The sequence below is a fragment of the Pseudomonas sp. GW823-FHT06E10 genome, from assembly GCF_058794995.1.
In genome coordinates this window covers 55,679-112,290 of record NZ_JBXAHJ010000009.1, presented here as the reverse complement: position 1 = coordinate 112,290, position 56,612 = coordinate 55,679, and the positions used below count along the sequence as shown (strand labels likewise).

At 58.6% G+C, this 56,612-nt stretch carries 54 protein-coding genes (2 of these 54 running past the window's edge); 42 read left to right on the top strand and 12 right to left on the bottom strand.

The features are described 5' to 3' along the window. From AC1Q6Y_RS16430 to AC1Q6Y_RS16405, 6 genes are all read left to right on the top strand, one after another. Positions 1 to 8, top strand: partial view of a WD40/YVTN/BNR-like repeat-containing protein gene (locus AC1Q6Y_RS16430; protein WP_057715114.1) — the 3' portion only. It extends 1,123 nt beyond the left edge of the window; 8 of the gene's 1,131 nt are visible here — the last part of the coding sequence; its start codon lies beyond the left edge, outside the window; the stop codon is at positions 6 to 8. A gap of 35 nt (positions 9 to 43) precedes the next feature. After that, positions 44 to 2,575, top strand: a complete 2,532-nt coding sequence (locus tag AC1Q6Y_RS16425; RefSeq protein ID WP_057715113.1) for an efflux RND transporter permease subunit — start codon at positions 44 to 46, stop codon at positions 2,573 to 2,575. A gap of 47 nt (positions 2,576 to 2,622) precedes the next feature. Then, positions 2,623 to 3,594, top strand: a complete 972-nt coding sequence (locus tag AC1Q6Y_RS16420) for a VOC family protein (protein WP_057715112.1) — start codon at positions 2,623 to 2,625, stop codon at positions 3,592 to 3,594. Beyond that, a complete protein-coding gene (locus AC1Q6Y_RS16415; protein WP_057715111.1) occupies positions 3,591 to 4,409 on the top strand; it encodes an enoyl-CoA hydratase/isomerase family protein in 819 nt (272 codons plus the stop codon). The genes AC1Q6Y_RS16420 and AC1Q6Y_RS16415 overlap by 4 nt, the downstream gene beginning before the upstream one ends. A gap of 33 nt (positions 4,410 to 4,442) precedes the next feature. Further along, the gene (locus AC1Q6Y_RS16410) at positions 4,443 to 5,264 is read left to right on the top strand and encodes an SDR family NAD(P)-dependent oxidoreductase (protein ID WP_057715110.1); all 822 of its coding nucleotides are present in this window, start codon (positions 4,443 to 4,445) and stop codon (positions 5,262 to 5,264) included. A gap of 97 nt (positions 5,265 to 5,361) precedes the next feature. Next, positions 5,362 to 6,963 carry a phytoene desaturase family protein gene (locus AC1Q6Y_RS16405; RefSeq protein ID WP_057715109.1) on the top strand — a complete coding sequence of 534 codons (1,602 nt, stop codon included), beginning with the start codon at positions 5,362 to 5,364 and terminating at the stop codon, positions 6,961 to 6,963. A gap of 86 nt (positions 6,964 to 7,049) precedes the next feature. On the opposite strand, the gene AC1Q6Y_RS16400 is transcribed toward AC1Q6Y_RS16405, so the two are convergent. Next, positions 7,050 to 7,715 (bottom strand): TetR/AcrR family transcriptional regulator, encoded by a 666-nt coding sequence (locus AC1Q6Y_RS16400; RefSeq protein ID WP_057715108.1) that lies wholly within the window; start codon positions 7,713 to 7,715, stop codon positions 7,050 to 7,052. A gap of 173 nt (positions 7,716 to 7,888) precedes the next feature. Here AC1Q6Y_RS16400 and AC1Q6Y_RS16395 point away from each other — a divergent pair, with 173 nt between their 5' ends. The 5 genes from AC1Q6Y_RS16395 (at position 7,889) to AC1Q6Y_RS16375 (ending at position 12,910) form a co-directional block, all read left to right on the top strand. Then, positions 7,889 to 9,166, top strand: a complete 1,278-nt coding sequence (locus AC1Q6Y_RS16395) for a cytochrome P450 (RefSeq protein ID WP_198530242.1) — start codon at positions 7,889 to 7,891, stop codon at positions 9,164 to 9,166. A gap of 51 nt (positions 9,167 to 9,217) precedes the next feature. After that, entirely contained in the window at positions 9,218 to 10,249 is a 1,032-nt protein-coding gene (locus AC1Q6Y_RS16390) for a hypothetical protein (RefSeq protein ID WP_020798226.1), read from the top strand. 150 nt (positions 10,250 to 10,399) lie between these two features. Continuing rightward, the gene (locus AC1Q6Y_RS16385) at positions 10,400 to 11,188 is read left to right on the top strand and encodes an SDR family NAD(P)-dependent oxidoreductase (protein ID WP_057715107.1); all 789 of its coding nucleotides are present in this window, start codon (positions 10,400 to 10,402) and stop codon (positions 11,186 to 11,188) included. A 45-nt stretch (positions 11,189 to 11,233) separates the two neighbouring features. Beyond that, a complete protein-coding gene (locus tag AC1Q6Y_RS16380) occupies positions 11,234 to 12,535 on the top strand; it encodes an MFS transporter (RefSeq protein ID WP_057715106.1) in 1,302 nt (433 codons plus the stop codon). 24 nt (positions 12,536 to 12,559) lie between these two features. Next, a complete protein-coding gene (locus AC1Q6Y_RS16375) occupies positions 12,560 to 12,910 on the top strand; it encodes a nuclear transport factor 2 family protein (protein WP_057715105.1) in 351 nt (116 codons plus the stop codon). Positions 12,911 to 12,966: 56 nt separating this feature from the next. Here the strand turns inward: AC1Q6Y_RS16375 and AC1Q6Y_RS16370 are convergent, their stop codons facing one another. The 4 genes from AC1Q6Y_RS16370 to AC1Q6Y_RS16355 form a co-directional block, all read right to left on the bottom strand. Further along, entirely contained in the window at positions 12,967 to 13,800 is an 834-nt protein-coding gene (locus tag AC1Q6Y_RS16370; RefSeq protein WP_057715104.1) for an oxidoreductase, read from the bottom strand. A gap of 86 nt (positions 13,801 to 13,886) precedes the next feature. After that, positions 13,887 to 15,122: an NAD(P)/FAD-dependent oxidoreductase gene (locus AC1Q6Y_RS16365; RefSeq protein WP_057715103.1), complete on the bottom strand. Its 1,236-nt coding sequence runs from the start codon at positions 15,120 to 15,122 to the stop codon at positions 13,887 to 13,889. Between the two features lie 20 nt (positions 15,123 to 15,142). After that, a complete protein-coding gene (locus tag AC1Q6Y_RS16360; protein WP_057715102.1) occupies positions 15,143 to 15,463 on the bottom strand; it encodes a 2Fe-2S iron-sulfur cluster-binding protein in 321 nt (106 codons plus the stop codon). A 26-nt stretch (positions 15,464 to 15,489) separates the two neighbouring features. After that, positions 15,490 to 16,752, bottom strand: coding sequence for an MFS transporter (locus tag AC1Q6Y_RS16355; protein WP_057715101.1), 1,263 nt, complete (start codon positions 16,750 to 16,752; stop codon positions 15,490 to 15,492). 362 nt (positions 16,753 to 17,114) lie between these two features. Between AC1Q6Y_RS16355 and AC1Q6Y_RS16350 the strand changes: the two genes are divergently transcribed. The 6 genes from AC1Q6Y_RS16350 (at position 17,115) to AC1Q6Y_RS16325 (ending at position 22,563) form a co-directional block, all read left to right on the top strand. Beyond that, entirely contained in the window at positions 17,115 to 17,351 is a 237-nt protein-coding gene (locus tag AC1Q6Y_RS16350) for a ferredoxin (RefSeq protein ID WP_057715100.1), read from the top strand. 51 nt (positions 17,352 to 17,402) lie between these two features. Beyond that, entirely contained in the window at positions 17,403 to 18,161 is a 759-nt protein-coding gene (locus tag AC1Q6Y_RS16345; protein WP_057715099.1) for an SDR family NAD(P)-dependent oxidoreductase, read from the top strand. Positions 18,162 to 18,227: 66 nt separating this feature from the next. Beyond that, on the top strand, positions 18,228 to 19,178 hold the full coding sequence (locus tag AC1Q6Y_RS16340; RefSeq protein ID WP_057715098.1) for a VOC family protein: 951 nt from the start codon (positions 18,228 to 18,230) through the stop codon (positions 19,176 to 19,178). A 1-nt stretch (position 19,179) separates the two neighbouring features. After that, entirely contained in the window at positions 19,180 to 20,064 is an 885-nt protein-coding gene (locus AC1Q6Y_RS16335) for a fumarylacetoacetate hydrolase family protein (RefSeq protein WP_057715097.1), read from the top strand. 39 nt (positions 20,065 to 20,103) lie between these two features. After that, entirely contained in the window at positions 20,104 to 21,690 is a 1,587-nt protein-coding gene (locus AC1Q6Y_RS16330; RefSeq protein WP_057715096.1) for an MFS transporter, read from the top strand. Positions 21,691 to 21,777: 87 nt separating this feature from the next. After that, complete coding sequence (locus AC1Q6Y_RS16325) at positions 21,778 to 22,563, top strand: IclR family transcriptional regulator (RefSeq protein ID WP_057715095.1); 786 nt, start codon at positions 21,778 to 21,780, stop codon at positions 22,561 to 22,563. Positions 22,564 to 22,572: 9 nt separating this feature from the next. Here AC1Q6Y_RS16325 and AC1Q6Y_RS16320 read toward each other — a convergent pair whose 3' ends face one another. Continuing rightward, positions 22,573 to 23,763, bottom strand: a complete 1,191-nt coding sequence (locus tag AC1Q6Y_RS16320) for a thiolase family protein (RefSeq protein WP_057715094.1) — start codon at positions 23,761 to 23,763, stop codon at positions 22,573 to 22,575. Then, entirely contained in the window at positions 23,763 to 24,161 is a 399-nt protein-coding gene (locus AC1Q6Y_RS16315) for a Zn-ribbon domain-containing OB-fold protein (RefSeq protein WP_057716619.1), read from the bottom strand. The genes AC1Q6Y_RS16320 and AC1Q6Y_RS16315 overlap by 1 nt, the downstream gene beginning before the upstream one ends. 139 nt (positions 24,162 to 24,300) lie before the next feature. Between AC1Q6Y_RS16315 and AC1Q6Y_RS16310 the strand changes: the two genes are divergently transcribed. The 4 genes from AC1Q6Y_RS16310 to AC1Q6Y_RS16295 all read left to right on the top strand — a co-directional run bounded on the left by AC1Q6Y_RS16310 (position 24,301) and on the right by AC1Q6Y_RS16295 (position 28,192). Next, positions 24,301 to 25,002: an SDR family NAD(P)-dependent oxidoreductase gene (locus tag AC1Q6Y_RS16310; protein WP_057715093.1), complete on the top strand. Its 702-nt coding sequence runs from the start codon at positions 24,301 to 24,303 to the stop codon at positions 25,000 to 25,002. Then, a complete protein-coding gene (locus tag AC1Q6Y_RS16305) occupies positions 24,999 to 25,997 on the top strand; it encodes a fumarylacetoacetate hydrolase family protein (protein ID WP_057715092.1) in 999 nt (332 codons plus the stop codon). The genes AC1Q6Y_RS16310 and AC1Q6Y_RS16305 overlap by 4 nt, the downstream gene beginning before the upstream one ends. Positions 25,998 to 26,120: 123 nt before the next feature. Continuing rightward, positions 26,121 to 27,521 (top strand): Rieske 2Fe-2S domain-containing protein, encoded by a 1,401-nt coding sequence (locus tag AC1Q6Y_RS16300; RefSeq protein ID WP_057715091.1) that lies wholly within the window; start codon positions 26,121 to 26,123, stop codon positions 27,519 to 27,521. A 95-nt stretch (positions 27,522 to 27,616) separates the two neighbouring features. After that, on the top strand, positions 27,617 to 28,192 hold the full coding sequence (locus tag AC1Q6Y_RS16295; RefSeq protein ID WP_057715090.1) for an aromatic-ring-hydroxylating dioxygenase subunit beta: 576 nt from the start codon (positions 27,617 to 27,619) through the stop codon (positions 28,190 to 28,192). Between the two features lie 84 nt (positions 28,193 to 28,276). Here the strand turns inward: AC1Q6Y_RS16295 and AC1Q6Y_RS16290 are convergent, their stop codons facing one another. Then, entirely contained in the window at positions 28,277 to 29,017 is a 741-nt protein-coding gene (locus AC1Q6Y_RS16290; RefSeq protein ID WP_057715089.1) for a DUF2889 domain-containing protein, read from the bottom strand. A 100-nt stretch (positions 29,018 to 29,117) separates the two neighbouring features. On the opposite strand from AC1Q6Y_RS16290, the gene AC1Q6Y_RS16285 reads away from it, so the two are divergent. Next, positions 29,118 to 29,918 carry an SDR family NAD(P)-dependent oxidoreductase gene (locus AC1Q6Y_RS16285; RefSeq protein WP_057715088.1) on the top strand — a complete coding sequence of 267 codons (801 nt, stop codon included), beginning with the start codon at positions 29,118 to 29,120 and terminating at the stop codon, positions 29,916 to 29,918. A gap of 205 nt (positions 29,919 to 30,123) precedes the next feature. Here the strand turns inward: AC1Q6Y_RS16285 and AC1Q6Y_RS16280 are convergent, their stop codons facing one another. Then, positions 30,124 to 31,755, bottom strand: a complete 1,632-nt coding sequence (locus tag AC1Q6Y_RS16280) for an ATP-dependent acyl-CoA ligase (protein ID WP_057715087.1) — start codon at positions 31,753 to 31,755, stop codon at positions 30,124 to 30,126. 183 nt (positions 31,756 to 31,938) lie between these two features. Here AC1Q6Y_RS16280 and AC1Q6Y_RS16275 point away from each other — a divergent pair, with 183 nt between their 5' ends. From AC1Q6Y_RS16275 to AC1Q6Y_RS16195, 17 genes are all read left to right on the top strand, one after another. After that, positions 31,939 to 32,670: a TetR/AcrR family transcriptional regulator gene (locus AC1Q6Y_RS16275; RefSeq protein ID WP_057715086.1), complete on the top strand. Its 732-nt coding sequence runs from the start codon at positions 31,939 to 31,941 to the stop codon at positions 32,668 to 32,670. Positions 32,671 to 33,015: 345 nt separating this feature from the next. Further along, positions 33,016 to 34,080 (top strand): amidohydrolase family protein, encoded by a 1,065-nt coding sequence (locus AC1Q6Y_RS16270; RefSeq protein WP_057715085.1) that lies wholly within the window; start codon positions 33,016 to 33,018, stop codon positions 34,078 to 34,080. Next, positions 34,080 to 34,931 carry a fumarylacetoacetate hydrolase family protein gene (locus AC1Q6Y_RS16265; RefSeq protein WP_057715084.1) on the top strand — a complete coding sequence of 284 codons (852 nt, stop codon included), beginning with the start codon at positions 34,080 to 34,082 and terminating at the stop codon, positions 34,929 to 34,931. The genes AC1Q6Y_RS16270 and AC1Q6Y_RS16265 overlap by 1 nt, the downstream gene beginning before the upstream one ends. 13 nt (positions 34,932 to 34,944) lie before the next feature. Continuing rightward, entirely contained in the window at positions 34,945 to 35,847 is a 903-nt protein-coding gene (locus tag AC1Q6Y_RS16260; protein WP_057715083.1) for a 3-hydroxyacyl-CoA dehydrogenase, read from the top strand. Beyond that, the gene (locus AC1Q6Y_RS16255; RefSeq protein WP_057715082.1) at positions 35,844 to 37,019 is read left to right on the top strand and encodes a thiolase family protein; all 1,176 of its coding nucleotides are present in this window, start codon (positions 35,844 to 35,846) and stop codon (positions 37,017 to 37,019) included. Before AC1Q6Y_RS16260 ends, AC1Q6Y_RS16255 begins: the two co-directional genes overlap by 4 nt. A 1-nt stretch (position 37,020) precedes the next feature. Then, on the top strand, positions 37,021 to 37,524 hold the full coding sequence (locus tag AC1Q6Y_RS16250; RefSeq protein ID WP_198530241.1) for a carboxymuconolactone decarboxylase family protein: 504 nt from the start codon (positions 37,021 to 37,023) through the stop codon (positions 37,522 to 37,524). A 139-nt stretch (positions 37,525 to 37,663) separates the two neighbouring features. Beyond that, positions 37,664 to 38,941, top strand: coding sequence for a cytochrome P450 (locus tag AC1Q6Y_RS16245; RefSeq protein ID WP_057715081.1), 1,278 nt, complete (start codon positions 37,664 to 37,666; stop codon positions 38,939 to 38,941). A gap of 201 nt (positions 38,942 to 39,142) precedes the next feature. Further along, a complete protein-coding gene (locus tag AC1Q6Y_RS16240; protein WP_057715080.1) occupies positions 39,143 to 40,450 on the top strand; it encodes an amidohydrolase family protein in 1,308 nt (435 codons plus the stop codon). A gap of 113 nt (positions 40,451 to 40,563) precedes the next feature. Continuing rightward, the gene (locus AC1Q6Y_RS16235) at positions 40,564 to 41,712 is read left to right on the top strand and encodes an acyl-CoA dehydrogenase family protein (RefSeq protein ID WP_057715079.1); all 1,149 of its coding nucleotides are present in this window, start codon (positions 40,564 to 40,566) and stop codon (positions 41,710 to 41,712) included. Further along, a complete protein-coding gene (locus AC1Q6Y_RS16230) occupies positions 41,712 to 42,785 on the top strand; it encodes an acyl-CoA dehydrogenase family protein (protein ID WP_057715078.1) in 1,074 nt (357 codons plus the stop codon). Before AC1Q6Y_RS16235 ends, AC1Q6Y_RS16230 begins: the two co-directional genes overlap by 1 nt. Next, entirely contained in the window at positions 42,782 to 43,582 is an 801-nt protein-coding gene (locus AC1Q6Y_RS16225; protein WP_057715077.1) for a crotonase/enoyl-CoA hydratase family protein, read from the top strand. The genes AC1Q6Y_RS16230 and AC1Q6Y_RS16225 overlap by 4 nt, the downstream gene beginning before the upstream one ends. A 42-nt stretch (positions 43,583 to 43,624) precedes the next feature. Continuing rightward, positions 43,625 to 44,749: an acyl-CoA dehydrogenase family protein gene (locus tag AC1Q6Y_RS16220; RefSeq protein ID WP_057715076.1), complete on the top strand. Its 1,125-nt coding sequence runs from the start codon at positions 43,625 to 43,627 to the stop codon at positions 44,747 to 44,749. Positions 44,750 to 44,773: 24 nt separating this feature from the next. Continuing rightward, the gene (locus AC1Q6Y_RS16215; protein ID WP_057715075.1) at positions 44,774 to 45,325 is read left to right on the top strand and encodes a glutathione peroxidase; all 552 of its coding nucleotides are present in this window, start codon (positions 44,774 to 44,776) and stop codon (positions 45,323 to 45,325) included. 4 nt (positions 45,326 to 45,329) lie between these two features. Next, the gene (gene panC, locus AC1Q6Y_RS16210; protein WP_057715074.1) at positions 45,330 to 46,211 is read left to right on the top strand and encodes a pantoate--beta-alanine ligase; all 882 of its coding nucleotides are present in this window, start codon (positions 45,330 to 45,332) and stop codon (positions 46,209 to 46,211) included. Beyond that, positions 46,208 to 47,065, top strand: coding sequence for a cache domain-containing protein (locus AC1Q6Y_RS16205; protein WP_057715073.1), 858 nt, complete (start codon positions 46,208 to 46,210; stop codon positions 47,063 to 47,065). Before panC ends, AC1Q6Y_RS16205 begins: the two co-directional genes overlap by 4 nt. Positions 47,066 to 47,107: 42 nt before the next feature. Continuing rightward, complete coding sequence (locus tag AC1Q6Y_RS16200; protein WP_057715072.1) at positions 47,108 to 47,845, top strand: alpha/beta fold hydrolase; 738 nt, start codon at positions 47,108 to 47,110, stop codon at positions 47,843 to 47,845. Beyond that, positions 47,845 to 49,038, top strand: a complete 1,194-nt coding sequence (locus AC1Q6Y_RS16195) for an MFS transporter (protein WP_057715071.1) — start codon at positions 47,845 to 47,847, stop codon at positions 49,036 to 49,038. Before AC1Q6Y_RS16200 ends, AC1Q6Y_RS16195 begins: the two co-directional genes overlap by 1 nt. Positions 49,039 to 49,725: 687 nt before the next feature. Here the strand turns inward: AC1Q6Y_RS16195 and AC1Q6Y_RS16190 are convergent. Beyond that, a complete protein-coding gene (locus AC1Q6Y_RS16190) occupies positions 49,726 to 50,175 on the bottom strand; it encodes an Xre family toxin-antitoxin system antitoxin (RefSeq protein WP_057715070.1) in 450 nt (149 codons plus the stop codon). Positions 50,176 to 50,374: 199 nt separating this feature from the next. Beyond that, positions 50,375 to 50,629, bottom strand: a complete 255-nt coding sequence (locus tag AC1Q6Y_RS16185; RefSeq protein ID WP_057716617.1) for a helix-turn-helix domain-containing protein — start codon at positions 50,627 to 50,629, stop codon at positions 50,375 to 50,377. Positions 50,630 to 50,740: 111 nt separating this feature from the next. Between AC1Q6Y_RS16185 and AC1Q6Y_RS16180 the strand changes: the two genes are divergently transcribed. The 3 genes from AC1Q6Y_RS16180 to AC1Q6Y_RS16170 all read left to right on the top strand — a co-directional run bounded on the left by AC1Q6Y_RS16180 (position 50,741) and on the right by AC1Q6Y_RS16170 (position 54,465). Further along, on the top strand, positions 50,741 to 51,322 hold the full coding sequence (locus AC1Q6Y_RS16180) for a VspR family transcription factor (RefSeq protein ID WP_057715069.1): 582 nt from the start codon (positions 50,741 to 50,743) through the stop codon (positions 51,320 to 51,322). Further along, complete coding sequence (locus AC1Q6Y_RS16175) at positions 51,319 to 52,704, top strand: DEAD/DEAH box helicase (protein ID WP_057715068.1); 1,386 nt, start codon at positions 51,319 to 51,321, stop codon at positions 52,702 to 52,704. Before AC1Q6Y_RS16180 ends, AC1Q6Y_RS16175 begins: the two co-directional genes overlap by 4 nt. Positions 52,705 to 53,184: 480 nt before the next feature. Next, entirely contained in the window at positions 53,185 to 54,465 is a 1,281-nt protein-coding gene (locus AC1Q6Y_RS16170; RefSeq protein WP_057715067.1) for a serine/threonine transporter, read from the top strand. A 345-nt stretch (positions 54,466 to 54,810) separates the two neighbouring features. Here AC1Q6Y_RS16170 and acnB read toward each other — a convergent pair whose 3' ends face one another. Beyond that, positions 54,811 to 56,612, bottom strand: the 3' portion of a protein-coding gene (acnB, locus tag AC1Q6Y_RS16165) for a bifunctional aconitate hydratase 2/2-methylisocitrate dehydratase (protein ID WP_090454986.1). It continues 799 nt past the right edge of the window; 1,802 of the gene's 2,601 nt are visible here — the last part of the coding sequence; the start codon falls outside the window, past its right edge; its stop codon occupies positions 54,811 to 54,813.

Genomic DNA, 56,612 nt, shown 5'->3' with positions numbered 1-56,612 from the left:
CCAACTGACGCCCTCGGCACGATTCCCCTACGAGAAAGAAAAAATGGTCGAGCAAAAATTCAACAGCGGGATGCCAGTGATTGCCAACCTGGAGGACTTTGACAAGAGCTCCGGAGGCTGGTTTGAACGGGTGATTTTCCGGCATCGCATGTTGGTCGTCATTGCCTGCTTGCTCGCCACCGTGGTGTTGGGCTTCTTTGCTACACGGCTGCAAGTGAATGCCAGCTTCGAGAAAATGATCCCCAGCTCCAGCCCCTATATCAAGAATTACCTGGCCTATAAAGACCAGCTTCCGGGGTTGGGTAACAGCATTCGCGTGGTGGTCGAAAACAAGACCGGTGATATCTACGACGCCGACTACTTGCTGGCGCTGCAGAAGGTCAACGACACCCTGTACCTCATCCCGGGTATCGACCGTTCCTGGATGAAGTCGCTGTGGATGCCCATCGTCCGCTGGAAAGAAGTGACGGAGGAGGGCATCGATGGCGGTGCGGTGATGCCTTCCGATTACGACGGCAGCGACAAGTCGATCAAGGCCCTGCGCCGCAACATCATGCGCGCCGGCATTGTCGGCAACCTGGTGGCCAACGACAGCCAGTCGAGCATGATTGTCGCGCCGTTGCTCGATACCAATCCGCAGACCGGTAAACCACTGGACTACGGGGATTTCTCCAAGCAACTGGAAGCACAGATTCGCTCACTGGAAAGCGACAAGGTCGGCATCCATATCGTCGGCTTCAGCAAGCTGGTCGGCGACCTGATCGACGGCCTGTATTCGGTGATGCTGTTCTTTGGCGCCTCCGTGGTGATTGCCGGGCTGTTCGTCTATTTCTACACCCGTTGCCTGCGCAGCACTTTGTTGCTGGTAAGCGTGGCAGTGGCGGGCGTGGTGTGGCTGCTGGGCTTGATGCAAATCCTCGGCTACGAACTGGACCCGTATTCGATTCTGGTGCCGTTCCTGATTTTTGCCATCGGCATTTCCCATGGCACGCAGAAGATGAACGGCATCCTTCAGGACATTGGCCGTGGCACCCATAAATACATTGCCGCGCGCTATACCTTCCGCCGTTTGTTCCTCACGGGTCTTACCGCACTTCTGACCAATATCGTTGGTTTTGCCGTGCTGGTGATCATCGATATCCCGGTGATCCGCGACCTGGCCCTGACCACCAGCATCGGCGTCGCCGTGCTGATTTTCACCAAGTTGCTGCTGATTCCGGTGGCGCTGTCCTATCTGGGCGTCAGTGAAAAAGCTGCGCGTATCGCCATCGCCAAAGACCAGGCCGGCGCAGAAAACAAAGGTTTTCTGGGGCGTCTGTGGAGCGGCCTCGACCGGTTCACCGAACGGCCGATGGCCACCGCGGTGATCGCCGTGTCGCTGCTGGTGACCCTGGCGGGTAGCGTAGTGATGATGCATCTCAAGGTCGGTGACCTGGACCCCGGTGCGCCGGAGTTGCGAGCGGATTCGCGCTATAACCGCGATAACGCCTACATCACCAGTCATTACGGGCTTTCCAGTGACCAGTTCGTGGTCATCATGAAGACCAATGAAGACAGCTGCCGCCTGTACCAGTCGCTGCAAAGCATGGACAAGCTGGCCTGGCGCCTGCGTCAGACACCAGGTGTACAAACCACCCAGTCGCTGGCAGAAACCGTACGGATGATCAGCTCCGGCATGGCCGAAGGCAGCCCGAAATGGCTGAGTATCAGCCGTGACCAGGCGATCACCAACTCGGCGGTGGATGCGGCGATGATTTCCGCCCCGGGGATCACCAACCAGCAGTGCTCGGTGACCCCGATGATTGCCTATCTGGCTGACCACAAGGCCGACACCCTGAGCCGGGTCTTGCAGGTCTCCGAAGAATTCGCCAAGGAAAACAACAGTGTCGTCGGCGCTGAACAGCCGGTGGAGTTCCTCTTGGCTGCGGGTAATGCCGGCATCGAGGCCGCCACCAACATCGAGGTGGAGAAGGGCATCATCACCATGTACCTGGCGGTGTATGGTGCCACGGCATTGCTCTGCCTGCTGACCTTCCGCAGCTGGCGCGCAACCCTGGTGGCGCTGATTCCGTTGCTGATGACCACGATCATCTGCAAGGCGTTGATGGTCTGGTTGGGAATCGGCCTCAAGGTGGCCACCTTGCCGGTCATCGCCGTGGGTGTTGGTGTGGGTGTGGACTACGCGCTGTATCTGCTCAGTGTGCAACTGGCGGTGCAGGAGCGTGGTGGCAGCCTGGCGGTGGCTTATCGCCGCTCGCTGGACTTCACCGGCCGTGTGGTCGCACTGGTGGGCCTGACCATGGCGGCCGGGGTGATTACCTGGGCCTGGTCGCCGATCAAGTTCCAGGCCGACATGGGCATCCTGCTGACCTTCATGTTCCTCTGGAACATGCTCGGTGCACTGGTGTTGATCCCGGCCCTGTCGCATTACCTGCTAAATCCCAAGGGCAACTCCAAGGCCGGAGTGACCTTGGACCTCGAAGACGCCCGCGCGCAGCAGGAACCGCGTAAGCCCGCAGCCGGCGCACCGACCCACTCATTGACTGAGCTCGCCTTACCCCGGCGTGCCCTCTGACTAATAGCCGGGCACAGGCCCAGGCTGGCAATTGCAAGGAGAGAAGTATGTTCGAGTTACTGATGAGTGCCGACATGATGGTTCCGGACCCGGACGGCATGACGGAAATGTTGGTCGACAAGCTCGGGATCTACAAGCACGAACGCTGGCGCCAGGCGTTCGACAATCACCCGTACATCGCGCATTTTCTGCGGGTACACAAATCCCTGGCGGTGTCGCCAACGCGCATCGAACCGCAGTGGCACCTGGATCGGCCGAACCCCGGCGACCCGTTGTTCCATGACTTTCTGGAAAGCCTGAAAGATTTCCAGGGTCATCATCGGCCGATGATCACTCACTCCATCGTGCTGGCCCTGCACGGGGACAAGTTCGACGCACTGGTGGACAAACTGATGCGCCGGCGCTTGCCGTTCCGCATGGCACAGCGCACCCCGGAAATGCCGTTCGACCGTCTGTGGCTGGGTGCTACTCCCGAGCAGCCGTACTACCAGCCATCCGTGGACGGTGGCCTGTGCATTGAAATCATGCCGACCGAGCCATTGCAGATGCCGCCGGAAACCTACCAGTTGCCACCGGTGCAACCACGCGATCTCAAACCCGGCGACATGGTACGCGTGACGGCCCGTGGCTTCCTGGTCCGTGACCTTGATGAAACCTTGCGCAAGGTATCGACCAACCTCGACTGGGAACCGAGCGGTCCGGTGGAGAACATCCGCAGCGAAGGCTACCGCCGTGCGCGCATGGGGTTCACCGTGCCCAACAGTGCCACCCTCGATGTACTCGAGGCGACCTATTGGAACACCGACGCCGGTCACTACGTCAATAACTGGGGTCCGGGTCCGTATTACATCCGTATTGGTGTCAATGACCTGGCTGCCAAGGCGGAAGATCTGCGTGCGCGCGGCACCCGGTTCCAGTGGATCGAGTCCTCGGAGGCCGTGGGTGGTCGTCCATTGATCAAGATCGATCCACAAGAACTCAATGGTCAGGTCTTCGAGTTCGAGGAGTGCCCTGCATGAGTACAGCGCAAAACCAGCAGCCTCCCGTGCTGATCAACGATGCGGTGCGCCTGGAGCGCGATGCCATGGTGGGCTGGGTGGTACTGACCCGTCCCCGGCAGATCAACGCCATCAACGACGAGATCCGCCAAGGCGTGCCGCAGGCACTGGCGTTGTTGCAGCAGGACCCGGACATTCGCGTGATCGTGATTCGCGGGGAAGGCGACCGGGGCTTTTGTGCGGGCGCCGATATCAAGGAACGCCGCGGCCCCGAGTCCAGCTTGCAAGTTCGCCAGCGCATGGAAAACGTACGCTGGATCGAAACCCTCGACGGCATCACCAAGCCGGTGATCGCCGCCATTCATGGCTACTGCATGGGTGGCGGGCTGGAATTGGTGCTGGCGTGCGACATCCGTTTCGCCGCTCCCGATGCCGTGTTCGCCTTGCCGGAAACCGGTCTGGGGCTGATCCCCGGTGGCGGCGGCACACAACGACTCTCCCGAGTGGTGGCACCGGGTCAGGCACTGGACATGTTGCTCACCGGTGACCGTGTGGGCGCCGAGCAGGCGCAGCGCATTGGTCTGGTCAGTCGACTGGCCAGTGACAGTGCCAACCTTGTGCAAGAAGTGCGGGCTTTTGCCCAGCGCATCGCCAGTAAGCCACCCACCGCGTCCGCCTTTGTCAAACAGGCTGCGCGGGCGGCACTGGAAATGGATCTCAAGCGTGGCTTGGACCTGGAGCTTGATCTGTTCGCCTTGTTGGCCCCGACCAAGGACGCTCGCGAAGCGGCCCAGGCTTTCAGCGAACGGCGCGAACCGCGTTTTACCGGCGAATAAAACGCCACTCCCTAAAACAAAAAGGATAAGGGCATGAGTACAGGAAAACTGGCAGGACGAGTGGCCATTATTACCGGCTCCGGTGGCGGCCTGGGCGCCGAATGCGCACGGGTACTGGCATCGCATGGCGCGAGTATTGCCGTGGTCGATATCAATTTCGAAGGGGCGACAGCCGTTGCCCAATCCTTGGTCGCCGAGGGCCATCAGGCCTTGGCGATTGCCACCGATGTGTCCTCGGAAGACGACGTGCGGGCAATGGTTGCCCAGGTGAAAGAGCGTTTTGGCCGTATCGACATCTTGCACAACAACGCGGCGATCCTGAATGCCGAGCAACGCCAGCTGGACCGCGATTTCGTCAACCTCGACATGCAGGCCTGGGACCGCGCCATCGCCGTCAACCTGCGTGGCGCCGTGCTGTGCACCAAGCATGTGATTCCGGTGATGCTGGAGAACGGCAAGGGCTCGATCATCTTCGCCACCTCGGGTCTGGGCATGCAGGGCGATATGTCCCTGACCGGCTACGCCACTTCCAAGGCGGGGCTGATGATGCTGCCACGCATGGTGGCCTCGCAGTACGGCAAGCAAGGCATTCGCGGCAACGCCGTGCAGATCGGACTGGCGCCTTCGGAACACGCCATGCCTGAACCCTTGCTCGACATTCTGCGCGACAACCATTGCACCGCCGAGCTGGGCACGCCTCGGCAGATCGCCGATGTGGTGGCGTTCCTGGCCAGTGACGAATCCTCCTTCGTCACGGGTACTACCCTGGTCGCCGACGGTGGTTTCAGCAGCCACACGCCATCCCTGGTTGCGATGCGCGCGTTGTTCGCGCAGATGGGTCGCACCGGCATGTAACGTTTGCCTCGGTGCGCCGTCCGGTGCGCTGGGGCTGTACTTCGCCACCACAGCCGCCGCGCGCCGCCGTGGTTGAATTACGTCATGGAAGCAAGTGATGAATCAGAACCACAAAGCGGGAAATACCGACTTCGATGTGATCGTCGTCGGCGGTGGCACCAATGGCCTTTCGGCTGGCTGTTACCTGGGCATGGAAGGCAAGAAAGTGCTGGTGCTCGAAGCGTTGGACAAGGTCGGCGGCATGGCGTCATCGGGCTATCTGATACCCGAAGCGCCGCAGCACCTGGTCCACCCCTGTGCCCTGGACATGATGTCGATGCGTGTGCATTCCCATGTGCCGGCGGAACTCGGGCTGGAGCGCCACGGTTTCAAATCGGTGGAGCTCGCGCCGGGGTATGTGTATTTGCATCCGGATGGGCAGTCGCTGATTTTCTGGCGTGACCGTGAGAAAACCGCTGCCGAGATTCGTCGCTTCAGCAGCAAGGACGCCGAGGCGTTTCTTGAGTTCATGAAGGTCATCGACATGTTCCTCGACATTGCGCTGCCGATGATGCGCGTCGACCCGGCGAAGACCAACCTGGGTGTGAAGCTGAAGATGCTCGGCACCGCGATCAAACACAAAGCCTTAAAGCCCGAACTGATGGCGCTGATGACCGGGTCCGCGCTGCAGGCCGCGCGTGAGCGCTTCGAGCATCCAGTGACCATTTCCGCGATGTGTGCACTGACCGGTCTGGCGGGTGATATCAGCGCCGATGGCGGTGGCATTTATTACGCCTTGCTCGGTTTCCTCCATCGTTTTGGTGTGGGTCGTGTCCTGGGGGGCATGCAGCAGTTGAGCAACGCCATGCAGGCGCGTCTGGAAGAGCTGGGTGGTCAGGTGCTGGTGTCGGCCAGCGTCAGTGAAATCGTGGCCAAGGATGGCCGGATAAAAGGGGTGAAACTGGCTGATGGTCGCCAGTTCATGGCCCGTGCGGTGATTGCCGGCTGTCACCCCAAGCCTGCGCTGGATATGGTCACCCGTGGTGAAATTCCCCAACACTTGCTCACCCGCATCGCCATGGCACCAGCCAACGGCAAGGGATCGGGACCACTGAAGGTGGATCTTGCCTTGCGCGGGCAGATTTCCGTGCCACGTTTTGCTGCCATTCGCGGCGACGGTGTGGATCTGCGTAAAACCGTGATGTTGATCGGTACCGAAGAGGCGGTGCTGGAAAACTTCGCCGCTTGCGCCCGAGGCGAGGTACCGAAGTTGCCCTACATCACCGTGGCCGCACCGAGCGCCGCCGACCCTTCACAAGCGCCGGCCGGTCAGGACGTGTTGTACATCTACCCTCCGGTGATGCCGGTTAACCCTAACGAAGGCTGGGACGCTTTGCGTGAGCGAGTGGCCGACCAGGTACAGGAACAGCTGTACGACTATATAGAAGGGATCGAAGGGCAGGTGCTAGGCCGACACATCGAGGCCGCACCGGACTTTACCGCGCGCTTGAACACGGTCAATGGCTGCGTGGTGCATATCGACACCACCTCCATGCGCTCAAGCACCATGCGCCCTGCGTACGGTTTGGGCGGCGATACCTTGCCAGTGGCGGGGTTGTATCTGGGCAGTGCCGGCATACATCCCGGTGGTGGGGTCAACGGCATGGCAGGGCGGTTGGCGGCCAAACGGGTGAGCAAGTACCTGCAGAAAAACAGGTAGCGCCAGTACGAGCGTTGAGCTTGTGTGGCGAGTGAACTTGCTCCCTTGCCACGGGTTCAGTGCATCAAGAAAGACGCTGCCAGCGGTTAAACGCTGCCGGCGTTTTTTTCTGCACCCAACGAAATACTCGCCAGGACAAAATCTGCCGAGTACTGGCGCCAGGTGGCCATGCCTTCTGCCGAGTCGGTATCCAGGCCGGCCAGTGCGGACATGGAGTAGCGGTTGGTGAACCAGCCTGTGGTCACCAGCGATGCGCTGGCCAGCAACAGGCGCGGGTTGATGTCCGCACGAAAATCACCACTGGCGGCCCCACGGACCAGGATCGCGTCGAGCTTGGCGATCAGCTTCGGTGCCATTTCAAGAAAATGGTTACGCGGTGTTTCGTGGGTGTCGTGGTAGCGGATGCCTTCCAGCGCCAGGCTGCCGAGGAAGGGGTCAAACCGGTATTGGTCGAAGAAGTGATTGAGCACGGTGCGCATCGCCTGAGGCGGTGGCAGCTCTTCAACCTTGAGGTTGACCAGCTCCGACATGATGTTGTCCGAGGATTCATCCAGTACCGCGACAAACAGCCCTTCCTTGGAGTTGTAGTAGTGGTAGACCAGTTGCTTGGTGACCCCGGCATCCCGGGCTATTTCTTCCACGCGCGCACCGGCCAGGCCTTTCTTGGCGAACTCCACGCGCGCAGCAGCGAGCAGGCGATTCATCGTATTGCGTTTGCCCTGTTCGCCACCTTCTCCTGCCTTCACCGCCACCTCGTACTCCTCCTGTTGAATGGGGTCACACCTTGAAGCATATACCCGGGCGCCATCGTTTGACCCAGAGTCAAACGAAGCGCAGTACCGGTGCAGACACAACCGCATACCATGGATTGGCAGCCGGGCAATCTTGGTGTGCAAGAGCAATAAAAACAAGACAGGAGAACCTGATGAGCAACGAAAGCGCAGCACTGGACCTGGCCACCGCGTATTCCGCCGTATCGGAAATGTATCGCGGTACTGACCTGGATATTCATGCGGTGTGCCGCGAGCAACGGTTGAAGTCACCCATCTATGAAGGCGATTTCATTACTCAATTCGGGGTGCCAACCAATGCCGGTACCCAGCAGGGCACTCGCCCGACCTTCGCCTTGTTCAAATACCAGGACGTGATGACTGTTCTGCGCGATGGTGCGACCTACACCAGCGGCTTTATTGCCGAAGGTCTGGGCGCGTTTTTCGATGGCTTGATCATTCTGGCCATGGACGGTGACGAACACCGCAAGGTGCGCGCCTTGCTGCAACCGGCATTCATGCCCGAGACCGTGAACAAGTGGCGCCCGCAGATCGACCAGGTGATCCGCGAGGAGTACATCCAGCCAATGTTGCCGGCAAAGAAAGCCGACCTGATGAAGTTCGGCCTCGAGCTGCCGATTCGCATCATGTACGCCTTGATGGGCTTCCCCTCGGATGAACCGTCCAAGTACAAACAATATGCGGCCTGGGCCTTGGCCATTGTCGGCGGCAACCAGATCGACCCGAGCAAGATGGTCGAAGCGCGGCGTCAGGCCGGCATCGCCGTCAAGGGTCTTTACGACGCACTGGCCGAGGTCGTGGTGCAACGTCGCGCCGAGGGCAGCCAGGGCGATGACGTGGTCGGTCGTTTGCTGCGCGCGGAATACGAAGGGCGCACGCTGGATGACCATGAAGTGATCACCTTCACTCGCTCGTTGTTGCCGGCGGCCGGGGAAACTACCACGCGCATGTTCGGCTCGGTAATGACCTTGTTGCTCACCACGCCCGGCTTGCTCGAACGCGTCAAGGCCGACCGCTCGCTGATTGGCAAGCTGATGGACGAAACCACCCGTTTTGAACCGGTCGCCACTTTCAAAGTGCGCGAAACCGCCAAGGAAGTGGAATTTCATGGTGTGAAGATCCCCAAAGGTTCATTCGTCCAGTGCATGGTGGTGTCCGCCAACCGCGACGAAGACGCTTTTGAAAACCCGGATGTCTTCGACATCGACCGCAAGCCAAAACCCTCTTTTGGTTTTGGCTTCGGTCCGCACATGTGCATCGGTCAGTTCGTTGCCAAGGTCGAAATCAGCTGCGCGGTCAACGCGATCCTCGATCTGTTCCCCAACTTGCGCCTCGACCCGACCCAGCCCGTCCCGCAGATCGGCGGCGCGCAGTTGCGCGGCGTGTCGACACTCCCGGTGATCTGGGACTGACCCACGATTCCAATCCGTTTCCAGGCCTTGATAAAAACAACAGAGGGCAGTATGAGAACGTTCAAAACCATTCCAGAACGCGGTGATTTCGGCTTCCAGCAACTGGTCGGGCCGCACAAGGTCACTGGCGCTTCGATGTCTGCCGAGCGCGGCTTCTTCGGCCTGCATTTGAGCAAGAGCTCGCCGTTCGGCTCGGTGCGCGATGAACAGGGCAACATCTATTCATTCGTGCGGTCGCTGATGGCGCCCAATGGCACGCCGAACCCGACCAAGTTCTACTACCTGAACAACCACGTCGACAACGTTCACCTGCGCATGGACCACGAAAAAATGGCCCGCCAGGCACTGACGCCACTGCCTGTGCATAGCCTGGAAGGTGATACCGCACGCTGGGCCAGCCAACCGGGTGAAGCCGGTAATGGCTGGGAAATCACGGCCAGCAGCGAACGCCTGACCTGGAAAGAAGAAGGCTTGTTTCATCTCGAAGGTCGTCTGCTCGGACCCGGTTTGCAGTGGTACTTGCCGGGTGTGGAGTGGGGCACCTTTTACGTTTCACAGTTGTGGGATATCGCCGGTGTCTGCGAGGGGCGCCCGGTAAAAGGCGCCATGGCGCTGGACCAGTTCTACATGGCTGAAGGCGGCGCCATCCACTTCAAGAAAGACTTGGTGGTGAACAACAACAAGCATGTGATCTGGTGGTCCTTTGTCACCGTTTATAAAGACGGCACGTGGGATACCGGTTCTTTCATGGTCGGTCACGACCACCTGGGTTACGCCATTTTCAACAATGAAAAAGGCGAGGTGCGGGTCACCACCGATATCGAAGGGCACACCGAGCACAAGGACGGTAGCTACTTTTTGAAGTCGGCCAAAATCGTGCTCGAAGGCAAGGAGGAGTGGGAATTCCTGCCTGACGAGAAGGGCGAAATGATCGACTTCGTTGGCGGTTTCCCGGTCACGGCGCAGCAGGAAGGGCGCTGGCGTCGGGTTGGCGATACCCGCGAGCCTTCGCACTGGCTGGGCTGGGGCGAGTCGGACCGGCGTAACGGCTCGGCCCGTAACGTTCCAGGCAAGGACCTCTAAATCAGTGAACCCCCTGTAGGAGCGAGCCTGCTCGCGAAAAACCTGAGAGCACCGCGGGGCTTCAGGCTTGGCGCGTTATCGTTCAGAAACATCGCGAGCAGGCTCGCTCCCACAAAAAGCCTCAACTAATAACAATAAAGAGGAATCACGATGAAATTCCGCGACAAAGTCGTACTGGTCACCGGTGCCGGTCGAGGCATGGGCCGCGCCATTGCCCTGGCCTATGCCCGTGAGGGCGCCAAAGTGGTGGTGTCGGCACGCACCGCTCGATACGGCGAAGAAACAATCGAGCAAATCAAGGCTCTGGGCGGTGAAGCCTGCCTGGTCGGTGGAGACATCGCCGATCGTGAGGCGATCAAGTCGATGGTGCAGGGCGGCGTAGAACATTTTGGCTCCCTGGATATCGTGGTGCATTGCGCCGCCGACACCAGTCACGGGCTGATCGCCGAAATGGCCGATGACACCTTCGATCACATTGTTCGCAGCAATATCCAGTCGTTGTTCTGGCTGGCCAAGGACAGCGCACCTTACCTGTCCAAAGCAGCCGACAAAGGCCGGCTGATTTACATCTCCTCCGGCGAAGCCAACCGCAAATACACACCACGACTGATTGCCTATAGTTCGAGCAAAGCATTCATGAATGCGTTCGCCCGTGGTTTGGCGGTGGAGTTCGGCGCCATGAATATCCTGGTCAACGTCGTCGAACCTGGGCTGATTGGCACTGACCACATGCTGGAAACCCTGGGCAATGAACTGCCGCACAAACTCGCCGCACACTTCCCGGTTGGGCGCCTGGGCGAGTCCGCTGATATTGCCAATGCCGTGATGTTTCTCACTTCCAACGAGGCCTCCTATATCACCGGCACGTCGTTGTTGGTGGATGGTGGCGCCACCATGATCGCGCTGCCCAAAGTCGAAGAAATCCTCAAGGGCCACTAATCATGTCGCGCGTCCGCGATGGCGGCCCGCGCCGGGAGTCAGGTCATGACAATTGAGACACGCAACAGCAGCAATACCGCCCACGGTGGCAATGATTTCTCCGAGTTCAAGCGCGGCTGGCGCGTGGTACTGCTGGGTCTGTTTGGCATCTGCACCAGCCTTTCCGCTGCGCTGCTGTATGCCTTCGGCACCCTGGTTATTCCGCTGGAGCAGGCCTTCGGCTGGAGCCGTGGCGACTTGCAGGCTTCGATCACCTTCCTGTTCGCCGGTGTGGCGATTTCTACGCAGTTGGTCGGCTGGCTCTACCGCCGTTTCGGTTTGCGTCGAGTGGCGATTGTTTCGATCGTGCTGCAGATCGTCGGTTATTTTGCGATCACCCAAATTCAGGGCTCGATTGGTTGGTTGTACCTGGCGTTTTTCAGCATGCCGATCGTCTGTGCCGGCACCATTGCGATCACCTGGACGCAATTGGTCAACCTCTGGTTCGAGCGCAACCGGGGTCTGGCGCTGGCAGTGATTCTATGTGGAACCGGGCTGGTGGCGATGATTCTGCCGCCGCTACTGTCGCGGTTGATTGCCGTCTATGGCTGGCAGGCGGGTTTTATTGCATTGGGGGCGATGCCGCTGCTGTTTACGCTGCCCTTGTCTTTGATGTGGTTGCGCATGCCGGCGCCGCACGCCAGCACTGAAGCGACGACACAGAAGGAACTCCCGGAACTGGCCGGCATGTCCTTCCAACAAGCGTTGCGCTCCGGGAAATACTGGGGCTTTAACATCGCGCTGATCCTTTCGGTATCGTTGACCGTAGGCATGGTGACCAACATGGTGCCGATGTTGCAAAGCAAAGGCTTGAGCGGCCAGCAAGCCAGCCAGATATTCAGTACCTTTGGTATTTCCATCATCGGCGGGCGTCTGTTGGTGGGCTACATGCTCGACCGCTTTTCACCTTCTCTGGTGGCTGCGGTGAGCCTGGCACTGCCTGCGCTGGGCTGCGCGATCTTTCTCTTTGGCGGGGCGCAGAGCACACCGTTAATGGTGCTTGCCACTCTTTGTATCGGCGCAAGTGCCGGGGCTGAATTCGATCTGGCGGCATTCCTGATGGCACGTTATTTCGGCCTGAAAGACTACGCGCGTATCTTCGGTTTGCACCTGTGCCTGATCACCATTGCTGCCGGGCTGGTGCCCATGTTGTTCGGCCATCTTTACGATACTTACGGCAGTTATTCGGCGGTGCTGGTGTGCTGTTTCTGCTGCGCCATTATCGGCCCGAGCATTTTGTTGTGGTTGAAGATGGAACCGGCATTTCTGGCGCTTCAGCACACTCTACAACAACGGCAACACGCCTGAACCCCACCCGAGGACGAACGTGATATGAGCATGGACAAACACGCAATCGAGCACTTCCTGCACGGCCAGATCGACTGCTGGAACAAAGGCGATAAAGAGGGCTTTTTTGCACATTACCGCAGCGTCTCGGCCAATGGCTTGAGTATCGAATACGTCGGCAAACCACAGCACGATGCCTGGCAGGTCCTGGAAGGCATGTGGGCGCAACAGCAACCGAAGATTCGCGTCGAGGTGCGGCAGTGCATCGTTAATGGCAACGAAGCCGCGTGCCATCACCTGAATGCCTTTCGCGAGCAGGAAGGCGGCATCGAAACAATCGAGTTGTATCGGTTCGAAGAAGGGCAGTTGTTTGTGCGTTATTTCATCAACCAGTAAGGGTTGATCGCCCGGGTGCGCACAGCCTTGTCATAAAGGTTGTGCGCACTGGCGGCTTATACACCGTCGGTGGAATAGGAAAGCTGTCGCCACAGCTCGATTTGCGCGAGCATATTGTTGAGCTTGTTGCTGACTTGCAGGTAAGCGTCGGAGCCGGCCAGGTAACGCAACGGCGGATGTTCACTGTTAACCAGGTGAACCAGCGCGTCTCCCAGTTTCGCCGGGTTGCCGGTTTGCTGGTGGTTGTAGGCGGCCGAAGCGCCTTTGACCTTGGCCGTGAGTGCGGCGTAATCCTCCAGCCCACGGGTACCAAAGACAGCGGAGCTGGGGTCGAGGAAGTCGGTACGGAAAACCCCGGGTTCCACTAGCGTTACCTTGATGCCGAACTGCGCCACTTCCAGGCTCAGGGATTCGGAAAAACCCTCCACGGCAAATTTCGACGCGCAGTACAGCGCCGCACCGCCCATCCCCACCACACCGCCCATTGAGGACACGTTGAATACGTGACCACTGCGTTGCGCACGCATGACGGGCAACACGGCACGGCAGACGTTGAAGACACCAAACACGTTGGTCGCGAACTGGCTGTCGGCTTCACTGGCAAGATTGTCTTCAAAGGGTGCCAGTTGCCCATAGCCGGCGTTGTTGACCAGCACATCGATTCGGCCAAATCGCGCGACGGCAGTCTCTACGGCAGTCAGTGCCTGGGCTTCGTTGGTCACATCCAGGGCCACCGCCAAAACGCGCTCACCGAACTCGGCGAAGGCATCTTCCAGTGGTTCGATACGTCGGCCACTGACCACCACGCGGTCACCGTCAGCCAAGGCGGCTTTGGCAATGGCGGCGCCCAAGCCTCGGGCGGCACCGGTAATAAACCAGACTTTGTTCATTGCATCGCTCCAGTCGTTATGCAAAAAAAAAGCCGCGTCAGCTCGGAGGCGGGCGCGGCTGCGGGTTTTACCTGTCCATGCGGCGCTCAGTCGCGGTTGGCCGCTTCCCAGGCTTTCAGGTCGAAACCGTCAGCGGCGGCTTCGGCTGCCGACAACTTGGGCGCGCGGGCGAGAATCTTGCGCGCGGCCATGTGATCGCCCATGCGATTGCAGGATTCAACGGCTACCAGGCGGTCATTGCGGAAACACAGCACGGAAAGTTGTTTGTCTTGGGGAGACCCGAGGACAACAGTGCTGTCGTAGCCGTTGGAGAGTCCGGCAATCTGTAGTTTCAGGTCACCCTGATCGGTCCAGAACCAGGGCAGGGCGCCGTAAGGCGCCGGTTTACCCATCAACCGTGCGGCCACTGCGCGGGCCTGGTCGATGGCGTTCTGCACCGACTCGAGACGCGTGTGCTGTTCATCGTTTTGCAGGCACGGGAAACTGGCGACATCGCCCAATGCGGAAATTCGCGGGTCAGAGGTGAGCAGGTTGGCGTCGACCTTGATGCCGTTCTCGATGGCCAGACCCGCTTCGGTTGCCAGTTGGGCATTGGGGATCACACCGATACCAAACACCACGAGGTCGGCAGGCAGGGCACGTCCGTCAGCGGTTTGCACGGCGCAGACCTTGCCGTTGTCGCCATCGATGCGACTCAAGCCCTGGCGGAAGTCGAAATGCACACCCCAGGCTTCATGGGCCTGGCGGAACAACTCCGACATTTCCCGCGACACGGCACGGGCCATTGGCCGCTCGGCCAGTTCCAGCACATGGACATTGGCCCCCTGTGCTGCGGCTACCGCGGCAAACTCCAGACCGATGAACCCGGCGCCGATCACCACCACATTGCGCGCTTCTTTAGCCAGTGGCGCCAAGGCATCGGCATCGGCTTTGGTTTTGATGCCGAATACCTGAGGCAGCTCGGCGCCTGGCACCGGCAGCGGCCGGTTGTGTGCACCCGTGGCCAATACCAGGTGGTCATAGCTGATCGCCTCACCGGAGGCCAACACTACGCGACCGTTCTGGCGGTCAATTGCCGTCGCCTGGTCATGCAGCAGTTCAATGCGTTGGGTGGCATAAAACTCAGCGGGACGGAACAGCAGATTGGTCCCCTGGATCTTGCCGAGCAAGTAGGCCTTGGACAATGGCGGCCGCTGATAGGGTAGGCCTGGCTCATCGCCAATCAGGGTAATGCGCCCGTCATAGCCTTCCTGACGCAAGGAGGCAGCGACCTGAAAACCGGCTTGGCCAGCACCGACGATAACGACTGAGGCGAGGGTCATGTTAGCTCCTTCAAGCGCATTCAGAATTGCGACGACGGCAGGTGCAGGACCATGCCGTCCATCTCTTGGCTGATGATCAACTGGCAGCTCAAGCGGCTGTTGTCACGGCGCTCGAACGCGTATTCGAGCATGTCGTTTTCCATGCCTTCAGCGGCTTGCACCTTGCTCAGCCAGGCCTCGTCGACATAGGTGTGGCAGGTGGCGCAGCTGCAGGCGCCGCCGCAGTCGGCAGGAATGCCCGGCACTGAGGCGAATGTAGCGGCTTGCATCACCGATTGACCTACGTCGCCTTTGACCTGATGGGCCGTGCCGTTGTGTTCGATAAACGTCAAAGTGGGCATGTTCTGCTCCGATTCTTGTTGGGGGCTCAGGATTGACTTGGAATTGTTTGTGCGTTGAAGCGTGGCACTCGCCCCAGGGTCAGCAACAACAAGGGGCCGATCAGGCAGCAAGCAGCGCTGTATACCAGCATCGAGGTATAAGAACCGGTGCGTGCCAGCATGTAGGCGAAGAGCAACGGCGCCAGTGCCGAGGCCACGGTATTCAAGCCCTGATGGACGCCAAACAGACGGCCGTATTCGCGTAAACCGAAGTAGCGGGCGATCAGGAAGGCGGCAATGTCGAACTCTGCCCCGGCGCCGAAACCGACCAGTACGGCCGCCAGCAGCAGGGGGGCAAATTCGTTGGTGGGGCTCAGGTAGATGAAACACCCGATAGCGGGCAGCACGAGGCTGAGCGCAGACACCGCTGGCGGCCATAGCCGATCGAGCAGGTAGCCGATCAACATGCGCCCGAAGATCAGCGAGATACCAAAACCACTGAAGATGGTGGCGGCTTGCGCAGCGGACAAACCTCTGGCTTGCAGCATGGGCACGGTGCTGGTGACCATGCCGACAATCGAAGAAATCACCAGGCCGAGTGCCAGGTTGCAGGTCCAGAATTTCAGCGAGCCCATGCCTTCACGAAAACCCATGCCGGGCAATTGCTCCAGCGCACTGCCGTCATTACGGTTACCCACCGCAGCGGGTAGCTTGAACCACAGCAGAATCAGCGGCAGTAGTACCAGCAGGTTGAGAAGCGCGAGAATCACGAAGGCCGCTCGCCAGTCCCATTGCTCAATGCCCCACGCCATCAGGCGGGGAATGGTGGCGGCAGTGACGCCAGTACCGGACAGCCCGATGGCCAGCGCCAGGCCACGATTTTTGTCGAACCACAGGCTGATCAATTGCGTCCAGGTGACCGCCAGGGCGCCCATGCCGACGATGGGCAGCAACGCAAAGGCAATGTACATCGACCAGATCGATTGGGTCAGTTGAGTGGTCGCCAGGTAGCCGAGCGACAACAACAGCAGGGAAATCACCGTGACGCGCTTCATGCCGTAGCGCAGGTTGAACCAACCCACCAGTTGCAAGGACACCACGGCGCCGCCAAACAGGAAGGTGATGCAGGCCTGCAGTTCGCTTTTACTCCAACCAAAGGCATCGCCCAGTGGTACGACCAGGGTGCCGAAGCCGTAGAGCAGGGCGGCGTTGATGCTGATGGCGACACCGGCGACAGCCAACATCAGGATCTTCCAGCTTTGCCGGAACTCATGAAGATCAATGGCCGCTTCGTTCTTGGACGGGTGCATTCAGTTGGCTTCCTTATAGGTTTTGTTGAGCCAAGCACTGCTTTGGATGGTGATGTGGACCACCGCCAGCAAATTCTTTGAACAGAATCTGGTTTTTTATTCAGAATAAAATCAGAAAATCCCCTTTGTCCAGCACAGCTATCTGACTCAAAGACAAACGAATTTCCTGCGTTGAACCCACCTTTCAATCAATCTGCATCCGGTCGTGTTCAACATCCTGCTGTTTTTTATCCATTTGGATTCCAGACCAGTGTTTTGCGACAGCGGATAGATGGCAGCATATCCGCGTTAAAAATTAATTGCACATAAAATAAAATAGTGTTCATAATTTGCTGAGACTGGACCTGATAAAGGAGACAAAAATGAGTTCAGAAAAAGCGCAATTCAAAGCCGTGGCAGACCGTAGCCGCTGCTGTGGTTATGGTTTGTGTGCCGCGATCTGCCCAAGCCTGTACAAACTTGATGCCGATGGCTTGGTATACATGGACGATGCTCGTGTTCCACCGGAACTGGAGGAGGAGGCCCGTGAAGGGGCTGCCGCCTGCCCGGCGGAGGCCATTTGGCTTGAGCCCATCACCCAGGAAGACGAAGCCGTTTAATGGCGTGAGCGTCAGTCGTCACGTGATAACCACAGAGTTGAGGATGTGCGGATGGGACGGTTACACAACAAAGTCGCATTGATTACCGGGACCGGCGGTGGCCAGGGCCGCGCTGCGGCGCTGCGTTTTGCCCGCGAAGGGGCGATTGTGGTCGGCTGCGACTTTAACGCCGAAGGCCATGAAGAGACTGCAGCCTTGATGCGGGCCGAGGGGTTTACCCTGTATGGTTCGGCGCCCGTGGACTTGGGCGATCACCAACAGGCCAAGACCTGGATCGATGCCGCCGTCGCTGAGCACGGACGCATCGACGTCCTCTACAACAACGCTTCCGCCGCACGTTTCGGGCTGGTCAGCGAGATGTCGATCGAAGATTGGCAGTTCACCATGCGCAACGAAATCGACCTGCTGTTCTACACCACCAAGTACGCCTGGCAGCACTTGGCCGAGCAGCGCGGAGTGATCATCAACGTGTCGTCTACCGCGGCCTGGGGCGGTTCGAAAGTCGCCGGTATTGCCGCGCATTCGGCCGCCAAGGGCGCCGTGGTCTCTTTCACTCGCCAGTTGGCCGTGGAAGGCGCACCGTTTGGTATCCGTGCGGTCAGCCTGAGCCCGGGCTTTGTCGCCACGCCGGGTACCCGGCCGTTTCTGGAAGACCCGAAAATGCGCGCCATGCTGCTGGACGGTGTATTGATGGACCGTCCCGGCGAACCCGAAGAAGTGGTGGCCATGGCGGTATTCGTCGCCTCGGATGAAGCTTCGTTCATTACAGGTTCGGACTTCGTCATCGACGGCGGGTTACTCGCGGTCTGACACACGCGGCGTCAGTGCAGGTGCCATTGGCACCCTTTCATCTCGAACAATAACAAGGTGAATAACGTGGACATCATCGGTATCGGTTACATGGGCTTCGAAACCCCCAATCTCGAGGCGTGGCGTGAGTACGGCCCGCAGGTGATGGGCTTTGGTATCGGCAAGAATCCCGAGAGTGACCCTGAGTCACTGTACTTCAAAATCGACGATCGCCGTCATCGTTTGGCGTTCCATCCGGGTAAAGTTGACCGAATTGCCTATATCGGCTGGGAAGCGGTGGGGCGCATGGCGTTCGAGGACGGCATCAAGAAGTTGGCCGCGGCCAATGTCGAATTCACCCGTGGCGATGCTCAGCTCTGTGAAAAGCGTGGTGTTCGCGAACTGGTGCGCTTCCGCGACCCGGTGGGGTATCAGCACGAACTCTTTTACGGGCAAAAATGGCTGCCGCGCTCGTTCCAGCCAGGGCGTCCACACAGTGGTTTCCTGGCCGACGAACGTGGGGCAGGCCACGTGGTGCTGATCACCCCGGACTACACGCCGGAACTGGAAGACTTCCTGCTCAACGTCATGGGCTTCAGCTGGTATGGCGCCGGCGCGGGCAAAGGGCGCACCGGATTTTTCCGCTCCAAACTCAATCATCACACCAGTCACGACATCGCTTATGGCCACGGCCCGGGACGCATGGGCGTGCAACATGTCGGGCTGTTTGTGCGCAACGTGCGTGATGTCGGTGAAACCTACGACATCGTGCGCCAGCGCGAACTGCCGATGATGATGACCCTCGGTCAGCATGCCCAGGATCCGCACCTGTCGTTCTACCATTTCAACCCGTCCGGCTTTGCCTTCGAGACCATTGCGGAAATCGAGCCATGGCAAGGCGACCCTTATGAGTTGAACCCGGAAAAACTCAGCCTGTGGGGCCACGAAATGGTCGGCCCGATTCTCGGGGCCAGCGTCAAGACACCGGAAGAAGTGCTCGACGCCGAGTATCTGCCCATCTACCTGGCCAGACACTGAGATGCGCCTGGCGCGGGTCGAGGTAGCCGGGCAGGCGTTCTGGGCGTTGCTGGATGCGCAGTCGGATCGGCTTAGGCGGATCAATGCGCCATTCGCCCAGTGGGCCGGGTTGGGGGCGAAGCTTGCACCAGACATCCTCGACCTTGCTGACGAATGGTTACCGTTGTCGGCTGCACGTCTGCTTGCGCCGCTGGAGCCGGGCAGTCGGGTTTTTGGTGTGGGCCTCAATTACCTGAGCCACCTCAAGCGCCTGGGCAGTGATGCGCCGGCGCACCCGCTGGCGTACATGAAGCCTGAGTCAGCGCTGGTCGGTGCTGATGACGAGATCGATTATTCGCCGCTGACCACCCAGCTCGATTACGAGGTGGAACTGGTCGCTGTCGTGGGCCGCCCGTTGCTGGATGAGCCTCATGCCAGCGACTGTCTGCTGGGGTACACGGTGGGCAATGACATCAGTGCGCGGGATGCCGGCAAGCAGATTGGGCGCCTGGACCTGTTGACCCAGAAAGCCATGGATCGCGCCACTCCGGTGGGGCCATGGATTGTCACGGTGGATGAACTGGGTGTAGCGGGGCAGCCGGCATTGGAGATGCGCCTGAGTGTCAACGATGAACTGCGCCAGCAAGACAACACCCGGCAGATGATTTTTAGCCTGGATGAGTTGCTCAATTATCTGGATGCACGTATCAGTCTGCGGCCGGGTGACCTGGTGTTTACCGGTTCCACCCACGGGGTGGGTCTGGAAAGCGGGCGCTTTTTGCAGTCGGGTGACCGGGTCGAGGCGCAAATCGAAGGCATCGGCCGACTGCGCAATACCATTGCAGCACCACGCCAGCTGAGCCCCGCGCGCGCGGTGGGGCGACTGGGCCAGCCGCTGGATAAGTAAACCCCTGATTTTGACCGGTATAGACGCTGAGGAGTGATGATGAGCGAGGGTTCGGCGTGGGCGCCGTTTCGCAATAGAGCGTTCCGCGGCCTATGGCTGGCGGGCGCTGTGGTCAATATGGCGATCTGGATGCAGACGGTCGCTGCTGCGTGGATCATGACCACATTGACCACGTCTGCGGCGATGGTCTCCCTGGTGCAAACCGCTGTGACCCTGCCGGTCTTCCTGTTTGCCTTTCCGGGTGGCGTGATTGCCGATCGGGTGGACCGTCGCGGTTGGCTCATTATTACGCAGTGCATGATGCTGTTCGCCGCGCTGGTGCTGTGCGGGTTGGCGTACAGCGCTCACCTGGAAACCTGGGGATTATTGGCGTTCACCTTTGTCCTGGGTACCGGCAGTGCATTGGGAATGTCGGCGTGGATGGTGACCATGGTCGGTGTACTTTCCCGCGACCAGGTGCCGGCGGCCGTGTCGTTGAACGGCATTTCCATCAACGCGACCCGCGCTTTGGGGCCGGCGCTGGCCGGTGCGTTGATTGCTTACTGGAACACCACTTCGGTGTTTCTGGCCATCGCGCTGTGCATGTTCTCGGTGCTGCTCTTCCTCTTTCGCCTGGTACCCAACCCGCCAGCCGTGGGCTTGCCACCGGAAACCCTGACCGGAGGCATGCGCAGTGGCCTGCGTTACATCCGCCATTCGGCGGTATTGTTCAGCGCCATGAAGCAGGTGTTGGTATTCACCAGCAGCGCTAGCGCTTTGTGGGCATTGATGCCATTGGTGGCCAAGCAGGAATTGGGCATGGACGCCGGTGGTTATGGCTTGCTCATGGCGTTTCTTGGAGCGGGTGCCGTGCTGGCGGCGCTCAACTTGCCGCGTCTGTACCGCGTATTGAATATGCGGCATTTGCTGGTGTGCGGCGTCATTGCCTTTGCCCTCGCGACCCTCACTGCCGCGCTGTCCCATAATCGCTATGGGGTCTGCGCGATGATGTTGCTTGCAGGGTTTGGGTGGATGGCGGTCAATGCGACCATTTCCACGGTTGTGCAAACGTACGCCGCCAACTGGGTGCGCGCCCGGGTTGCATCGGTCTATGTATTGATCCTCATGGGTTCGATGGCCGCCGGCGGTGCGATCTGGGGTGCGCTGGCCGAGTATCTGGGGCTGAGCCAGAGCCTGCTGCTCTCGACGCTTTTGTTGCTGGTCGGCATTCTGCTGACCCGTAACGGCCGTGTGGAGCTGGGTCAGGAGGCAGATTTTGCCGAGGTGCAATTGACCGACAAACTCCAGCTGGCCAGCCCGGTGACCCATGCCGATGGACCGGTCTCGGTGGAGATCGTGTACCAGGTGACGGCGCCGGACTGCGACGACTTCCTGGCTGCCGTATACGCAGTAGGCAAGGCGCGCCGGCGCAACGGTGCGCAGAACTGGCGCCTGTACCGCGACATGGCCAACCCGCAGCTCTACAGCGAGCGATTTATTGTCGAATCCTGGCTGGAGTATTTGCGCCAGCAGACACGGGTGACTCAGGCTGACCATGCCCAGGAGCGTCTCATCGAGCGTTTTCGTCGCGAGGACCTGCAAACCCGCCGGCTGATCCATCAGCCTCTGGTCAGACAATCCGACTGAAATGTTCGAATAATTCCCAGACAAAACTTTACGGCGCAATTCATTCTCAGGCTAGAATGGCGACACTATAAAGTGACTGGATTGGGCATGGACTTCACTGACGTCAACGACAACGACAAATCAACCGGCGCAACACTCGTCAAGCCCGTTTCCAACGCGATACGCATCCTGCGTTACCTCAGCCAGGTGGGCACACCGGAACGATCGGTGGACATCGCCCGACAACTGAAGATCAATCCCAGCACCTGCTTCAACATCCTGCGCACGCTGGTGCAAGAGGAGGTCGTCGACTTCAGTGCCATGTCCAAGCGCTACTCCGTGGGCCTGGGCCTGGCGCGTCTGGTTGAACAATTGGTTACCCAAGGCCACCGCGTGCAGATGGCCAAACCCCTGCTGCAGAACCTGGCCGCGCGCCAGCGGGTAACCATCACCCTTTGGCGCAAGATGAGCCCTGACCGCATCGTCATTGTCAGCTCCGCTGCCAGCCCGACTGATGTCCGCATCGATATGGCCGAAGGTCAGCGCCTGCCGATTCTGATGGGCGCCAGCGGGCGTTTGTTCGCCACTCAGATCGACCTCGACGATCCCGAAGTGCAGAGCAGTTTCGAAACCATTCGCTGGGCCCAGCCGCTGTCGCTGGAGGTTTTCCGGGAAGAAGTCCGGGTCGCCGCCGAGCGTGGTTGGGCAGTAGATGACGGGCATTTTTCGGGTGGGATTCTTGCCGTCGCGGCGCCAGTGTACTCACCGACCAACAGCATCGACTTCACCGTCTCCGCGGTGATGTTCCGCGGGCAACGCGATGAAGAGGGCCTTGCCGAGCTGGGCAAGGCACTGATCGAGTTCTGCAGCGAAGTGGCCGGCGTACTTTACTGAAGCGCGCCGTTACTCGCGTACCAGAAGCAGGCTGCCCCCCAGCGGGCCGCCACCTGCTGCCACCGTGCTGACACGGTGTTCACGGGTTTGTCGCCCTTCGGCACGGCCCCACAGTTGCAGGCAGGCTTCATGCACGTAACCCAGGCCATGGGTGCGCCCGCCGGATAGCTGCCCGCCATTGGTATTGATTGGCAGGCTGCCATCGAGCGCGATGCGCGTCCCACCCTCGACGAATGCACCACTTTCTCCGACGGGGCACAGGCCCAAGGCCTCGAGCCAGATCATGGTCAAAATCGAAAAACCGTCATACAGCTGCGCGGATTCGACGTCCTGCGGGGTGTAGTCAGTGCGTGCCCACATCATCTGGCCAACATCGAAAGCGGCCATTTTGGTCAGGGAAATTTGGTCCCATGACCAGGGCTGGTTCAATGCAGCTCCCATGGCTTCAATGCGGATCGGTTTGTTCGGCTGGTCCTGAGCGATATCGCGGCGCGACAAGACGATGGCGGTCGATGCATCGCAATGCACGTCGCAGTCGAACATGCGCAGCGGCGTGGAAATCATCCGCGACGCCATGTAATCGTCCATGCTCATCGGTGTGCGAAACACCGCCTTGGGGTTGCGCATGGCGTTCTGGCGACACGTTAGGGCGATTTGCGCCAGTTGCTCCGCACGGGTGCCGTATTCATGGAAGTGACGTTGGGCGTACAGCGCCATCAGATTAGTGGCCGAGAGCACATTGAATGGCGTGAACCACTGCCAGGCGTAGCTGCTGTCACGTCCTTGGGTTTTATTGGTCAAGGCGCTGGCTTGTTTGTTCACCATGCGGGCTGACGCTTCGGTGATGGTGCGAAACACCAGCACGTGTTTACACAGCCCCGCCGCAATCGCCATGGCACCGTTGATCACGCCAGTCAGCGGGCCAGGCCCTTCATAGCCGCCGCCGAACCAGTTGACGTTGAGCCCTAGAGCGCTTTTCAGAGCGCTCGGGCCAATCGGCGAAAACGGGTCGCCATTGTTGTTGTCGCCTGGCCAGCAGGCCACACCGTCGATGTCGCTACGCTGCAGGCCAGCGTCAGCAATGGCCTCGAGGCACGCATCAAGGGTCAGGCGCATCGCCGACTTGTTCGACGGTCGCCCGACTTCCGATTGACCAATGCCGGTGATGGCGACGTCTTTTTCATAACGATGATCGAACATCACTGATCCTTCTCGAACAGAGGCAACCAGACATCCTCGACATTGAGGAAGCTGACCCGTACCGGCATTTCGATATGCACATCCGTGACCGGAATGCCCACCACGTTGCTCACCAATTGCAAGCCAGGTTGTTCCACCAGCTCGATGATCGCGACCACATAGGGCACCTCCAGGTCGGGGGCCCAGGCCTGGTAATTGATGGTGTAACTGAGCACATTGCCTTTGCCGGACACCGGCTCTGGCGCCACCTCAAAGCTTGCACAATGCGGGCAAAGCGGGGCGGGTGGATGGAAATACCGGCTGCAGGCCGCGCAGCGATGAACGAGCAGTTCGCCCCGTTCGCCGCCTTGCCAGAAGGCGCGGTTGTCGGCGTTGAGTGCAGGAAGTTTTCTAGGCATCAGCGGTCCGCAGGTGAATGTTTGACTTGAAGTCATACGGTATCATTTGTACATATTTTCTAAAAGTGTCATATATACGTACCGACGAAGGCACGAATCGAACCTTCGCGCCGTAAAACAACAACAAGAGGATTTCGCGATGTCCCAGTCATTACTGGACAAGAGGGTAGTCGTCACCGGCGGGTTTGGAGCCCTCGGCAGCGCACTTGGCAAATTCCTGCTGGCGCGTGGCGCCCGGGTTGCATTGCTGGATCGCAGCGAGGCGCCTGCCGCCTTGCTGGACACGGAAAACCTGCTGTGCCTGGGCGGTGTTGACCTGACTTCGACCGAGTCGGCCAGTGCGGCGTTCGAGCAGATTGCCACGCAGTGGGGCGGCATTGATGGTTTGGTCAACGTCGCGGGCGGGTTTGCCTGGGAGACCGTCGAAGGGGGTAGCCTGCAGACTTGGGATCGCCTCTATCAGATGAATGTGCGTACCGCAGTGGTCAGTTCCCAATCGGCGCTGGCGCAGCTTCTGGCCTCCAAGGCAGGACGCATCGTCAACGTGGGAGCGCTGGCCTCGGTCAAAGCCGCAACAGGCATGGGCGCTTACGCTGCTTCCAAGGCCGGCGTCGCCCGGTTGACCGAGGCTTTGGCCGAAGAGCTGAAGGATCGTGGCGTGACGGTTAACGCCGTGCTGCCAAGCATCATCGATACTCCTGCCAACCGTGCCGACATGCCTGAAGCCGACAGCCGCCGCTGGGTGACCCCGGATGCATTGGCGGCGGTGGTTGCGTTTCTGTTGTCGGACGATGCTGCGGCAGTAACCGGTGCGCTGTTGCCAGTGAGTGGACGCGTATGAGACTGGTGACCTATAGCGACGCCGAGGGCTTTGATCGTGCGGGTGCGTTGCTCAACCAGGACCAGCAGGTACTCGACCTGCAAATCGCCTACCGCTTGCTGGAAAGCCGCGAAACCCCGGCACTGAGCAGCATTCTGTCTCTGGTGGAAGGCGGTGAGCCTGCGCTGGAGTTGGCCCGCTCCCTGGTGGCCAAGGCCCCCTCGGCGGCAGTGCTGGAGCGCGCCAGTGTGAAACTGCGCGCACCGATCCAGCCGCCACCGCAGATGCGCGATTGCTCCTGCTTCGAATTGCACCTGCGCCAGAGTTTCGCCGCGGCCCGTCGCGCCCGGGCGTTGCGTACCGAGGATCCGGAAGCGACCTTGAAGGCGATGAACACTCGCGCCGATGACCGGGTGATCGAAACCTTCAACAAGCAGCCCATCTACTACAAGGGCAACCGTTTTGCGGTGATCGGCATCGACGACGAATTCCAGTGGCCGAGCTTCAGTCGGGCAATGGATTTCGAACTGGAGTTCGGTTGCTACATCGGCAAGCGCGGCAAGGACATCAGTCGTGAAACCGCCCGTTCGCATATCGTCGGTTACACCATCTTCAACGACATGAGCGCGCGCGACGCACAGGCCCTGGAAATGCCCGGCATGCTCGGCCCGGCCAAGAGCAAGGATTTCGACACGGCCAACATCATGGGGCCGTGCCTGGTGACCGCAGACGAACTGGGTGATCCCTACGACCTGAATATGGTTGCCCGGGTCAACGGGGAGGAGTGGGGGCGCGGCAATACCCGCGACATGCGCTGGAGCTTCGAGGACGTGATTGCCCACGTGTCGCGCTCAGAAACCTTGTACCCCGGCGAGTTCCTGGGCTCCGGCACGGTCGGCAACGGCTGCGGCCTGGAGCAACTGCGTTATTTGAAACCTGGCGACGTGGTTGAGCTGGAGATCGACGGCATCGGTGTACTGCGCACTCAAGTGGGGAAGGCGCCGAGCAAGGATTGACGGTTACCTGAATGGCGAAAGAATTCACTTACGAAAAGAAGGTGAATTCTATGTACAAAAATAGAAAAAGTGTCTTATATTTCGTTGCAACCACTGTCGTGACACTCTGATTAGGAGGCAAGCATGCTAACAAGAACAAGCCCCGTATTGTCGGATGGAACCAAGGTCTCGGACCTCATCTATCCATCCAGCCGTGAAGTGCAAATGCGTGTGTTGTCTGACCACGAAATTTACGATCTGGAAATGGAAAAAATCTTCGGCAAGATCTGGGTATTGCTGGGTCATGAATCGGAAATTCCTAATTCCGGCGACTTCATGGTCCGTGACATGGGGTCTGATTCGGTCATTGTTGCCCGTGGCAAGCAGGGCGAGGTGTTCGTGACCCTCAATGTGTGCCCGCACCGCGGGATGCGCATCAGCACTGCCGACTGCGGCAACACGCAAATTCACAAGTGCATCTATCACGGCTGGGCTTTCCGCCCCAATGGCGACTTCATCGGCTCGCCGGTCGAGCGTGAATGCATGCACGGCAAAATGCTGCCCAAGGAAGAACTGGGCCTGAAAAAAGCCCGGGTCACGCTGTATGGCGGCCTGGTATTTGCCACCTGGAACATTGAAGGACCGTCGTTTGACGAGTTCCTGGGTGATGCCAAATGGTACTACGACATGCTGTTCTGTCGTTCCGACAAGGGCATGGAAGTGCTCGGCCCACCCCAGCGCTTTATCGTCAACGCCAACTGGAAAACCGCGGGTGAGCAATCGGCGGCCGATGGTTTCCACACCCTGACCTTGCACCGTTGGTTGGGCGAAGTGGGTAACTACGCCAAGAAAGGTGAGGGCGAAACAGCCGACCTCAGTCCGGAAATGATCGGCGTGGAAATCAGCTCGCCCCACGGCCATGCGCTGCGCTGCATCGACCTGGCGCGCAAGATCAAGCGCCTGACCGGCCTCGACCCGGCCGAGCTGACCGTGCAGCAAAAACTGGAGGCATTGCCGCCTGCCGGCATGACTGCCGACATGGTCGAACAGCTGGCACGCAATCTGACTGAAGATCAGTTGAAAGTGCTGACCAGCATGCCGCCGCAAGTCGGCGGGATGTTCCCGAACATTCTTTTCGGCTTCGTCTACATTCCGCAGCCCGATGGCAGCGTAGTCGGCTCGATGACCTTGCACGCCTACGTGCCTCGCGGGCCAGACAAGCTGGAGTTCGTCAACTGGGTGTTTGCCGAGAAAGACGCATCCCCTGAACTGCGCGACAAGATGCTCAAGCAAACCATCCAGTTGTTCGGCACCTCGGGCATGGTCGAGCAGGATGACTCCGATACCTGGCCGCACATGACCCTGGCCGCCAAAGGCGCGATGGGCCGCAAGAGCACGCTGAAATACCAGGCTTGCTTCGAAACAGGAGCACCCGAGGGTTGGCCGGGCCCTGGCATCGTCAACGAAGGCTTCACCAAGGACGATACCCAGTGGCACTGGTGGTTGTACTGGCACGAGCTGATGACTGCACCGAACGAGCAATAAGCGCCTGTTGGCCCTGGTTCGATTGCGGTCCTTGCGGGTCGCAATCGCCGGTAACAGCATTAACAAGTACAAGAATAAAAGTGAGGGAATGACTCATGGCTCAGGTTCAACAACGCGGCGTGGAGGATATCCAGCCGGGTTCCCCAGTCGGCACCAAGCGGGTGCCGGTGGGCTCGCCGATCTACAACGATGTGGTGACCTTTCTCTACGAGGAAGCCACGCTGCTCGACCAGATTCGCCTGCAGGAGTGGGCCGAACGCCTGGACACCGACCTGGTGTATACCGTACCGCTGCGCCAGACTCGCGTGGCGTCCGAGCTCAGAACCACCATCGTGCGCAGTGTTCAGCACTACCACGATGACTACCGTTCGATCATGGGCCGCATTTTGCGCCTGTCCGGTAAAAGCGCCTGGGCGGAAGATCCTCCCTCGCGTACCCGACGCCTGGTGACCAACGTGTTTGTCGAGGAAACCGACAAGAGCGATGAGTTTGTGGTGACCAGTTACCTGCTACTGACCCGTAGCCGTTTCAACGACCACCATGTCGACATCATCAGTGGCGAGCGACGTGACGTGCTGCGTCTGCATGAGGCGGGGTTCAAGCTTTCCCGGCGCGAAGTCATCCTTGACCAGGCGGTGCTCGGAACCCCCAATCTGGCCGTCTTCCTCTGAGTCCTATCGGCGGTCCGGGGCGAACCCGGATCGTCGGGTCTTGCGGGCCTTGGCCGCACTGCTCTTGCACCAGGAGCAGCGCGGCTAAGGCCTTTGCCCCAACCAATCCTGGTCCTCGGCGCACAACTTCAGTTGTTCATGGCTGAAATCCAGGGTCGAACCCTTCATTCGCAGTGCCTGCTCGGCGCGTTCGGGTTGCTGGCTGTAGCAAAGGCCAGTGTTCGCGGCGTGAATCTGCTCGTCCAGGTTATAGGCGCGTCCCATCGAGATCAACGTGCAACGGCGAAGTAGCAGGGCGGCTTCGGCGGCTTCTTCACCGAGGGCCTTCAGCGCCCAGCGTGCCATGCCTTCGCGAAGGTTGATGCCTGAATAGGGAGATGGCCCTTCAATCATGGTGCCGTTGACGTCCCAGGTCAGGTCTTCATCGCCATCACGTATCAAGGTGGCGCGGGTACGGTTGGCGATGCGCTGGCCGATGTTGATGTCGTAGCGACGTTCAAGAGTGCCACGGGCTGCAGCTGCAATGGCCAGACCCGCCAGATCGAACAGGTGGGTGCATTGATGACTGGCGTCGGCCTGCCGGGTCACTGAGTGGGCTATACAGTCCAGCTTCATGCCCAGCAACTGCTGTAATTGACCGCAAGCCTGCGGGCACATGGAGTAAGGATAACGCAGCGCTTCACCGCCAATGGCGGTGACTTCACCTTCATGGTGACGAACCCATACACGGAAGTGGTGAAAGTCGTCTTCCAGAGCCGCACGGACCTCACCCGTGCCATCGACATGGTGAGCAATGATGTCTACGCGGCGACGAAATACAGTCATCCTCAATATCCTTGTTCCAGTACTGTTTAGCCTGAAGAAATACGCTATATTTAGACACTATAACCAATAATGTTCACAAAAAAACAAAAACGGAGTGGCTATGGCACTGCTAAATGAACAGGTTGCGCTGATTACCGGTGCAGGCGGCGGAATTGGGCGCGGTATTGCGCTGAACTTTGCCAAAGAGGGTGCTGCCGTGGTGGTCGCCGAACTGGATGTCGCCAGTGGAGAGGCAGTAGTCGCCGAACTGAAAGCGTTAGGTGGCCAGGCTGTATTCATCAAGACTGACGTGTGCAGCAAAACGGACATCGAGGCCGCCGTGCAATTGGCCATTGATCAATTCGGGGGGCTGGACATCCTGGTCAACAACGCCTTTGCGCCCACCCCCAATGTGCTCCTGGAAGAAAAAACCGATGCCATGCTGGAGCAAACCCTCGGCTCAACAGTGTGGGCTGCATGGTGGGCGATGAAAGCCGCGCTGCCTCATATGAAGGCGCGGGGCGGTGGCAAGATCATCAACTTCTACTCTATCGATATCGAAATCGGTGCCTGGTTGCATGGGGACTACAACACGGCGAAGTCGGCCATTGTCGGGCTGACCCGCAGCGCTGCATCCGAGTGGGGGCGGTTCAACATCCGCACCAACGCCATCGCTCCCACGGCAATGGGCGCCACGTTCCACAAGCTCGCCGCAGAGAACCCCGGCTTTGCCGAGATGTCGGCTTCCATGCGTCCATTGGGCCGTTGTGGCGAGCCTGAAGCCGACATCGGCCCAGTGGTGGTATTCCTCGCGTCCGAGATGTCGCGTTTCATCACGGGCGAAACCATTCACGTCGACGGAGGCCTGCATCTGCCGGGTTATAACTCTCGCCCTAAAGGCATTCCTGTGCGTGAGTATTGAATTCAACAGATCAATGTAGGAGCGAGCCTGCTCGCGATGGACGTTAACGATAACGCGTACGTTCTGGTAGAGCGCGTTGTCCCTTAAGTTCATCGCGAGCAAGCTCACTCCTACAAAGGCGACACCAGGCCCAAGAGACGAGAAAGCCCGCTTCAAAGCGGGCTTTTTCTATGATGGATGGCCAACTCCAGCCAGATAGAGACGATTATTTTTTGGAAACCACGATCGATGTGGTTTCCAGATCCCAAGTGGTCGCGGTTTTTCCTTCATCGCGCAGCAAGTATTTCAACACCCGTCCCTGCGGGTTTTTCGGCAGGCTGCTGCGAAATTCGATATAGCGGGGCAGGGCATAGTAAGGCACCGATTCAGTGGCCCAATGGAACAGCTGCTCCGGATCCAGTGTCATGCCTTCATGCAGTACCGCTGTGACCTTCACATCGTCCTCGCCCTTATCCGATGGCACCGCATGTACGGCGACCTCGGCCAATGCCGGGTGAACAGCAAAGGCTGCTTCCATTTCAAAGCTGGAAATGTTTTCGCCTCGGCGGCGCAGATAATCCTTCTTGCGATCGACGAAGTAGAAAAAGCCATCGTCATCGAACTTGCCAATGTCACCAGTGTGGAACCACATGTTGCGCATCAGCTTCTGGGTGTCTTCCGGACGGCGCCAGTAGCCCTGGAACATGATGTCCGGACGCAGCGGACGAACCACAATTTCGCCGGCGCTGTTCGGCGCTACTTCCTGATCGAGGTCGTCGACGATGCGTACATCGAAATCCGAAATGCGTTTTCCCGAGGAGCCCGGCGCGGCGTACTCGCCGGCGGCCAATGAGGTAATAACGCAGGCTTCGGTGAGGCCATAGCCATTGCCGCCCACCAGCTTGGTACCGAAACGCTCGCGCCAGATCTTTTTGGTTTCTTCGGTGTAAGGGTTGCCTCGAGCGGTATGGATCTGCCCGACACAACGCAGCATCGCTTCGTTATCTGGCGCCTGGGCGAGGAGACCGCCCATGCCACCCAGGATCGAGGCGATGGTAGCGCCGGAGCGTTCCACTTCCTGCCAGAAATTCGAAACGGAGAATCGCGGGAGAATGGCGGCGCGTGCGCCAACCAGAATACTGGCGATGATCGATACGCACAGCGCATTCATGTGAAACAGCGGCAATGGCGTGATGGTCACATCATCGGCACTGGCTGGGCCAGCGCGCAATTGCAGGCGTGCCAGGTTGCACATGAAGTTGTAGCTGATCATGCAACCCTTTGAAGGACCTGTGGTGCCTGAGGTGTAAATCAGGCAGGCAAGGTCTGAAGGTTGCGGTTTATTGGCGAGTGGAGTGGCGTCATGGCCACGCCATTCATCCAGCGGCGCAATGCGAATTCGGCAATCGGGGATCGCATCGGCCGTGCCTCGGTGAAGGATGTGCTGGACGTCCAGCAGTTGTTCGGCGAGCGGCGTGATGCGTGGCAGGTAGGCCGCTTCGCAAATCACCACTGAAGTGCCGGTATCGGCGATCTGGTGCCGGAGAAATTCCCCTTTGAGCGCGGTGTTGATCGGCACGCTCACGGCGCAGAGCTTATTGATGGCCAGCCAGGTGGTGACAGCGTCGATGTTGTTATCGAGCATGGTCAGCACGGTTTCACCGGCTTTCACGCCCAAGGTAGCGAGTGCGTTGGCCATCTTGGTTGAGAGTGAGTCAACCTGAGCATAAGTGTATAACTCGCCGCTGAAATCCAACAAAATCTTGTCTGGATGCCTTGCTACTGCACGACTTAGCGCTTCGATGACAGTGTCTCGTTCTCCCACTGCCCAAGTTTCTGGATTGCCACTGCTGCCCATGAATATTCTCCTTTTAGGCGCCTAAAGCTGCTGGTTTGCCTGATTTTATTTTGATGAGAGAATTTGATTCTAAATACAAAATATGAAAATGTCTTTAGCAATAAGTTGAACATGAAATCTTATTTATGCACAGATCCTGTGCTAGTGTTGACCTATCTTTACTCTCAATGAGCCCGTCAATCCATGCCAAAAGCCGCATCCCAGAAAGCAGAAGCGCCGACGCCGGCCTCCAAAACGAAAAAAAAATCGCTGCCTGATGCAGGAACGGCTCCGGTAAAACCGGTGGAGCGACGTACCGCCGCCAATGGCGTGGTAGGCACCAAGGTCAAGCCGAACCGCCGTTCGGAAGAGACCATTGCCAACATTCTTAAAGCCACTGAAGAAGTGGTGCTGATGTCGGGTGCGGATCGCATTTCGATCCTGGATGTGTGCCAGGTCGCGGGTGTTTCGCGCGGTACCTTTTATCGCTATTTCGCCTCCCAGGAAGACTTGCTCGACACCTTTTCCCGGCATAAACGCGAAAGTTTCCACAGTTCGCTGTCCCAGGAGCTGGGCCATATCAGCGACCCGGAAGCACGCCTCAACGCGCTGTTTGCCTATCTCGACAACTACCTTGAGCAGAGTCGAGCCCGGCGGTTGTTGGTGGTTGCACCTGACTACGCACTGGGCTTCTTTCGACGGATTTTCCACGATTCGATCGTGCGCTTTCAGGATGGCCTGGGCATCGTGTTCGACGATTGGGATGAGCGCCTCGGGGTCCGTCTTGACCGTGAGCTGATCTGCGAAATGATCATTCGATACGTGTTGAGTGAAATCCTGGTGCCGGAAGCGGCGGGGCGACGTTTGTTCCCGGTGCGGGTGAAAAAACTGCTCGGTGCCTTGATCATGGGTTCCACCTCCCGCACCCGTCGCTAACTTTCGACCCACAATCTTTCGCTATAGGCAAAGCCCCCGTATTTCGGGGGCTTTTCGTTTCCGCCTGATAATTTTCTCTCGCCTGCGTGCCGCGATTTTTCCTTTCTGTGTCCATTTTTTGACTCTTCGAAGTGTTTTTGACATCTGACGAAGGCTCTGGATCGGGCTTTTTCACGCACCTTGAAAATAATCTGAACAGATTTTTGATTTCTGCTCAATTTAAATTTAAGCTCTGGTCTTAGCAGTGAGCCCCTGGCTTCCCCTTTCGCGGCAGTTTGATCCTGGTCACGTGAAGGCACTGCGCCAATAACCAATAAAAAAGTGCCAACTTCGAGGTACCTAGACATGCTTATCGATCTACACGCCCACGCACCCCACCCTGGCTATTACAACCAGCACCCGCACTGGGGGCCGTTCTTCGAGCAACACGCCGACGGCGATATCAAGCTGCGTGTAGGTGATTGGATTCTTGGTCTCGGGTCGCCAGAGCGTAAGGCTGCCGTGCGCTCCGGTAATGGTCCCAAGCTTGAGGAGTATTTTTCACGCTGGGCTGACCCAAAAGTGCGCCTGGCCGGTATGGATGCCGCAGGGCAGAACCTGCAGGTGGTTTCCGTCCCGTCCCATTGCTACATGTATTGGACTGAAGCCGAATTCGCCGTGCCATTCGCCCGCACCGTCAACAGCACGCTGGCCGAGTACTGCTCCGCAGCTCCTGATCGCCTGATGTTCTGGGCTCATGCACCGCTCAATGCACCTGAAGCGGCGGCGGCTGAAATACGTCACGCTTGCACAGAGCTGGGCGCCAAGGGCCTGGTTGCTGGCGGTGCCAACTTCGGCGGTCTGGAATTCGATTCGCCGGAACTTGATGTGGTGTGGAGAACCCTCTGTGACCTGGACCTGCCGATTTTTGTACACGGCTATAACCAGTCCGTTACCTGGGGCAAGAACGCTAACAGCGACCGCTACGAAACCACCGCTATCGTCGGCATGCAATACGACGAAACCCGTTGTTTCTGGAACCTGATTTGCGGCGGCGTGCTGGATCGCTTCCCTGACCTCAAGGTTTACATCACCCATGGCGGCGGTTATGTCCCGTACCAGCTCGGTCGCCTGGCCAAGACCAATGAAAACCTCGACGTCAAATACAACAAGAAGCCACTGCTCGAGTACATGAAAAACTTCTACTTCGACGTAGAGTTGCATGAAGTACCGATGCGCCAGGCTCTGGTCGACATCATCGGTGCGGACCATGTGCTGTACGGCAGCAACTTCGGCGGTAGCGATGCCGTGCGCCACGATCTGACCCACGGCCTGAAGTTGTCCGATGCGGACATGCGCAAGATCCGTTATGAAAACGCATGCCGCTTGCTGCACCTGGATCCTGCCAAGTTGGGCAAGGTAGGTGGCTGATGAAACTGGCGCGATGTGAGTATTTTTCTACCGGCGTCTTTTGGGCTGTGGTGGATGTCGCTCAAGATCAAGTGACACCCATTTCCGGTGATTTCAAGGATTGGGCACCGGCGGTAGCCGCCGGGCGCGGTATCAGTTCGGTGCGTTTTGCCGGGCCATCGCTGCCGCTGTCGAAGGTCCGCCTGCTGCCCCCGATTGAACCGATTAACCGAGTGGTAGTGGCGGGTGCCAACTACGCCAAGCACCTGGTGGAATTCGGATTGCAGGCACCGGCTCAGCCAGTGGCTTTTCTCAAGGCTTATGGCGCGCTGATTGGCGCCAATGACTCGATCCGCTTTCCACCGTTGACTGAAGAGCTCGATCACGAAGTTGAACTGGTGGCCGTCATCGGCACCGAAGAAATCGACTTGGAAAACCCGCTTGCTTGCGTGCTCGGCTACACCGTCGGCAATGACGTCAGTGCGCGTGACCTGCAACGTAGTGGGCCGGCAGGTATCGGCATGGACCTGTTCGCCGCCAAAAGCCAGGACCAGACCACCGGTCTTGGGCCCTGGATCGTGACCAAGGATGAGTTTCCCGAGGGCTCACCACGCTTGCGCCTGACCCTGAAAGTGAATGGTGAAGTGCGTCAGGACGGCTCTACCGGTGAAATGACTTGGGATGTTGGCCAGCTGATTCGCTTCGTGCAACAGCGTTCGAGTTTTGCCAGTGGCGACGTGCTGTTCACCGGCTCGCCGGCGGGAGTGGGGATGGGCACCGGCTTGTTCCTCAAGGAAGGCGATGTGGTCGAAGCCAGCGTCGAAGGCATTGGCACGTTGCGCAATGTGGTCAGTAAAAAGAACCGCGCCTAATCGAGAGCCAAACATGAACGCCAATAAAGAAAAAGTAGTCGTGGTGGGTGCCGGTCTGATGGGCACCGGTATTGCACATGCGTTCGCAAGCGCAGGTTTCAATACGCTGTTGGTCGATACCAATGCCGCCTCGTTGACGAGCGCCCGGACAAGCATCGAAAAGATCCTTGCCGATGGTGTGCGTCTGGGCAAGGTCAGCGAAGAACAAGCTCAGCAATCGCTGGCCAATCTGCTGACGTGTAGCGACTTGAGCGAAGCTGCGATGGGGGCCAACTGGCTGGTGGAGACAGTCTCCGAGCAGTTGGCGGTGAAGAAGGCGGTGATTGGCCAGGCGGCGCCGCTGCTGGCGGCGGATGCCATTATTGCCACCAATACGTCGGCCCTCAGCGTGACCGAGATTGCGGCGTCGGTGGATTGTGCCGATCGCGTGATCGGCATGCACTTCTTCAACCCCGTGCACAAAATGAAACTGGTGGAGCTGGTGCGTGGTTTGGCCACCAGCGATGAAGTGGTGGCGCGCACTCGCATTCTGTGCGAGCAGATCAATAAAACCTCGATCGTGGTCAATGAGTCGCCAGGACTGACCACCAGTCGAATGTCTGCGCTGCTGGGTAACGAGGCGATGTGGATGCTCCAGGAAGGCACCGCAACCGCCGAGGACATCGACACGGCGCTGCGCCTGGGCTTCAACCACCCGATGGGTCCATTGGAATTGGGAGACTTGACCGGCTGGGACACGCGGCTGTCGGTACTGCGTTATTTGCACCAGACCTTGGGCGAAAAATTTCGACCTTGCCCGCTGATCATCAAAATGGTCGCCGCCGGACGACTGGGGCGCAAGTCCGGGCACGGGGTTTACCGTTATGAAGAGGGTAAGCAAGTTCCGGGTTCAGGGCTCAAGGCGAGTGCGCTATGAAAGACATCGTCATTGTTGATGCGGTACGAACGCCCATCGGCAAGTTCCGCGGCAGCCTTTCCGGCGTACGCGCTGATCACCTTGGGTCGTTGGTGATCAGCCGTTTGCTGGAGCGGGTCGATGTCTCGCCGACGTTGGTCGATGACGTGATCTTCGGCAATGTCACGCAAATTGGCGAACAGTCCGCCAATATTGCCCGCACGGCGTTACTCGGCGCTGGCTGGCCGGTCACCGTTGCGGGGCTGACTATCGACCGTAAATGCGGTTCGGGTGAAGTGGCAGTGCATATGGCCGTTGGCGCCATCGCGGCGGGTGCCGCCGATATTGTGGTGGCCGGTGGCGCGGAAAACATGAGTCGCGTGCCCATGGGCAGTAACCGTGAGATCCACGGCGCGGCATTTGGCTGGATGGCGGCGCAACGTTATGAGCTGACCAGTCAGGGGGAGGCGGCCGAGCGTATGGCTGACAAGTGGGCGCTCAGCCGCGATGCGCTGGACGATTTCGCTTTCGCCAGTCACCAGCGTGCAGCGGCTGCCTGCGATGCCGGTTATTTCGATAATGAAACAATACCGGTGGTGGTTGAAGAACTCCGCGAAAAAGAGCTGTCGGAACCCGCTGGTGTGTTGCGTCACGATGAAACCATTCGTCGTGATACGTCGCGGGAAAAACTGTCGACACTTAAAACCAGTTTTCGTCCGGACACCGGGCGCATCACCGCTGGTAACTCGTCGCAGATCTCCGACGGTGCGGCAGCGTTGCTGCTGATGAGTGCCGACACCGCGAAAAAGCTCGGCCTCAAAGCACGAGCGCGTGTCGTGGCCTTCACCACAGTCGGCTCTGACCCGACATTGATGCTCACCGGCCCGATTGCCGCTACTCAAAAGGTACTTGCCAAGGCAGGACTGAGTATCAATGACATTGATCTGTTTGAGGTCAACGAAGCTTTTGCCTCCGTGCCGCTGGCCTGGATGCAGGAGACCGGTGTGCCGCACAGTAAGTTGAACGTCAATGGTGGCGCCATTGCCCTCGGACACCCATTGGGGGCTAGCGGCGCTCGCTTGATGACCACGATGTTGAATGAGCTCGAGCGCCGTGGCGGGCGTTATGGGTTGCAAGCCATTTGCTGCGCCGGTGGCATGGGCACGGCGACCATCATCGAACGGCTCGATTGAGATGGCTCGCTTGCCGTTGATTCCCCTGAATGCCATGCCGGCCGCGTTGCAAGACGCGGTCGAGCGTGGTCAGAGCAGTCGCATGCTCAGCTCTACGACGCCGGTGCAGGTCTGGGCACATCGACCAAAGGTGGCGTTGGCCTGGCTGGGCTTAATGGAGAGCCTGCACAGCGACAGTCTGCTGGATGAGCGCTTGCGCGAACTGGTGCGGCTGAAGATTGCCAGCATCACCACCTGCAAGGCCTGCCAGCTGGCGCGCAAATCCGATCGTGTGACGGATGAGGATATTGCGTGCATGGCGACGGACAGCGAGTACTTCACGCCAGCCGAGCGTGCAGCGCTGCGCTACGCCGAGTTGTTTGCCAGCGATTACCTGAGCATCGATGACGAGCAATTTACTCAACTGGGCGCGTTTTTCTCCACCGCCCAAGTGGTAGAGCTTGGAATGTACTGCGCGCTGATGTTGGCCGGTGGCCGCATGACATTGGTGCAACAGGCCTACTGAGCAGGTCGCTCATCTAAAATAGTTGATCGAATTATTGAAAAGTGTCCAATACTGTCCTGCTCAGGCCTATTATTAGCCGAAAGGTATAGCCTTCTGCAGGCTAACTCAGAAAATAATGACAATAACAACGGAGACGATCATGTCCACACCGGTACAGAGCGACCTGACCAAGGTATTTACCGACGTCGCCAGCAATTATCGCGGCACCAGTGATATCGATCTTCACGCGACCTACAGCGAGATGCGCGCCAATTCGCCTGTGCTCCAAGACAACTTCATGGCCCGTCTGGGCGTGCCATCGATTGCCGGCCTGGATGCCGAGCGACCCACCTTCACGTTGTTCAAATACGACGATGTCATGGCCGTCATGCGTGACGCCGGTACATTTACCAGTGGCTTTATCGCCGAAGGGCTGGGTGCGTTTTTCGATGGCCTGATCCTCACGGCAATGGATGGTGATGCCCACAAGAGCATGCGTAATCTGCTGCAACCGGTATTCATGCCGGAGACGGTCAATCGCTGGAAAGAAACCAGGATCGACCGGGTTATTCGCGAGGAATACATCAAGCCGATGGTGCCCGCCAAAGGGGGCGACCTGATGGACTTCGCCCTGTATTTCCCGATCCGGGTGATTTACTCCTTGATTGGCTTTCCTGAGGATCGCCCTGAGCAAATCGAGCAATACGCCGCCTGGGCATTGGCAATCCTGGCCGGTCCGCAAGTCGACCCGCAGAAGGCCGCCGCCGCCCGTGGCGCTGCCATGGACGCCGCACAAGCGCTGTATGACGTGGTGAAAGTGGTGGTAGCGGAACGTCGGGCTGCGGGCGCATCGGGGGATGACTTGATCAGCCGGCTGATTGGCGTCGAGTACCAAGGGCGTTCCCTGGACGATCATGAGATCACCACCTTCGTGCGCTCACTGCTCCCGGCTGCCAGCGAAACCACGACCCGCACCTTCGGAACCTTGATGGCATTGCTTCTGCAAAATCCGGATGTGCTGGAGCGGGTGCGCAATGATCGTAGCCTTGTAAACAAGGCCATCGATGAAGCGGTGCGTTTTGAGCCCGTGGCCACCTTCAAGGTGCGCCAGGCCGCCAAGGATCTGGAGATTCGCGGTGTGCCGATCCCCAAAGGGGCAATGGTGCAATGTATCGTTACCTCCGCCAACCGCGATGAGGACGCGTTCGAAAACGCCGATAAATTTGACATCGACCGCAAACCAAAACCTTCGTTTGGCTTCGGCTTTGGCCCACACATGTGTATCGGTCAATTCGTTGCCAAGACCGAGATCAATTGCGCACTGAATGCGATCCTCGACTTGATGCCCAATATCCGCCTCGACCCAGACAAGCCGGGGCCCCAGATCGTCGGTGCACAGCTGCGCGGTCCGCATTACCTGCATGTGTTGTGGGACTGAACGGCGTCCGTACCCCTCTTGTAAATCCTCTGGTTGAACCGCGACAGGTCTTGCGCCTGCCGCGGTTCAACGCGTTCTGCCTCAAGGGTTTTTCCGCGCACCGGAATTAATATGAACACATTCAAAAAATGTGTTTAATTAAGTCGCGATGTGCACTATGATTCAGGCACAACAACAAGCCCGAATGCGAAGGGGAAAACAATGAAAGTTGAAGATCTGATTCTCGTCAGTGTCGATGACCACGCGATCGAGCCACCGAATGCTTTTGCTCGCCACATGCCTGCGCGCTTCAAGGGGCGTGAACCTCATGTGGTCAAGAAAGGCGATCGTGACGTGTGGGTCTTCGAGGAGCAGGCCACAGGCTACATGGGCCTCAACTCCGTGGTCGGTCGACCGAAAGAGGAATACGGCATGGAGCCGTTGGGCTACGACCAAATGCGCCGTGGTACCTGGAACATCAAGGACCGTGTCGACGACATGAACGCCAACGGCGTGCTCGGTTCATTGTGCTTTCCAACCTTCCCGGGCTTTGCCGGGCAACGCTTCCAGGTCCACGCTGACCGCGATGTGTCGATGGCCGCTATCCAGGCCTATAACGACTGGCATTTGCACGACTGGTGCAACGCAGCGCCAGGTCGCTTTATTCCCCTGATGATCGTGCCGTGGTGGGACATGAAAGCCGCTGCCGCCGAAGTCGAGCGCCTGGCCAGACAGGGCGTGCATGCACTCTCGATGTCGGACAACCCGGCGATTCACGGCTACCCATCGATTCACAGCGATTACTGGGATCCACTGTGGAAGGCCTGCAGCGATAACAAGGTGGTGATCTGCTGCCATATCGGCACCGGCGTTAAAGCCCAGCACGCATCGGATATGTCGCCCATCGACGCCTGGATTACCTCCATGCCGATTTCTATCGCCAACTCCGCCGCTGACTGGATCTGGGCGCCGATGTGGAAGAAATTCCCGGACCTGCGCATGGCTCTTTCTGAAGGTGGCATTGGCTGGATTCCGTACCTGCTGGAGCGCGCTGACTTCACCCACCGTCACCACAACGCGTGGACCAACTCCAACTTCGGCGGGAAGATGCCTAGCGACATCTTCAACAAGCACTTCATCACCTGCTTCATCGAAGACAATTTCGGGCTGAAGAACCTCGACTACCTGAACGCCGACATGGTGACCTGGGAAAGCGATTACCCGCACTCCGACTGCACCTGGCCGAACTCGCCGGAAACAGCGTGGGAAGGGTTGCAGCACCTACCAAAAGAAATGATCGACAAGGTCACTCACTTGAACGCAATGCGCGAATTTTCCTTTGATCCGTTCTCCATCCACGGTCGGGAAAACTGCACAGTCGGCGCGCTGCGTGCTCAGGCGACACACGTCAGCATCGAACCGGCCCTGGGCCTGGGCGGCGCCGACCATGGTCGTCACGACAACAAACCAGTGACTTCCGGCGACATCAACGCGATGTTCGCCCAGGCTGACGCGCAAACCGCGTTGTAAGTTGCCGCTGTTCTCTGCAGTCGTCGGCCAACGGCGACTGCGGGGGGCGGTTGCCGTCCTGTGGTCGCTTCATTCGAAGCGATTGCGCCTGTGTTCAGCGTTAGAGAGCGCATATGGCCATCAGTCAATTTACCTACAGCAGTATTCCTCCCGAGGCTGAGGCGCTTCGCGCAGAAGTGCGGGAGTTTATCCACGAAACATTGGCCGATTACCCGCCCACCCGGCGCGCCGAGTCCTGGATGGGCTTCGACGCCGGGTTCAGCAAGAAACTCGGCGCTAAAGGCTGGGTCGGCATGGCTTTGCCCAAAGCCTACGGCGGCGCAGAGGCGGGGCCTTTTGCCCGCTATGTGATCATTGAAGAATTGCTGGCCGCCGGTGCGCCAGTGTCGGCCCATTGGATCGCCGACCGCCAAAGCGGTCCGCTGATCAATCGCTTCGGTACCGAGCAACAAAAGCAGCATTACCTGCCGGCCATTTGCCGAGGTGAAAGTTACTTCTGCATCGGCATGAGCGAGCCCAATTCCGGATCGGACCTGGCGTCGATCAAAAGCAATGCCGTGTGTGAGGGTGATAGCTGGCTGCTCAATGGCCAGAAGGTCTGGACCACTAACGCCCACCATTCGCAGTACATGATTGCCCTGGTGCGTACCGGTGAAAAACAGGCCGCCCGGCATGAGGGCATGTCGCAATTCATCGTCGACCTGAGCCTGCCCGGCATCACCATCCGGCCCATCCGCGACCTGGCCGGTGGCGAGCACTTCAACGAAGTGTTCTTCGACAATGTGCGGTTGGCTGCTGATGCCTTGATCGGTACTGAAGGCAAAGGTTGGGAACAAGTGACCGCCGAACTGGCCTTCGAGCGTAGCGGTCCAGAACGGTTCCTCAGCTGCATGGCGCTGCTGAAAACCCTGATCGATGCGCTGGGCAAGACCCCCAACGCGTTACAGGCACGAGAAATCGGGCGTCTTTCGGCCAAGCTGCTGACCCTGCGCAATATGTCATTGTCGGTCACGGCACAGCTGGCAGCGGGTGAGCACCCAGCCTGGGCGGCTTCCTGTGTGAAAGACCTCGGCAATGCCTTCGAACAAGAAATCCCCGAGGTGGCCCAACTGCTGCTGGAAACCGAGCCACGGCAAGACGGCGGCAGCGAGCATGCCCGCGTGCTCGCCTACCTGACTCAGATGGCGCCCTCGTTTTCACTGCGCGGGGGCACTCGTGAAATTCTGCGCGGCATCATTGCCCGCGGCCTGGGGTTGCGATAATGCGCGAGATATTTGAAACGACGATTGAACGCCTGTTTGCCGATTTGGCGACGCCCGCTTATGTAATGGGCTGTGAGGGCGGGGAATGGCCGGCGGATTTATGGGCCGCGCTGGATGAGTCGGGCTTCACTTTGGCGGGTGTCAGCGAAGCGCTGGGCGGAGCCGAAGCCAGTTGGGCTGATATGTATGTGCTGGTGCGTGCCGCCGGACGCTTTTCCGTTCCGGCCCCATTGGGTGAGGCCTTGCTGGCCAACTGGCTGCTGAGCAAGACCGGTCTGGAGGGGCGAGCTGGCGCGCTGAGCATGGCTGCCAATGCCAGTCTGGTGCTCGATGGCGAGCGCGTTAATGGCACCGCCTATTCGGTACCTTGGGGGCGCAATGTCGAAGAGGTCGTCGCGATTGCCAACAGCTCGACGGGTGTTCCGCATGTGGTGTTGCTATCGCGTAGCACTGCCAGCGAACTCACGCTCAGTCTGAATGTGGCTGGCGAACCGCGTGATGACCTGGGTTTCACCAGCGCCCAGGTACTGGCGCAAGTGCCGCTGCCCAACGGGTTCGACGCCAATGTCCTGGAGCTGGGTGGCGCGATGCTGCGCGCGGCGCAGACCGCCGGGGCATTGCATGCGCTATTGGACATGACTGCCAATTATGCCGGGGAACGCAAACAATTCGGCAAGACCATCGGCTCGTTCCAGGCCATTCAACAGCAACTGGCGGTATTCGCGGAACAAGCCGCCGCCGCCGGGATTGCCGCCGAGGCGGCCTTCGTGGAATCCCGCTCAGGACTCGCAGCGCTGACCATTGCAGCAGCAAAAATCAGCAGCGCAGAAGCTGCCAGCGTCGGCGCCGGCATTGCCCATTCAGTGCACGGCGCCATCGGCTTCACCGAGGAATACCCCTTGCATTTGCTCACCCGGCGGTTGTGGGCGTGGCGCAGCGAATTCGGCTCGGCCAGCCTTTGGAGCCAGCGGCTGGGCGTCCGGGTTTGCCAGGGTGGCAGCGAGGGGTACTGGCCGTTACTGACAGGTCATGGCCAACAATCATTAACCCGACTTGTGAGTGATCCGGTATGAGTCAGTTTCTTCAGATTGAGCGCGATGGCGGTGTTGTCACCGTGCGCATGAACCATCCCGAAACCCGCAACGCCCTGACGACGCCCGAGCAGATTCAGGAATTTGTCGACCTCTGTGCCCAGTTACGTCGCGATCCGACGGTGCGGGTCATGGTGCTCACCGGTAATGGCAGCGCCTTCTGTGCCGGCGGCAACGTCAAGGACATGCATGAGCGTGGCGGCATCTTCGCCGGCTCGCCTTATGAGCTGCGCAATACCTACCGTGATGGCATTCAACGTATTCCCCTGGCGATCTACGAGCTGGATATCCCGGTGATCGCCGCCGTCAACGGCCCGGCGATTGGTGCGGGCCTGGATCTGGCGTGCATGTGCGACATCCGGCTGGCAGCGCCCAAGGCGATCTTTGCCGAGAGTTTTGTGCGCCTGGGCATTGTTCCGGGTGACGGCGGCGCCTGGCTGTTGCCGCGGATCATCGGCATCCCGAAAGCCAGCCTGATGGCGTTTACCGGTGACGCTATAGATGCTGCAAAAGCGCTGGAATGGGGTCTGGTAGAGCAGGTCTGCACCCATGAAACCTTGCAGTCGGAAGCGCAAGCCTTGGCGCGGCGGATCGCCAGCAACCCGGGCCATGCGTTGCGGCTGTGCAAGCGCCTGCTGCGCGAAGGCCAACATATGCGACTCGACTCGCTACTGGAATTGTCTGCTGCGTACCAGGCACTCGCCCATCACACCGAAGACCATCAGGAAGCGGTGGCCGCCTTTGTCGACAAACGCGAGCCGCAATACCGGGACCGCTGATTACTCAGTGCCAACAACAAGAATCGATCTGGAGTAAGCAAGATGCGTGGCGTATTTCGAGAAGACCACAACATGTTCCGTGATCAGGCCCGCCGTTTCGTGGACCGCGAAATCGTGCCTTACCTGCACGAGTGGGAAAAGAACGGCATCGTGCCCAAGGAAGTCTGGCTCAAGGCCGGCGAGAACGGCTTGCTGTGCTCCACGGTGCCCGAAGAATACGGCGGCCCGGGAGGCGACTTCGGTCATTCTGCGGTGATGATCGAAGAACTGGCGCGAGCCAACGCCACCGCGGTTGGTTTTACCACTCACTCGGAAATCGTCACCCCTTACATCGTTGCCTACGGCAGCGAGGAGCAGAAGCAGCAATGGCTGCCGCGCATGGTCAGCGGTGAATTGATTGGCGTGATCGCCATGAGCGAACCAGGCATCGGCAGCGACCTGCGATCCATGCGCACTTCGGCGCGCCGCGACGGTGATGACTACATCGTCAACGGCCAGAAGACCTTCATCACCAACGGCGGCAATGCCGGGCTGGTGGTGACCGCCACCAAGATTGATCCTACGGCCAAAGAGCTGACCTTGATCTGCGTTGAAGAAAGCCGTGCGGGTTTCGCCAAGGGACGTCTACTGGAAAAGATCGGCCTGAAAGGGCAGGACACCGCCGAGCTGTTTTTTGATGAGGTACGGGTGCCGGTTGGCAATCGATTGGGCGAGGAGGGGATGGGGTTCAAATACCTGACTCACCAATTGGCCTGGGAACGCTTGATCATTGCTATCCGTGCCGCCCAATCGATCGACACGCTGCTGGAAGAAACCATCGGCTACACCCGTGAACGCAAAGTCTTTGGCAAACCGGTTCTCGACTTCCAGAACACCCGCTTCAAGCTTGCCGAAGCCAAGGCCCAAGCCACCATGTTGCGGGTGTTCGTCGACGACTGCCTGGCCAAGGTGATGCGCGGCGAGTTGACGCCCGAAATCGCAGCGATGGCCAAGCTGCTGGGATCGGAAATGCAGGGCAAGCTGCTCGACGAGTTCCTGCAACTGCATGGCGGCTACGGCTTCATGAGCGAATACAAAATCAGCCGCGCTTGGGTCGACGCGCGAGTGGCCCGCATCTATGGCGGCACCTCGGAAATCATGAAAGAAATCATCGGCCGTACCCTTTGAAGCCAACCTGCATGAGGCAGACAAATGAGTAACTCCCTTTACGATATTTCGCTGAAGCAGATCGATGGCAGTGCCAGCCGCCTTAGCGATTATCGGGGCAAAGTCCTGCTGGTGGTCAACCTGGCTTCTAAATGTGGGCTGACCCCGCAATATGAAGGTCTGGAAAAGCTCTACCAGAGCAAGCATTCACAAGGGCTGGAAGTGCTGGGTTTCCCTGCCAACGATTTCAGGGAACAGGAGCCGTATAGCGATGCGGAAATCGCCGAGTTCTGTTCAGTGAACTATGACGTTCACTTCCCGCTGTTCTCGAAAATCTCGGTTGTCGGTACCGAGCAGCATCCTCTCTACGCTGAGCTGACCGCCGCGCAACCTGAGTCCACAGGCGAAGGCCCAATGCGCGAGCGTCTGCTGGGTTACGGCATCGAGTCTGCCAACACGACGGACGTGCTCTGGAACTTCGAGAAGTTTCTGATCGATCGCCAGGGTGCGGTCGTCGCTCGTTTCGCTCCGGACGTTGCAGCGGATGATCCGCGGTTGCTTGAGGCAATCGAGGCGCAATTGGCCAAAGAGGCGTAACGCGGTGCAGACAGTCGATACGGTTGGCGCGTTGCGTGCGCTCGTTGCCCGCGCCCGGGGTGAGAACAAGAAAGTCGCACTGGTGCCGACCATGGGCAATTTGCATGACGGTCATATCGCCCTGATTCATTGCGCAAAGCAGCGAGCGGACTTCGTCGTCGCCAGCATCTTCGTCAACCCACTCCAGTTCGGGGCCAATGAGGACCTGGCCAACTATCCCCGCACGCCCGATGCTGATCGCGAAAGACTGGTCAATGCCGGGTGTGATGTGCTGTTTGCCCCCGCTGTCGAACAGATCTATCCGGATGGAATGCTCAATCAGGCCATCGTCAGTGTGCCGAACGCTTCTGAAGGTCTTTGCGGTGCGGCACGCCCTGGTCACTTTGACGGCATGGCCACAGTCGTCGCCAAGCTGCTGAACATTGCCCAGCCAGACGTGGCGGTTTTCGGGGAAAAGGACTATCAGCAGCTGGCAGTCGTGCGCTCGATGGTCAGGGATCTCAACATGGTGACTGACGTTGTCGGTGCACCGACGATCCGGGCCGCGGACGGCTTGGCATTATCCTCGCGCAACGGCTATCTGACCGAGCATGAGCGCTCGGTAGCCCCCGTCCTCTACGCTTGTTTGAAGCAAATGGCGGCGAGTATCCAGCTCGAGAGGAGGGTGGCTGAGCGCCAGTTGATTGAATGTCATCAACGTATCAGCGACGCCGGTTTTCAACTGGAATACTTTGAAGTCAGGAATGCCCAGGATTTAACACCTGTGAAAAGCACCGATACTCACTTTGTGATTCTGGTGGCGGCGCGCATTGGCAAAACACGGCTCATTGACAATCTGACGGTGGACCTTCGGGCATCGGAAACTTCACCAGAGGAACAACAATGAGTCTTTATCGAGCGTTCGCTGCGTTGTGCCTGTGCTTTTTCTCCCTCGTCGGCTTTGCTCAGCAAGCACCGGTGGACGCTTACAGTGCTGACACCCAACGCGCCAATGCCTTGTTGGTAAAAGCTGTTGCCGAGTACAAAGCCAAGGGCGACTCCGCGTTGGCCGAGTTCAGTCGGCAGGGGGCCTTTATCGATGGTGAACTGTACATCTACGTGGTCGATACCTCCGGTGTGATGCTCGCCAGCGGTGGGCCTTCCGTTTCGCTGGTCGGCAAGCCGGTGTTCAGCGTCCTGGACGACGACCTCCAGGCGGCATTCAAGCATGCCATTGCACAGCCGGACGACGGCATTGTGCGTAGCGCCGAATACCGCTGGTGGAACTGGCAACACGCCAAGGTCGAGCGTAAACGCGTGTTCTATCAGCGCGTCAAGGATCGGTTGATCGTCGTGGGTTACTACATGCCACGGTCCTCCCCCGAACAGGCACAACAGCTGCTTGGGCAGATTTCGCGACAAGTTGCCAACGACGCGAAAACCACCTTCGGGCTCATTAATCAGCACGATAAACAGTTCACCGAGGATGATCTGTATGCCTTCGTGGTGGATCTCAAGACCAAGCGGTTTGTCGCTCACGGTTTTTCGCCCCGGTTGATCGGCACCGACTTCAACTCATTGCGCTCAGTCGATGGCAAGCCGATTGGCGAGGACATCCTCGAACAGATGAGCGGCCATGAAACAGGTGAGATCGCTTATCTGTGGCGTAACCCGATTACCGGGCAAAACGAATACAAGAGAACTTTTCTGCAGCGGGTAAACGGGTTCGTCGTCGCCGTGGGTTGCTATGCAGTCAAGTGATCAAGACAGGTACGACCGGTACCCACTCTCAGGAGCGTGCGCATGACTGATTTGGTATTGCTGCATGGCGGCAACCACGGCTCCTGGTGTTGGGGGCCCTTCGTTGAGGCGCTCAACCAGCAGCCTGGATGCTTCGAACGAGTAATTACCCTGGATATGCCAGGATGCGGTACCAAGCGCGGCCGTGATGTTGGGTCCCTGCGGCTCGATGATGTGGTTGATGAACTGAATGAGGACCTGCGTGCACTCGGCGTGAACCAGGCCGTCCTGCTTGGACATTCCATCGCGGGAGTTTTGCTTCCGATGATGGTCATGGCCGCTCCCCAACTGTATTCGCAGTTGCTATACCTGGCTTGCGCATTGCCCAGTGAAGGCCAATCAATTCTGCAGCTGCTTGGCACCAGGCTGCATGGCGAAAGCCCGGACCATGTCGGCTGGCCGCTGGACCCGGCGCAAACAACCCCTCAAGTGCTGGCCGTGGCGATGTTCGGTCAGGACTTGAGCGAGCAAACCCTTGGTTGGTTGTTAAGCGAAGTGAGCCAGGACACGACGCCACTTTGTGTTGCGACAGACTCCATCAGTCGCGTGGGATATCCGGGAATCATTCCGGCGAGTTACATCATCACCCTGCGCGACAACATCCTTCCCGTCGACTGGCAGCGGCGTTTTGCTCAACGTGCCGGCGCGGGCGTGGTTATCGAGATCGATACGGCGCACGAGCCGTTCGTATCACACCCGCAGTTGCTTGCGGATGTCGTACGGGGCCTAGAGCGGCAGTGATGGGCGACATCGGTGTTTTAAGCCGCAGTAATGGCAAGGCTATCGGCAGCAACTGGTTGATCCTGTCCATTATCTGCTTCAACTTTATCTCGTACGTCTGCAGTGGCTTGCCACTTGCAGTGTTGCCGGGCTATGTCCTCAATGACCTAGGCCTGACCTCGGTTTTTGCCGGCGTGGTGATTAGCTCGCAGTACCTGGCGACGCTCCTGGCTCGTCCGTTGGCCGGTGGCGTGGCTGACCGCCAGGGCGCCAAATACGCAGTGGTGTGTGGGCTCAGTGGCTTGATGTTGAGTGGCACCCTGACCGCGCTTGCGATCATCTTGCCCACCCAACCCTGGTTGACCCTGACACTCATACTGCTGGGCAGGCTGGTGTTGGGGGCCTCCACGGCCATGATCTCCACGCCTTGCTGCACCTGGGCCATTGGGTTATGTGGTGCGCCTCGGGCAGCACAGGTCATGTCGTGGAACGGAATAGCGGCTTACGGTGGTACGGCAGTCGGAGCGCCGCTGGGCGTGCTGCTGCGTAATTCGTTGGGTATCGCCAGTGTCGGGCTGTGCACGGTGTTGCTAGGCCTGATATTCCTGATTTTGGCGCTGGGCAAGCGCCCGGCGCCTTTGATCACAGGCGCCCGATTGGCATTCTATCGAGTTCTCTTCGCGGTCATGCCCAATGGTCTGGTCCTGGTGTGCAGTTCGGTAGGGTTTGGCGGCCTGACGGCATTCGTCGCACTGTACTTCGACAGCCAGGGCTGGGACCACGCCGCCTACTGTTTGAGTGGGTTCGGGGCTGGCTTTATCGTTGCCCGCTTGTCCTCGCCGGGAATACTGCAGCGATTCAGGGGCTACAAGGTGGTGGGCGGCTGCCTGCTTATACAGACCCTGGGCATGCTGCTGATATGGCTCGCGCCATCTCCTGCACTGGCAATTGCTGGCGGTGCGCTGACCGGGATAGGGGTGTCATGGGTCTATCCGGGGTTAGGGGTGGAAACACTGTCCAGCACTCCGGCGGCCAACCGTAATTCGGCGCTCAGTGCACTTTCTTTATTCTTTGATATCGCAGTGGGGCTGGCCGGCCCGGTGATGGGCCTGGTTGCTTCTGGCCTAGGCTATGCGGCGATATTTCTCTGTGCTGCGTTGATGTCGATGGGTGGATTTGTTGCGGTGCTCTATTTGTGTAGGAATAAAAGGTAGGAGCGATAAGAGGTGCTGTTGGTACGGATATCCGGCCCACGGCACAGCGGCGGTACTCGACAGCGGCTATCAAAAAACGGTTACCAACGCTACCACTTGGAAGACCCACTAGTAATGGCTTGTCGCTGGAAGGTTGTTAAGGCGGCATTCCGTTCCCGATTCCGAAAATCGGCACGAGGTCATCTGGAGTGGTCCAGCTTTCGCGGTGGACGTTGACTGGGCGGTGACGCGTCTCCCGTGGGGCGAGCTGTATCCCAGACGATGCGCATGAATGGCTCTTTATTAATGTTGTAGTGGAGGGTTTTCAACGCCAACGACTGCGCAATTGGTTGTCGCTTTACGGTGATCGACACCTCAGTGACTTGCCTGCTTTCTTGTCGTGAAGCTAGCGCCAAACATTCAGAACTAGCAGTCCGTCAGCATCGGGTTGCCTCTGCGCACACGGAACGATAGTCGTGAAATGGCCTGTCTCCGATCCTGATGGCTGTGCCCGATTCGTTCGTGGACAGACGCAATGATTCGCATCGACTCCATTCACCTCGACGTCAAGCGCATGGTCATGAGCACTGACATCGCGGTGGCGCGGATCGTGGAGGTCTTCGGTGCGGCGATGCCGCCGTCTATTCCCGGTCGGTTTAGCTGGAGGAAGAATCTCTCAATTCTGCGTTGCACCGACGTGCCCAACGATCAAAATGCGTACCCTTCAGCAACCTGTATTAGTAACTGCTCAACCTGGTGAGTGCCTTGTTTGGTTGAGAGCATTGCTATTGGACTTTTCCCAGAAAAATGATCCTTAGGCTTCGAGAGCCACGAACTGGCTTTCTCTCTTCTACCAAAAAGTACTTCTGCCATAGCGGCGATGTAGGCATGTCGAAATAAGCGCTCACTCTCATCCACCGTGAGTCTCTGCCCGAGCGTCAACCTGGAGCTGAGTGTCTTGTAAGGGATGATCTGGTCGCGTTGTTGCGGGGGGATTTTGCCCTGCTCGCAAAAAATGTTGATCCGATCGGCTAAAAAACCGGCATTGATCATCTCATGGATGTCCGAGTCTGAAGCGTCGATGGGGACATTGAGAAATTCTGACAACCGGTCCCGGAAGTCACTATAAGAATTCTCGTTCAGCACTTCGGCAAGCATGGCGCACCTTCATGGTTGGATCTTTGCCACTTAGTATCTGGCACATTGTATCGCATGAAAGCGCGCAAATTTTTACGGCCGCTGCCGCATGGGGTCATTTAGAACTGGAGGGGGTAGGGAAGCGCCCAATCACTAGGGCGTTCGGTCGGGGAAAAAATAATAGGGATAGCTAAATTCATGTCGACGCATGCTTGTTGGCTCAGTCGCTTGCCGCCAAATCAGAAGCCAATTCGTGAAGAGACAGCGCTTCAGGCAAGAGGAATTGAGGCTCGCATTCCAATACGCTAGCTATGCGATATAGCTTTTCCACGGTGATGTTGACTTCACCACGTTCAATACGCCCCATATAGCTACGATCGACACTGCAGGCATGCGCCAAGGCATCTTGGGAAAATCCTTTGGCCTTCCTTTGTGTCCGTATTCTTTCGCCCAATGCCTTTGCAAGCTGATGCATAACCGCCTCGGTTCCCATTGAGGCGGCACTATCGTGCGTTTGCGGATGAATCAACCACGGATTATAATCCGCATTTTGGCTGTTCCGCGAATTTCCCTTCCAGGTGCCTGCATGAAACCCGATTCATTCATCCTCGACAGGCGGCTCTACGACCTGTTTCAGCAGGGGCATCTACGCCAGTTTACGACCCAGGATCTACGTGACGCCTACGCTGCGCACCTGACGGGTATGACGTTCAACAGCAGCGACTTGCGTCGATATGTCTATGAGCAGATCCGACGCATGCTGCGTACCGGATGGGTCATTCAGGATGAAAAACGACAGAAGCGGGGTCAGATCTATCACTGGCAGGGTATTCCAGCGAACTTGCAGGTGGAACTCATCGATAATGGGTACGAGAGCAGTGCTAAGCCGGTGAATAAACCGTCTCATCAGCCCTTACAAAGCATTGACCCAGAGCAGCCAGGTCCAGATGTGATCGAGCACCTGGAATCCATACTCAAAGAGATTCGGCTCGATTTCCTTTCCTCGATGGGAGAGGCAGAGCGCTATAAGCAATTGCTTGACGAGATGCCGCACCTGAAAGACCAAGTCGAAGGTGAGTATCTGGAAGCTCGAGACCGAAGCTCTCGTCTTTTAGGACATCTGCGAGCGGTCGAAAAGACGCTCAAAACAGTCATGTCCGCGCGATGAAAGCATCACCGAGAAAATGGCAGAGCCAATGCATTGAAATTGCGCTTGAGCACTACAAAACAACACCACACTTCTTCTGTCAGGCGACTCCAGGGGCGGGTAAAACTCGAATGGCCGCTGAGCTGGCTCGACAACTGTTGGAGCAGGGCAAGATTGATCTCGTACTCTGTTTTGCTCCGTCATGCCAAGTAGTCGACGGCTTTCGCTCGACATTCTCCGCTGTATTGGGGAGGCGCCTTGATGGACTTATTGGCGCCGTTGGAGCTGCAAGTACCTATCAGGCCATGGAGCACCAGGATGACGACTTCTGGAAGCTTTTCGATGACTACCGTGTGCTTGCGGTGTTCGACGAGATCCATCACTGCTCCGGATACGATCCGCTTTTGAGCAACGCCTGGGGGCAACAAATTTTACTGAAAATGCAGGATCGTGCCGCCTTCACCTTAGCTCTATCGGGGACACCATGGCGTTCCGATGACAGAGGCATTGCGCTGGCTCGTTACTCCAACCCGGAAGGTCGATTGATTTGCGACTATCGCTACGGCCTTAAAGAAGCCATTTCCGATGGGGTTTGCCGGTCACCTCGCATCGTTCTGCTAGATAACCAGATGTTAAGGCTCAAAGAAGATTCTGCGAGCGACAGTACCGTCAAGCTTTTTCCTAGCATCGCTAAGCTACTGCATGAGTCTCCGGTCTCATACGAGGACCTGATTTGTCATGAGGATGCGCTCAACCAGTTGCTCAATCTGGGAAGCAAGAAGCTCGATGAAGTGCGGATGCTCAAACACAATGCCGCGGGCTTGGTTGTCGCCACGAATATCGAGCATGCTCACCAAGTCGCTATGGCGTTGAAGGACAGGGGCGAAAGCTTCCAGGTCGTGACCACCAAAACCCCGGACGCGCAACAGGTAATCAACGGTTTCAAAAATAGCGATTGCCGTTGGATTGTTGCTGTGGGAATGATCAGCGAGGGAACTGATATCCCTCGGCTCCAGGTATGCTGCTATCTCAGTCGAATTCGTACTGAGCTGCATTACCGTCAGGTCCTGGGAAGAGTCCTTCGTCGTATGGGCGAGATTGACGATCAAGCTTGGTTGTTCGTCTTGGCGGAGCCGACACTAAAGCGATTCTCACAGCGTATCGCCGATGATTTGCCGGAAGATTTGGCTGTCGTGTGCGCTGTAGGTGCATCAGCACCTGAGGCTTGCTCGACAGACGGTGAGTTGGATAGCTCGATTCGCTGTGCGCTGAAAGAACCATTCACCTCAGCCCCTACCGCTTCAGTACAGGAGGTGTTACCCCCGGGCGATCTGGCTTCTGTATCGACTTATCAAATAAGCTTTTCGAAAAGTTATCGCCAGCAATTGCTGGCCGTTTTCTGATGTGTTGCTTATCCAACACCAGGTCGTAACAGCCTTGGCCCAATCGCCGAGAAGTTCCGCTATCTAGCGGTTTTGCCTCCGGTCGACGGTAGCCTCTAGGTCGTTTTGTCTAGTGCGCTTACCGCGGAGTAATGGGTGAATGGTCACTCACCTCTCACGTAATAATTAGGGAGTGATACCCATTTTCGGGGTTCACTTTGTCACTCTCAAACGTCTGAACTACCTCGAAAAATGGCCTGTGGAGTCCAAGCGTCCGTTCAAAGATCGTGAAAAAAGTCCAAACAATACTGAAAACCTACGGCAAGCTCGCTCCCACAGGGGACTTTCGTCTATCTGGTACCACCGTTCCTCACCTAAGTCTTTGCTTCTGCTCACTAATCCTCCAGAATCGCGCCCCTGTTTCGGCCGGGCGCCGCCTGTCGGGTATTCCGACGCGTCCTGGCCGGGTGGCAAGTGACCGGAATGTGGAGATCCCACCGGATGAATGATCAGGCCAATAGCGTTAACGAACGCTATGTAGACGCGACACCCGCGACGCTTACGAGCTGGAATCGCCAAGACACCACCTGGATGCTGGGCCTGTTTGGCACGGCGATTGGTGCCGGAACCCTGTTTTTGCCGATCAACGCAGGCCTGGGCGGTTTCTGGCCGCTGCTGATCCTGGCGTTGCTGGCGTTTCCGATGACGTTCTACGCACACCGCGGGCTGACCCGTTTCGTGTTGTCCGGTCGCGAAGGCGCCGACATCACTGAAGTGGTGGAAGAACATTTCGGCATCAAGGCCGGCGCGCTGATCACGCTGTTGTACTTCTTCGCGATCTTCCCGATCCTGCTGATCTACAGTGTGGCGCTGACCAACACCGTGGGCAGTTTCCTTGAGCATCAATTGCACATCACGCCGCCACCGCGCGCCGTGTTGTCGCTGGTGCTGATCCTTGGTCTGCTGGCCGTGGTGCGCTGCGGCGAGCAAATGATCGTCAAGGCCATGAGCCTGATGGTTTACCCGTTCATCGTCGCGCTGCTGTTTCTGGCGGTGTACCTGATTCCGCACTGGAACGGCGGCATTCTCGCCACCGCGAGCCAAGTGCCTGCGCCGTCGGCGCTGCTGCATACCCTATGGCTGGCGATTCCGGTGATGGTGTTCTCGTTCAACCACTCGCCGATCATCTCGGCGTTTGCGGTCGACCAGAAGCGTCGTTATGGCGAACACGCTGAGGAACGCAGCTCGCAGATCCTGTCCCGTGCCCATCTGTTGATGGTAGTGATGGTGCTGTTCTTCGTCTTCAGTTGCGTGCTGACCCTGTCGCCAGCGCAACTGGCTGAAGCCAAGGCGCAGAACCTGTCGATCCTGTCGTACCTGGCCAACCACTTCAGCAATCCAACCATTGCCTTCGCGGCGCCGTTGATTGCCTTCGTGGCCATTTCCAAGTCGTTCCTGGGGCACTACATCGGCGCCAGCGAAGGCCTCAAGGGGCTGATCGTCAAGAGCGGCAAGCGTCCGTCCGCCAAGGCCCTGGACCGTATGACCGCCGCGTTCATGCTGGTGGTGTGCTGGATCGTCGCCACGCTGAACCCGAGCATCCTCGGCATGATCGAAACCCTCGGTGGCCCGGTGATCGCGGCGATCCTGTTCCTGATGCCGATGTACGCCATCCGCAAGGTGCCGGCGATGGCACGCTATCGCGGTCAGGCGTCCAATGTCTTCGTGACGGCGGTGGGCCTGGTGGCGATTTCGGCGTTGGTCTATTCGCTGAGTGCGTGATTGCTGTTTGATTTGCTGAGTGAATGACGGCTGATCCGGTTTTCGGGTTGGCCGTTTTTTTTGGGGGGGCTCGGGGGTATTCGGTCTGCCGCGGTCGGCTGTAGGAGCGAGCCTGCTCGCGAAAAACGCCGGGACACCGCGGGGATTCAGACAGCCTGCGTTATCGTTGACGACCATCGCGAGCAGGCTCGCTCCTACAGAGGTTCGGGGACCTCAGTCAGAGCCAGGTCGGCTCGCGGAACAGATAGCAGCCATTACTCCAGAAACGGATATACAAACAAAAAACAGCCATAAAAAAACGCCGCTCATCTCACGATGGGCGGCGTTTTTCATTGCGTTGCAACGTTAGGCTTGAACGACCGGGATGTTGGCGTTCGCAGCAGCTTCACGGAACTCGGCGATCTGGTCGAAGGACAGGTAGCGGTAGACATCGGCCGCCATGCTGTCGATCTTGCCAGCGTATTCCATGTACTCCTCGACGGTCGGCAGGCGACCCAGGATGGAAGCCACGGACGCCAGCTCGGCCGAAGCCAGGTAGACGTTCGCGCCGTCACCCAGACGGTTCGGGAAGTTACGGGTCGAAGTCGACACTACAGTCGAGTTCGGCTCTACACGTGCCTGGTTACCCATGCACAGCGAGCAGCCTGGCATTTCCATGCGAGCGCCGGCCTTGCCGTAGATGCCGTAGTAGCCTTCTTCGGTCAGCTGGTGAGCGTCCATCTTGGTCGGCGGCGACAGCCACAGACGGGTTGGCAGCTGACCCTTGACCTGTTCCAGCAACTTGCCGGCGGCGCGGAAGTGACCGATGTTGGTCATGCACGAACCGATGAACACTTCGTCGATCTTCTCGCCAGCAACGCTGGAGAGCAGGCGAGCGTCGTCCGGGTCGTTCGGCGCGCAGAGCACAGGCTCCTTGATGTCGGCCAGGTCGATCTCGATGACTTCGGCGTATTCGGCGTCTTTGTCGGCTTCCAGCAGCTCAGGGTTGGCCAGCCAGGCTTCCATTGCTTGAGCGCGACGTTCCAGAGTACGTGCATCGCCGTAGCCTTCGCCGATCATCCAGCGCAGCAGGGTGATGTTGGACTGCAGGTATTCGGCAATCGACTCTTTGGACAGCTGGATGGTGCAACCGGCAGCCGAACGTTCAGCCGAGGCGTCAGACAGTTCGAACGCTTGCTCTACGGTCAGTTTAGGCAGACCTTCGATCTCCAGGATGCGACCGGAGAAGGCGTTCTTCTTGCCTTTCTTCTCTACGGTCAGCAGGCCAGCCTGGATCGCGTAGTAAGGAATGGCGTGAACCAGGTCACGCAGGGTGACGCCTGGCTGCAGTTCGCCTTTGAAGCGAACCAGGATCGACTCAGGCATGTCCAGCGGCATGACGCCGGTGGCTGCGGCGAACGCAACCAGGCCGGAACCGGCCGGGAACGAGATGCCGATCGGGAAACGGGTGTGGGAGTCACCACCGGTACCGACGGTGTCTGGCAGCAGCATGCGGTTCAGCCACGAGTGGATGATGCCGTCGCCCGGACGCAGGGAAACGCCGCCGCGGGTCATGATGAAGTCAGGCAGGGTGTGGTGGGTGGTCACGTCGATCGGCTTAGGGTAAGCCGCGGTGTGGCAGAAGGACTGCATCACCAGGTCGGTCGAGAAGCCCAGGCACGCCAGGTCTTTGAGTTCGTCACGGGTCATTGGACCGGTGGTGTCCTGGGAACCCACGGTGGTCATCTTCGGTTCGCAGTAGGTGCCCGGACGAACGCCGGTCACGCCGCAAGCCTTGCCGACCATTTTCTGCGCCAGGGTGAAACCCTTGGTGCTTTCAGCCGGAGCTTCAGGCTTCTTGAACAGGTTCGAAGGTGGCAGACCCAGTTCGGCGCGAGCCTTTTCGGTCAGGCCACGGCCGATGATCAGCGGGATACGGCCGCCAGCGCGAACTTCGTCCAACAGCACCGGAGTCTTCATTTCGAAGGTGGTCAGGACTTCGTCGGTGCCGTGCTTGCACACTTTGCCAGCATGCGGGTACAGGTCGATCACGTCGCCCATGTGCATGTTGGATACGTCGAATTCGATTGGCAGTGCGCCGGCATCTTCCATGGTGTTGTAGAAGATCGGAGCGATTTTGCTGCCGAAGCAGAAACCGCCGGCACGCT

Coding starts and splice junctions, on each gene's coding strand:
- AC1Q6Y_RS16425 (WP_057715113.1), top strand. CDS start 44: ATGGTCGAGCAAAAATTCAACAGCGGGATGCCAGTGATTGCCAACCTG.
- AC1Q6Y_RS16420 (WP_057715112.1), top strand. CDS start 2,623: ATGTTCGAGTTACTGATGAGTGCCGACATGATGGTTCCGGACCCGGAC.
- AC1Q6Y_RS16415 (WP_057715111.1), top strand. CDS start 3,591: ATGAGTACAGCGCAAAACCAGCAGCCTCCCGTGCTGATCAACGATGCG.
- AC1Q6Y_RS16410 (WP_057715110.1), top strand. CDS start 4,443: ATGAGTACAGGAAAACTGGCAGGACGAGTGGCCATTATTACCGGCTCC.
- AC1Q6Y_RS16405 (WP_057715109.1), top strand. CDS start 5,362: ATGAATCAGAACCACAAAGCGGGAAATACCGACTTCGATGTGATCGTC.
- AC1Q6Y_RS16395 (WP_198530242.1), top strand. CDS start 7,889: ATGAGCAACGAAAGCGCAGCACTGGACCTGGCCACCGCGTATTCCGCC.
- AC1Q6Y_RS16390 (WP_020798226.1), top strand. CDS start 9,218: ATGAGAACGTTCAAAACCATTCCAGAACGCGGTGATTTCGGCTTCCAG.
- AC1Q6Y_RS16385 (WP_057715107.1), top strand. CDS start 10,400: ATGAAATTCCGCGACAAAGTCGTACTGGTCACCGGTGCCGGTCGAGGC.
- AC1Q6Y_RS16380 (WP_057715106.1), top strand. CDS start 11,234: ATGACAATTGAGACACGCAACAGCAGCAATACCGCCCACGGTGGCAAT.
- AC1Q6Y_RS16375 (WP_057715105.1), top strand. CDS start 12,560: ATGAGCATGGACAAACACGCAATCGAGCACTTCCTGCACGGCCAGATC.
- AC1Q6Y_RS16370 (WP_057715104.1), bottom strand. CDS start 13,800: ATGAACAAAGTCTGGTTTATTACCGGTGCCGCCCGAGGCTTGGGCGCC.
- AC1Q6Y_RS16365 (WP_057715103.1), bottom strand. CDS start 15,122: ATGACCCTCGCCTCAGTCGTTATCGTCGGTGCTGGCCAAGCCGGTTTT.
- AC1Q6Y_RS16360 (WP_057715102.1), bottom strand. CDS start 15,463: ATGCCCACTTTGACGTTTATCGAACACAACGGCACGGCCCATCAGGTC.
- AC1Q6Y_RS16355 (WP_057715101.1), bottom strand. CDS start 16,752: ATGCACCCGTCCAAGAACGAAGCGGCCATTGATCTTCATGAGTTCCGG.
- AC1Q6Y_RS16350 (WP_057715100.1), top strand. CDS start 17,115: ATGAGTTCAGAAAAAGCGCAATTCAAAGCCGTGGCAGACCGTAGCCGC.
- AC1Q6Y_RS16345 (WP_057715099.1), top strand. CDS start 17,403: ATGGGACGGTTACACAACAAAGTCGCATTGATTACCGGGACCGGCGGT.
- AC1Q6Y_RS16335 (WP_057715097.1), top strand. CDS start 19,180: ATGCGCCTGGCGCGGGTCGAGGTAGCCGGGCAGGCGTTCTGGGCGTTG.
- AC1Q6Y_RS16330 (WP_057715096.1), top strand. CDS start 20,104: ATGAGCGAGGGTTCGGCGTGGGCGCCGTTTCGCAATAGAGCGTTCCGC.
- AC1Q6Y_RS16325 (WP_057715095.1), top strand. CDS start 21,778: ATGGACTTCACTGACGTCAACGACAACGACAAATCAACCGGCGCAACA.
- AC1Q6Y_RS16320 (WP_057715094.1), bottom strand. CDS start 23,763: ATGTTCGATCATCGTTATGAAAAAGACGTCGCCATCACCGGCATTGGT.
- AC1Q6Y_RS16315 (WP_057716619.1), bottom strand. CDS start 24,161: ATGCCTAGAAAACTTCCTGCACTCAACGCCGACAACCGCGCCTTCTGG.
- AC1Q6Y_RS16310 (WP_057715093.1), top strand. CDS start 24,301: ATGTCCCAGTCATTACTGGACAAGAGGGTAGTCGTCACCGGCGGGTTT.
- AC1Q6Y_RS16305 (WP_057715092.1), top strand. CDS start 24,999: ATGAGACTGGTGACCTATAGCGACGCCGAGGGCTTTGATCGTGCGGGT.
- AC1Q6Y_RS16300 (WP_057715091.1), top strand. CDS start 26,121: ATGCTAACAAGAACAAGCCCCGTATTGTCGGATGGAACCAAGGTCTCG.
- AC1Q6Y_RS16295 (WP_057715090.1), top strand. CDS start 27,617: ATGGCTCAGGTTCAACAACGCGGCGTGGAGGATATCCAGCCGGGTTCC.
- AC1Q6Y_RS16290 (WP_057715089.1), bottom strand. CDS start 29,017: ATGACTGTATTTCGTCGCCGCGTAGACATCATTGCTCACCATGTCGAT.
- AC1Q6Y_RS16285 (WP_057715088.1), top strand. CDS start 29,118: ATGGCACTGCTAAATGAACAGGTTGCGCTGATTACCGGTGCAGGCGGC.
- AC1Q6Y_RS16280 (WP_057715087.1), bottom strand. CDS start 31,755: ATGGGCAGCAGTGGCAATCCAGAAACTTGGGCAGTGGGAGAACGAGAC.
- AC1Q6Y_RS16275 (WP_057715086.1), top strand. CDS start 31,939: ATGCCAAAAGCCGCATCCCAGAAAGCAGAAGCGCCGACGCCGGCCTCC.
- AC1Q6Y_RS16270 (WP_057715085.1), top strand. CDS start 33,016: ATGCTTATCGATCTACACGCCCACGCACCCCACCCTGGCTATTACAAC.
- AC1Q6Y_RS16265 (WP_057715084.1), top strand. CDS start 34,080: ATGAAACTGGCGCGATGTGAGTATTTTTCTACCGGCGTCTTTTGGGCT.
- AC1Q6Y_RS16260 (WP_057715083.1), top strand. CDS start 34,945: ATGAACGCCAATAAAGAAAAAGTAGTCGTGGTGGGTGCCGGTCTGATG.
- AC1Q6Y_RS16255 (WP_057715082.1), top strand. CDS start 35,844: ATGAAAGACATCGTCATTGTTGATGCGGTACGAACGCCCATCGGCAAG.
- AC1Q6Y_RS16250 (WP_198530241.1), top strand. CDS start 37,021: ATGGCTCGCTTGCCGTTGATTCCCCTGAATGCCATGCCGGCCGCGTTG.
- AC1Q6Y_RS16245 (WP_057715081.1), top strand. CDS start 37,664: ATGTCCACACCGGTACAGAGCGACCTGACCAAGGTATTTACCGACGTC.
- AC1Q6Y_RS16240 (WP_057715080.1), top strand. CDS start 39,143: ATGAAAGTTGAAGATCTGATTCTCGTCAGTGTCGATGACCACGCGATC.
- AC1Q6Y_RS16235 (WP_057715079.1), top strand. CDS start 40,564: ATGGCCATCAGTCAATTTACCTACAGCAGTATTCCTCCCGAGGCTGAG.
- AC1Q6Y_RS16230 (WP_057715078.1), top strand. CDS start 41,712: ATGCGCGAGATATTTGAAACGACGATTGAACGCCTGTTTGCCGATTTG.
- AC1Q6Y_RS16225 (WP_057715077.1), top strand. CDS start 42,782: ATGAGTCAGTTTCTTCAGATTGAGCGCGATGGCGGTGTTGTCACCGTG.
- AC1Q6Y_RS16220 (WP_057715076.1), top strand. CDS start 43,625: ATGCGTGGCGTATTTCGAGAAGACCACAACATGTTCCGTGATCAGGCC.
- AC1Q6Y_RS16215 (WP_057715075.1), top strand. CDS start 44,774: ATGAGTAACTCCCTTTACGATATTTCGCTGAAGCAGATCGATGGCAGT.
- AC1Q6Y_RS16205 (WP_057715073.1), top strand. CDS start 46,208: ATGAGTCTTTATCGAGCGTTCGCTGCGTTGTGCCTGTGCTTTTTCTCC.
- AC1Q6Y_RS16200 (WP_057715072.1), top strand. CDS start 47,108: ATGACTGATTTGGTATTGCTGCATGGCGGCAACCACGGCTCCTGGTGT.
- AC1Q6Y_RS16195 (WP_057715071.1), top strand. CDS start 47,845: ATGGGCGACATCGGTGTTTTAAGCCGCAGTAATGGCAAGGCTATCGGC.
- AC1Q6Y_RS16190 (WP_057715070.1), bottom strand. CDS start 50,175: ATGCTTGCCGAAGTGCTGAACGAGAATTCTTATAGTGACTTCCGGGAC.
- AC1Q6Y_RS16185 (WP_057716617.1), bottom strand. CDS start 50,629: ATGCATCAGCTTGCAAAGGCATTGGGCGAAAGAATACGGACACAAAGG.
- AC1Q6Y_RS16180 (WP_057715069.1), top strand. CDS start 50,741: ATGAAACCCGATTCATTCATCCTCGACAGGCGGCTCTACGACCTGTTT.
- AC1Q6Y_RS16175 (WP_057715068.1), top strand. CDS start 51,319: ATGAAAGCATCACCGAGAAAATGGCAGAGCCAATGCATTGAAATTGCG.
- AC1Q6Y_RS16170 (WP_057715067.1), top strand. CDS start 53,185: ATGAATGATCAGGCCAATAGCGTTAACGAACGCTATGTAGACGCGACA.